Here is a 57,671-nt window from a genome sequence, read left to right on the forward strand (position 1 = left end):
CTCTCAAAGGAATTACCTCGACGAGGAGGTAATTCATATATTACTGGCTGTGTTATCGGCACGCTGTTGAGTTCTCAAAGAACACGCGCTCACCGGATCCAATCTCCGTTTCCGGAGAGTTTCACTCGGGGCTTGTGTTGCTGAAGCTTATTTGGTTCTCTGCTTGCCGGTGTCAAATCGGCCTCTAGGAGGCTCTGTCTCTCCGGCTTTTGCCAGGCTCGTTCCGGTTTTGATTTCCGGCCCGCTTCGCTCTGACATGGAGAACATTACACGGGCCTGTTTCGATCTCCAAATCGGGGGGTCCCGGTGACCGCGAAACGTGCGATCACCAGGACAAATGCGGTCGTCAGGGCGCGGAAGGCCCTACATCCGCGCGCGTGAGCGGACGGCGCACCGCGGCGACGTCGTACTCATCAGCCCCGACATCCGGCTTCGCCACCCGCGGCTGCGCGTCGAAGTCGGTCGTCACATAGGGGAAGGAGCCCGCGGACGCGTCCACGGCCGGACTCCCCGAGGACAAGCGCAGCAACCCGTAGGCATCACGCACCAGCTTGGGATCAACGGTGCGATAGCCGCCGGAAGGCATCCCGGCCGATCCGCCGAACACGATGTTGCCCTCGTACCGGACGGTCGACCCGGACTTCATGTCCACGAACTTCGAGGACGACCCGGTGATGATGTTGTTGGACAGGACGCAGTCCTTGGGCAGGAACGCCCCGCCGTCGCTGTCCACCACCGCACCGGTGCCGATCAGCGTGTTGAACGCGACCGTCACGCGGTCCGGCCGGTCGTGCAGCTTCGACGTCGGCCCGGAGTCCGCTTCCTTGCCCGACCCGAACACCATCGCCCGGTCGCGCGAGCCCTCGACGTAGTTGTTGATGATGCGGTGGTCGTTGCCGTGGAACCGGATACCCGTGCCGAGCAGGATGTTGCCGTCCACCAGGGTGCGGTTGCCGTGCCTGAGCACCAGGAAGCCGCGGCTGTCGCGCAGGGTGTTGTGGCGCACCACGTTGTCCGACGACTTGACCGAGATCGCCTCGGAGTCGCCGTTCGCCTTCTCGAAGAGGTTGTTCTCCAGCAGCGTCTGAGCCGACTCCTTCTGCCGGTCGCTGTTGCCGATGCGCACCGACTCACCGCCGTTGCCGCCGCTGAACCGGTGGTTGTAGAAGTAGTTGTGGTGGGCCCAGGTGCGCTTCGCGATACCCGGCTTCGGGCCTGCGACGTGCAGGTACACGCCCTCGTTGGTGCGGTTCTGGAACGTGTTGTGGTCGACCTCCACGTCGTCGCCGTTGACCTCGACGAAGCCACCGGCGTCATCGGGGATCACGGGCACGTTGAGCTCGAACACGTTGCGGGTGATCCGCACGTGGTGTGCGGAGACGGGGACCGACAAGCGGCCGTCGTGCCGCAGGTCGAAGCCCTCGAGGACGACCTGCGAGACGCCGGCGGCGAACACGAAGCCCGCCTTGCCGCGGATCTGCGCCTTGCCGACGTGCTCGGCCGCGACCGTGAAGCCCGATCGCCGGATCGTGATCGCGCCCGACGACGTGTACGCGCCGTCGGCCAGCTCGACCCGGTCGCCCGGCTGGGCCTTGTCCAGTGCCGCCTGCAACGCGGCCAGCGATGTCGCCCTGGTGACCGTGGCGGGCGCGGGACCGACCGCCCCCGCCACGATCAACAGGCCGGCTAAGACGACGTTCATGGCGCCGAGACGCCGACGTCGGCCTTCGTCAGCGGCTTGCGCGTCGCCGACGTGCTGTACTCGTCCGCACCGACGTCCGGCTTGCCGGAGCGTGCCTGCGGGTCGAAGTCACGCGTCACGTAGGAGTAGGTGCCCACCGACGCGTCGATGGCAGGGCTACCTGACGCGAGACGGAACAGCCCGTTGGCGTCCTTCGCGAGCTTCGGGTCGACGGACTTGTAACCGGACGACGGCATGCTTCCGCCCGTGCCGCCCCAGATGACGTTGCCCTCGTACTTCACGGTCGAACCGCTGTGCATGGAGACGACACCACCGGACGAGCCCTTGATGATGTTGTTCGCGAGCACGCAGTCCTTCGGCTTGAAGTTGCCGCCATCGCTGTCGACGACCGCACCCGTGCCGATGAGCGTGTTGAAGGCGACCGTCACGCGGTCGGGCCTGTCGTGTTCCTTGGAGGTCGGCCCACTGTCCGCCTCACTGCCGGAGCCGAACACCATCGCGCGGTCCTTGGTGTTCTCCACGTAGTTGTTGAAGATCTTGTGGTCGTTGCCGTGGAAGCGGATGCCGCTGTTGAACAGCAGGTTGCCCTCGACCGTGGAGCGGTTGCCGTGGCGCAGGACGATGTAGCCCTTGCTGTCGCGGATCGTGTTGAAGCGGATGGTGTTGTCCGAGGACTTGATGGAGATGGCCTCGGAGTCGCCGTCCGCCTTCTCGAAGAGGTTGTACTCGACGATCGCGTTCGCGGACTTCGACTGCTTGTGGCTGTAGCCGAGCCGGATCGACTCGCCGCCGTTCGCACCCTTGAACTGGTGGTTGTAGAAGTAGTTGTGGTGGATGTGCGAGCGCTTGGCGATCTCGCTGCCGGGGCCGGTGATCTGCAGGTACACGCCCTCGCTCGTGCGGTTCGAGAACGTGTTGTGGTCGATCTCGACGTCGTCGGCGCTCACGCTGAGCGAGGCACCGCTCTTGTTGCCGTTGTAGGTGTTGCGGGTGATGCGGGTGGCCTGCGCTTCGGCCGGCACGTCCAGGCTGCTCGTGCCGTCGAAGACGAAGCCCTCGATGGTCACGTGCTGGACGTTGCCGAGCTGGAAGCCGCCGCTGGTGAACACCGTGCCGCCGACGGTCTGCGCGGCGATGGTGATGCCGGACTTGGTGATCTTGATGGGCTGGTCGGCCACGTGCACGCCATCAGCGAGCACGAGGCGTTGGCCAGGCCGGGCGGAGTCGATCGCGGCCTGCAGGGAGGACACGTTCGAGACGCCGACGACAGCCGCGTGCGCAGGGACGTGGACGAAGGATGACAGCAGGGCGACCGCGCCGACTGCGGCCAGTGATCGGATCATTCGCCAACTCCATTGGTGGTCGTCGGCGGCGGTAGACGTAAGTTACCGCAAGATCCCTGCAGGTGGACTAGTTCGATACAAACCAAGGGCCGTATCGAGCGACGACAGGCGATCCAGTTGTCCGATGTCTGTGAGCGGGAACCACTGGGCGAGGTCGGTCGTGCCGCCCACCTCGTTGCGCAGCTCACCACCCACGATCCGCACCTCGTACATGATCCTCAACGCGTGGTAGTCGCGGTCCGGCTCCTCGCGGAACTCCGAGTCGATGCCGAGCAACCGGACCACCTCGACGTCGTAGCCGGTCTCCTCCTCGAACTCCCGGATCACCGCGTCGTACGGGTGTTCGCCGTGGTCGAGCCCGCCGCCGGGAAGGATCCACTGCCTGCCCTCCCGGGCGATGAAGCGCGCCAGCAAGATCTCGTCGTTCTCGTTGATGCACACCCCGTACGCGGCCACGCGCTGCTTCTTCGCCCTCATGCGGATCAGCCTAGCTGGCGATCATGGTCGAAAAGTGATATCACTTAGCTATTGCTTCGATAGGGGGTTTTGGATGAGCGCGATCGACACGAAGGTGCACATGCCGGTGCCTGCTGTGCGTGAGAAGCACGCACGGGAGCTGCCCGGTCTGCCGATGTTCTTCGCAGGACTGGTGGTGTACGCGGTGGGCGTGTGGGTGCTCGTGGACGGAGTCGTCGGTGCGACGGACAGGGGAGCTGACCCGTCGGCTGCGATCGTGGTGATCATGGTGCTGCTGTTCCTGGCCGGGTCACTGATCATGAAGGGCCTGTTCACGGTCGCACCCGGTGAGGCGCGCGTGCTGCAGTTCCTCGGCCGTTACGTGGGCACGACGCGCACGGACGGTCTGCGGTGGGCGAACCCGTTCACCACGCGGGAGAAGATCTCGACCCGGATCCGCAACCACGAGACCGCGGCGCTGAAGGTCAACGACGCCGACGGCAACCCGATCGAGATCGCCGCTGTCGTCGTGTGGCAGGTGGAGGACACTGCGCGCGCACGGTTCGAGGTCGACGACTTCGTGCGGTTCGTGAGCATCCAGACCGAGACCGCCGTACGACACATCGCGACGAGCTACCCGTACGACAACCACGACGTAGCCGGGTTGTCGTTGCGGGAGAACGCGGACGAGATCACCGAGACGCTCGCGATCGAGATCGCGGCGCGGGTGCAGTCCGCGGGCGTGAAGGTGATCGAGTCGCGGCTCACGCACCTCGCGTACGCCCCGGAGATCGCGCACGCCATGTTGCAGCGGCAGCAGGCTTCGGCGGTCGTGGCGGCGCGGACCCGGATCGTCGAGGGCGCCGTCGGCATGGTCGAGCTCGCGCTGCAGCGGCTCGCCGAGCAGGAGGTCGTCGAGCTCGACGAGGAACGCAAGGCGGCGATGGTCTCGAACCTGCTCGTCGTCCTGTGCGGTGACCGATCCACGCAGCCCGTGGTGAACGCCGGTTCTCTCTACACCTGATGGCTGAGCGCAAGAGCGTTCTGCTCAGGCTCGATCCGGCCGTGCACGACGCGTTGAGCAGGTGGGCGAACGACGAGCTGCGCAGCACCAACGCGCAGATCGAGTTCCTGCTGCGGCGTGCGCTGGCGGAGGCGGGCCGGCTGCCGGGTGAGGCGAAGAAGATGCCTCGCCGCGGCAGGCCACCGAAGAATCCCGATCCTGATTAGAGCTCTGGTAGTGCGTGCAGGTCACGGACGCGGAACAGCACAGCGTGGTCCACGCCCATGGCCTTCCCGCCCATCTCGGCGATCTTCGGGATGAAGTCCGCGGGAGCGGGGTGACCGGGGATAGCGGCCAGGTAGGCGGCGTGCGCTTCGAGAGAGGCCACGCCGCGCCGCAACGGCTCCCCCGACACGTCGACGCCGTGGGTCGGGTTCGAGAAGCCCGCGGTCAGGTACCAGCGCGGCGAGTGCGGTTCGAGGCCCTCGTCGACCTGCTCCGGGAAGATCCACCGGTTGCCCGCGTCGCGCAGCGCGTCGAGGGTCGCGAGCCCGGCCGCGCGGTGGTCGGCCTGTTCGAACCCGTGCGGCGTGTCGACCTCGAAGTTGCCGCCGAGCACGGCGTCGGGCTTGAACCGGCGGATCTCGCGGCAGATGTCCCGGCGCAGGTCGAGGCTGTACATGAGCACGCCGTCCGGGTGGTCGAGGACGGTCAGATGCTCGACGCCGACCGCGGCGCAGGCGGCCTGCTGCTCGGCGAGTCTCAGTCGTGCCGTCTCTTCCGGAGGATTCGGCATCCCGGCCTCGCCGCGGGTGAGCAGGAGGTAGCCGACCTCGATGCCGCTCGCGGTCCAGCGGGCGACGGCGGAGGACAGGCCGTACTCCATGTCGTCGGGGTGCGCGACGACGCAGAGCACTCGCTGGAACTCTTCTGGGAGTGCGGGCAATGTCATCCGGGCATCATCCCCTGTTTCAGAGCAGACGGCTGAACAGGCGTTTCACCAGCATGAAATCGCTCTCACGGAGTTCCTCCGTTCGGGGGTGTTCCCGTCCGGCTCGTCCACGCGATCGTGTGCGGCGGGCGCACGGGAACGTGGAGGAGTCTTGTCTTTGTTTTCCCGCAAGCGCGCCGGTCTGGGCGTGCTGAGCGTTGCTGTGCTGATCGCGTCGCTGACACCGGCCGGTGGTCTGGCGGCGGGCAAAGAGATCTATCTGGACGCTCGGGCGTCGTCGGAGCGGCGGGTCGAGGACCTGCTGCGGAGAATGACGCTCGAGGAGAAGATCGGGCAGATGGTGCAGATCCGCGTCGGGAAGCTGCGCGGTGACTGCAACAACGCCAACGGGCCGTTGGTCGACTCGTGTCTGAAGGCGGTGCTTTCCGACGCGCACACGGGTTCGATCCTGTCCGGTGGTGGTGATGCGCCGGTCGACAACACCCCGCGCGCGTGGGCCGAGATGAACAACGCGATCCAGCGCTATGCGTTGGAGAACAACAGGTTGAAGATCCCGATCATCTACGGCGCGGACGGCGTGCACGGGCACAACAACGTCATCGCCGCGACGATGTTCCCGCACCAGATCGGGCTCGGCGCGACGTGGGACCCGGCGGTGTCGGAGCAGATCGGTGTGTCCGCGTCGAAGGCGTTGCGGTCGACGGGTGTGTTCTGGAACTTCGCGCCGGTGTCGGACATCGCGCGCGACACGCGTTGGGGGCGCTACTACGAGACGTACAGCGAGGACTCGTTCCTCGCGGGTCAGATGGCCGCGGCGAACGTGCGCGGGCAGCAGTCGCATGTGGACGACACGGCTCAGCTGACCGCGACGGCCAAGCACTTCGCGGGCTACTCGGCGCCTTCGAACGGGCACGACCGCTCGCCCGCGCAGATTCCGATCCGTCAACTGCAGGACGTCGTGCTGCCGTCGTTCCAGGCGCAGTTCGACGCGGGTGTGCGCACGGTGATGATCAACTCCGGGTCGATCAACGGTGTGCCGGTGCACGCGTCGAAGTACATGCTGCAGAAGCAGTTGCGTGAGCGCATGGGCTTCAAGGGCGTCGCGGTCTCGGACTGGCAGGACATGAAGTACCTGGTGGACCGGCACAAGGTCGCGCCCGACTACAAGGCGGCGATCGCGATGAGCGTCAACGCTGGTGTGGACATGGCGATGGAGCCGTCGAACGCGGCCGAGTTCACGTCGCTGCTGCTGGCGAACGTGCGTGACGGGTCGGTGTCGCGCGGGCGGATCGACCAGGCGGTGCGCCGGGTGCTGAAGCTGAAGTTCGACCTGGGGCTGTTCGAGAAGCCGTACGTCGACCCGTCCAAGGCCGACGGCAACGTGGTGAACGCGGATCGTGCGCTCGCGCGTCAGGCCGCCGCCGAGGGCACCGTGCTGCTGAAGAACGACGGTGTGCTGCCGTTGTCCTCTGCCGCGAAGAAGATCGTCGTGACCGGTGAGACCGCGGACGACGTGCGCCGCCAGCTCGGTGGCTGGACCGTCGAGTGGCAGGGCGTGCCGGACGACTCGCCGCTGCCGCCGACCGCGACCGTGCTGACGGGTGTTCGTGAGGCTGTTCCGGGCGCTTCCGTCGTGCACGCTCCGACTCCGGCGGCTGCTGTTTCCGAGGCTGCCGGTGCGGACGCGGTCGTCGTCGTCCTGGGCGAGAAGCCCGGTGCGGAGGGTCCTGCCGACACGGAGAACCCCGCGTTGACGGCTGAGCAGCAGGCGTGGGTCGACGCGGTGCAGGCGACTGGCAAGCCGGTGGTCGTGGTGCTGCTGACCGCGCGTCCGCAGGTTCTCGGTGGCGCCGCGGACGCGAACGCGCTGGTCGCGGGCTGGTTGCCGGGCAGCGAGGGCGGCAGGGCGATCGCCGACGTGCTGTTCGGCGCGGTGAACCCGAGCGGCAAGCTGCCGGTGTCGTGGCCGAAGGCACTGGGCGACCCGACGCTCACCTACGACCAGCTGCCGGATGCGAACACGTCGGCTTCTGCCAAGTACGACCCCCTGTACCCGTTCGGGCACGGTCTCTCGTACACATCGTTCGCGACCTCGGGGACCTCGGTGTCCGTTGATCGTCGTGATGGCGTGGTGAAGTTCACGGTGGCGAACACCGGTGGGCGTGCGGGCACTGTCGTGGTGCCGGTCTACGTGCGTCAGCCGGCCTCGCCCGTGTTGACGCCGGACGCTCGTCTGGTGGGCTTCACACGCGTGGAACTCGCTGCGGGACAGTCGAAACAGGTCGAGGTGTCGTTCAAGCTCTCGCAGCTGGCGCTGACCGTGGGCGACGTGGACGGCGACGGGCGGCGTGAGGTGGTCCGCGGTGGTTACGAGGCCGTGGTGGGTGCGGAGAAGGCCGCGTTCACGGTGCGCTGAGCTGGCCTGATATCCTTCGTCGTCGTGAACGCGCGGCACTCCGCCGTGGAGGAGAGCCGGTCTCTGACCGGTGCCGACCAAGCGCGTCACGAACTCCGGTTTCGACAAGAAGGGTGATGTCGCATGGCGAACATCAAGTCCCAGCTCAAGCGGATCAAGACCAACGAGAAGGCTCGCCTTCGCAACAAGTCGGTCAAGTCGTCCCTGAAGACGGCCATCCGCAAGTTCCGCGAGGCTGCCGAGGCCGGTGACAAGGCGAAGGCCCTGGAGCTGCTGCAGGACGCGTCCCGCAAGCTCGACAAGGCCGCCACCAAGGGCGTCATCCACGCCAACCAGGCCGCCAACAAGAAGTCGGCGATGGCCCAGCGCGCGAACGCTCTCTGAGCCCTGGCTGAGCTTTGAGAAGGGCCCGCTCTCCGTTGAGCGGGCCCTTTTCGCTGTTCCGGTGGCTCTTCAGGTCGGGTGCGTGACAGCGTCCGACCATGAAGCTGCCCTTCCTCGGCGACACGATCGAGTACATGCGCAGCCCCGTGGACTGGGCGCGCGACCGCTACGACCGGTTCGGCCCGGTGTCTTCGGTGCCGATGTTCGGCGTGCGGATGACTCTCGCGCTCGGCCCGGACGCCACCGAGGAAGTGCTGCTCAACCGCGACAAGGCCTTCTCCAACGGCGGCGGCTGGGAGAGGTTCGTCGGGCCGTTCTTCCACCGCGGCCTGCTGCTGCTCGACTTCGACGAGCACCTGCACCACCGGCGGATCATGCAGCAGGCGTTCCTGCCCGCACGGCTGGCCGCCTATCGCTCACGAATGGTCCCGGCTGTCGGCCGCGAGCTGGCGTCGTGGCCGGTCAGCGCCCGTTTCGAGGTGTACCCGGCGATACGCGAGATGATCTTCAACCTGACGTCCGAGGTGCTCACCGGCTCAGGCCTCGGCGCTGAGGCCGACGAGGTGAACCGGCTGTTCGAAGCGTGTCTGCGCGCCTCGACGGGGATCGTGCGCTTCCCCGTGCCCGGACTGGCCTGGTCTCGCGGGCTGGCGGCCCGGCGGCGCCTGGAAACGATCTTCGGCGCGTGGGTGGCCGAGCGGCGCGCCACTGGTGGGCCGCCCGACAACGTGCTCAGCATGCTCTGCGCGGCCGCCACCGACGAGGGCGACCGGTTCACCGCCACCGACGTGGTCAACCACATGATCCTGTTGCTGCTGGCCGCGCGGGACACGTCGACCATCGCGCTGTCGACGATCGTCTACTACCTCGCCCAGAACCCTTCGTGGCAGGAACGGTGCCGTTCGGACAGTTCGGCGGTGGAACTGGTGCGCAAGGAGGCCCTGCGGCTCGCTCCACCGTTGCCGCACCTGGTCCGGCGTGTGGTGCGGCCGACCAGCGTGCTGGGACACCCGCTCGCCGTCGGCACGTACGTCCAGACCATCCCGCAGTTCAACCACCACATGCACGAGCTGTGGACGAACCCGCTGGCGTTCGACCCGTTGCGGTTCAGCGAGGAACGCGCCGAGGACAAGGTGCACCGGTACGCCTGGATTCCGTTCGGCGGTGGCGTGCACAAGTGCATCGGGATGCACTTCGCGGGCATGGTGGTCGACGCCGTGATGCAGCAGCTGCTGGAGCGCTTCGAGTGGTCCGTCGAGGCCGGCTACGAGGTGCCGTGGAACCGCCGCGGTCTGCCCTTTCCGGCGGATGGACTGCCGGTGCGGCTGACCAGTAGGCATAAGAGCCATGGAATCGCTTCCACGCATTGACTTCGTGGAGCTGCACGACCTCGACCGCACACCGGCCGTGTTGCGCACGCTCCACACCGAGTCCATCGCGCTCATCTACAAGCTGACGAACGCCGCACGGGAGTACTCGGTCCCGTTGGCGCTCGCCCTGCGTCTCGGCGCCGACCACCGGATCGTCGACCTCTGCGCCGGCTCGGGCGGACCGCTGCCGCTGATCCAGCGCAGGCTGCACGGCGAAGGCGTGCACACCCAGGTCACGCTGACCGATCTCGTGCCGAATGTCCGTGCGTTCCAACGGGTTCAGGCCGCGAACCGAAGCGCGCTGCCCGATTGTTGCTCGGTTGACTTCGAGCCGTCGTCCGTCGACGCCACGGACTGCCGGGTGGAGGGGACGCGGACGATCTACGGCGCCTTCCACCACTTCCCGCCGGCGCTTGCCCGGCGCATGCTGCAGAACGCCGTCGACACCCGGTCGCCGATGGTCGTGGTGGACACCAAACGGTCGTTCCTCTACGTGCTGCTGTTCCCGTTCTTGACGACGCTGGCCGTCCTGCTTTCCGCGCCGTTCCAACGCAATCCGCTGCCGCGCTACCTGCTGCGGCTGGTGCTGACCTACCTCGTGCCGGTGCTGCCGTTCATGATGTTCCTCGACAGCGTGGTGTCGTTCCTGCGCATGTACGGGCGCGCGGAACTGCGGCGGATGGTCGACGGCCTCGACAACACCGAGTCGTTCACCTGGAAGATCGGCGTCGTGCCCGGCTTCACGGGAGCCCAGTACCTGATCGGGATCCCGAGAGCCTGATCAGCGGCGGCCGTGCGCCGCGACGATCTTGAGCACCGCGCGCTCGAGCGCGTAGTCGGCATCAGCCGCCACGCCCTTCACGTCGGCGTTCAGCCCCGCGACGATCTGCATCGCGTCGGCGAGACCCGACTGGTCCCAGCCGCGGGCCTGCCCCTGCGCCTTCTTGATCTTCCACGGCGGCATGCCGAGCGGGCCGGCCAGGCTGAACGGGTCGGCCCGGCCCACCGCGGACACGCGCGCGACCGTGCGCACCGCGTCCGCCAGCGCGTCCGCGACCAGCACGTGCGGCACCCCGAGCTGCATGGCCCAGCGCAACGCCTCCATCGCGCCCGCCCGGTCACCGGTCACGGCCTTCTCGGCGACCGCGAACCCGGTCACCTCGGCCTTGCCCTGGTGGTAGCGGCGGATCTCGTCGACCGTCACCTTGCCATCGGTGTCCGACACCAGCTGCGACGACGCGGCGGCGAGCTCGCGCAGGTTCGTGCCCACGGCGTCGATGAGCGTGGCGACGGCCTCGGCGTCGATCTTGCCGCCCGCCCGCCGAATCTCGTTGCGCACGAACGCTTCTCGATCACCGGGCTTGGTGACCTTGGCGCACTCGGTGACCGCGGCACCGGCCTTCTTCAGCTGGCCGGGCAGGTCCTTGGCCGCCTTGCTGCGACCACCGCCCGTGTGCAGAACGACGAGCGTCACCCCGTCCGCGGGCGCCTTGACGTAGGAGAGCACCATGTCGGCGACCTCCTTGCCGATCTCCTGCGCGTTCTGCAGGACGATCACGCGCCCCTCGGCGAACAGCGACGGGCTCACCAGCTCAGCCAGCTCCGGAGGCGTGAGATCAGTCACCTGCACACGGGTCAGGTCGGCGGTCGGATCGACCTTTCGTGCGGCCTCGAGAGCCGCTCGAACAGCCCGTTCGACCAGCAGCTCCTCCTCGCCGACGACGAGGTGCAGTGACTCCGGTGCGCTCACGCTCCGCATCTTCCCACGTCCCGGATCGTGGACGTCTGTGGCTGAGCAACGGACTGGTGCCGTAGCTTGGTGACCACAACTGAACACCGCTCATCCAGAGGGGCAGAGGGAACGGCCCGACGAAGCCCCGGCAACCGGCGTCAGCGCGAGTGCACAACTGTGCACGATTGCGCGCAGACGATCACGGTGCCAATTCCGACCCGTTCGATTTCGCGGGAAAGATGAGGAGATACCTCGCGATGACTGCTGTCTCTGTGCCCACGAGCACCAAGTTCGACCTCGGCCCCGCCCGCGCACTGCTGTGCCGGGAATGTGGCAATGAAACCCCTCTCGCTCCTGAGTACGCCTGTCTGGAGTGTTTCGGGCCGCTGGAAGTGGCCTACGACTTCGGCAAGATCCGGCGCGAGGACATCGAGGCCGGCCCCAGGTCGATCTGGCGCTACCGCGGCCTTCTCCCCGTTCCGTCCACTGTGGAACAGCACCCGAACACCGACCCCGGCGGCACCCGCCTGGTCGAGGCCCACAACCTCGCCAAGGCACTGGGCGTCCGCAAGGTCTGGGTGAAGGACGACACCGGCAACCCCACCCACTCTTTCAAGGACCGCGTGGTCGGCGTAGCCCTGGCCGCCGCCCGCGAGCTGGGCTTCAAGGTGCTGGCCTGCCCGTCCACCGGCAACCTGGCGAACGCCGTGGCCGCGGCCGCCGCCCGTGCCGGCTGGCAGTCGGTCGTTCTAGTTCCCTCCAATCTCGAGCGCGCCAAGATCCTGATGAGCGCCGTCTACGAGGGCGCTCTGATCGCCGTCGACGGCAACTACGACGACGTGAACCGCCTGGCCCAGGAACTCGCCGCGGAGCACGAGGACTGGGCGTTCGTGAACGTCAACGTCCGCCCGTACTACGCGGAGGGCTCGAAGACCCTCGGCTACGAGGTCGCCGAACAGCTCGGCTGGCGCCTGCCCGACCAGATCGTCGTGCCCATCGCCTCCGGCTCGCAGCTCACCAAGGTCGACAAGGCCTTCCGCGAACTCGGCCAGCTCGACCTCGTCGAGGCCACCCCGTACCGCGTCTTCGGCGCCCAGGCCACCGGCTGCTCGCCCGTGTCCGCCGCGTACAAGGAAGGCCACGACGTCATCCGCCCGGTCCGCCCGGACACCATCGCCCGCTCGCTGGCGATCGGCGCCCCGGCCGACGGCCCGTACGTGCTCGACGCGGTCCGCCGCACCAACGGCGCCATCGAGGACGTGACCGACGAAGAGGTCGTCGAGGGCATCAAGCTCCTCGCCCGCACCGAGGGCATCTTCGCCGAGACCGCCGGCGGCGTGACCGTGGCGACGGCGAAGAAGCTCATCGAGTCGGGCCAGCTCGACCCGGACGCCGAGACCGTGCTGCTGATCACCGGCGACGGCCTGAAGACCCTCGACGCGCTCGGCGACACGATCGGCCCGCGCGCGACGGTGCCGCCGTCGGCCGAGGCTGTCATCAAGGCGCTGGCATAACCGGCACTGGGTTAAATCACCTCCTTCCGGTCCGGGGACGCTCCTGCGTCCCCGGACCGCTTGTTCGAAGCGGACGGAGGCCACGGCTCAGCAGGAAGCCAAGCTGCGATGAGGTGATCTACAGCGTCAAAGAAGCCTCCGTGGCCTCAGAGGGAAATCGCCTCCGTCCGCATCCAGCCCGTGCGCGGGAAGCGTCGCAAGCCCTCCATCACGTGCGGCCCGATCGGCTCCACGTTCGCCCGCCACGCCACGATCCGTTGCGGCCACGGGGCTTCCGCCTTCAGCACGTTGTAGTGGTAGTCGTGCCAGTCGTGCGGCGCGATCCGCAGACCGTCGTCGAACACGTGCTCCGAGACGAGCTCGTACGCCTCCTCCGGCTTGGCGGCCTTGGTGGGCGGCAGGACGTGCGTGGTCGTCGCCCGGTAGGTGAGGGCGCGGGTGCCGTCTTCGAGTGTTTCGCAGATGTAGTAACCGAAATCGGGTTTGAGCTCGTCGTGCGGCCATGGCATCGCCGAGTAGTTCGTCTGCCACATCGCCCACGCGAGTCCCGGTGCACCACCGGGAACCGGGTACCGCGCGTTGTACAGCCTGATCCAAGCCATCCTCTTCTCCTTCTCACTATTCGGTTTCCCGGCAACACGGCCAGGTCGCCGTCCTTGTCCGTGCGCAACACCAGCGCACCTCCCGCCCGCAACATGTCGAGCACATGCGGGCTGGGGTGGCCGTAGCGGTTGCCCGTGCCCACGCTCACCAGCGCGATCCGCGGCTGCGTGGCCTTGAGGAACGCGGGCAACGAGTACCGCGACCCGTGGTGCGGCACCTTGAGCACGTCGACCCTGAGGTCCCGCTCCCCCAGCAACGCCGATTGGCCTGCCAGTTCGACGTCCCCGGTGAGCAGCACGCGGCCTGCCCTGGTGTTCGCCTTGAGCACGAGCGAGTAGTCGTTGACCGTCGTGTTCGAGTCGTCCGCTGTCGGCGGCCGCCTCGGACCCAGCACCTCCAGTTCCAGTCCAGGCCAGGCGAACCGCTCGCCCACCTTGGGTTCCACGACCCGCACACCATGACCGCGGGCCTGCTTGCTGACCTCCTTCCACGCCCACTCGGGCTCCTTGAGCGGCCCCACCGCCACCGCGCCCACCGCACGCCCGGCGAGCACCGCAGGCAGGCCCTGCACGTGATCCGCGTGCAGATGGGTCAGCACGAGGAGCGGAATCCTCTTGACTCCCAACGACTTCAGGCAACGGTCGACAGCACCGGGGTCGGGCCCGGTGTCGACCACGACCGCCCTGTCGGCCTCGTCGGTCGCCAGAACCAGCGCGTCGCCCTGGCCCACGTCGCACGTGACGACCTTCCAGCCGTCCGGTGGCCAAGCCGGTGCCACGATCTTCATCGGCACCAGCACCACGAATCCGCCGACCAGCACCGCGACGACCAATGTCCGCGTCTTCTTCAGCCGCAGCAGCAACACCACCGCCACCGTGACCGCTGCGAGCGCGACCGCCCCGACCCAGCCCTTCGGCCAGCCGACCGATGCGCCGGGCACGGTTGCCGCCTGCCGTCCGACCTGGATCAGCCAGGTCACCGCCGGCCCCGCGACGTGCACGACCAGTTCGGCGCCCGGCCGGTACACCGGCCCGATGACGGCCGCCACCACGCCCAGGACCGTTGCCGGCGCGACCACCGGCCCGGTGACCAGGTTGGCGACGATGGACAAGAGGCTCACCTGGCCGGACAGTCCGGCGACGAGCGGAGCAGTCGCCAGGCTTGCCGCCGTGGGCACGACGATCGCCTCAGCCAGACCGTTCGGCACGCCCCGTTGCTTCAGCGACTTCGACCACTTCGGCGCGACCAGCACCAACGACGCCGTTGCCACCACGGAGAGCGCGAACCCCGGATCGCCGCCCAGTGCCGGATCAATGAGCACCAGGGCCAGCACCGCGGTCGCGAGGCTCGGAAGCGTGGACCGCCGCCGGCCCAGCACCAGCGCCAGCAGCGTGACGGCACCCATGGCCGCGGCCCTGAGCACGCTAGGCTCCGGACCGGCAAGGACCACGAACCCCACGAGCGCCGCCATCGCCGCCGCGGCAGCCGTGCGCGGGCCCGCTCTGAACCGCTTGGCCAGCAGGAAGACCGCGCCGCACACGATGGCGAGGTTCGCGCCGCTCACGGCCAGCAGATGGGCCAGCCCGGCGGAGCGGAACTCGTCGACGATGCGCGGCACCATCTGGTCGGTGTCGCCCACCACGAGTGCCGGCAGGAGGCCGGCTTCTTCGTCGTCGAGGACCGCGCTGGCGTCTCTCAGGCCGTCACGGAGGTCGTCGGCCCAGCGTTCCCAGAACGGTGGTGGCTGCGGGTCGATCGGCGGCCCGCGGACCCTCAGCAGCGCTGACGTCAGATCGCCACCTCGGGGTGGAGCCAGCGTGCCTTTGGCCGTGACCTTCTGGCCTGGCAACAGGTTTCGCCACTTGTCGGCCGGGGCCAGCAGAACCAGTCGGGCGCCGTTGGCGGTCGCGCTGATGACCACGTGGTCGACTCCGGCCTGGTGACCGCCGAAGCCCGCCGCTCTGATGCCTCTTGGTCTGGTGCTGAGTTCCACGGTCAGGGTGGTGGCGCGACCTTCGCCGGCGGCCAGGCGGAGCGGGTGGGTCTCGGCTTTGAAGACGGTGCTACCCACCCAGGCCGCGGCTACCGGGCCGGAGATCAGGAGCGCGATGGCGCAGGTTCTGGTCCACCAGGCCCAGCGCCAGGCCACCAAGCCCAGGACTCCCGCGGCCAGACCGGTGAGGACTGCCGCCTGCCAGCTCAGGAAGAGGCCGGCAATGGCGGTCGTCCACACCGCCGCTGCGGACGGGACGAGGCGGTAGTCGTGGGTTAGCGGGTGTCGGCGGACCACCGTTGCCTCCGTTGCGCGGTAGGAGGCCGGGGCTCAGGGCTCGGGCTGCCTTGCCGTGGTTGAGGGGTGTCGGTGCCCGCCACGACGTGAGGAGGCGCGATGGCCTGCGGCTCGACCAGGGGCGGCCTTCCGGAGTGGTGCCACGCGAAGTCGACGCGGCTCGCGGCTTGGTTGGTGATGCGGACAGATCGCACGACGAAGCTCCTGTCAGTGGGTCAGACGGTGGCTGCCGCGCAGAGACGGCAGGGCGGATTCAGCACAGGTGGCGGCGGGACCGGGCTGGGCGGCGGAACCGAACCGCGTGGCGGGGCCGGGATGGGCGGTGGAAGCGGGCTGGGCGGCGGAAGCGAGTAGGCGCGCAACAGGTGGCGGATCGCGGCGGTCAGCGGGCGGCGCGGGCGGCGGCGTCTTGGGGTGTGGGTGGTGTGGACGGGGAAGTCGAGGGTGATCGGCCGGTGTGGGTGGTAGTGGTCGGCGACCGAGGGCGGGACGGGGGTGGTGAGCTGGCGGAAGTGGACCCTGGTGCGGAAGTAGAGGGCCAAGGCCGAGGCAGCGAGGGTCATGCGTGGACCAGGTCGGCCAGCTTGGCGAGTTTGGAGTCGCCGATGCCCTCTACTTCACGGAGTTGGTCGACCGAGGCGAACGGGCCCTTGCGCGTGCGGTGGTCGACTATCCGTTGGGCCGTCACGGGACCCACGCCGGGGAGAGCGTCCAATTCGGACGCCGTGGCCGAGTTCAGGTCCAGCTTGGACGGGACGGCGGCAGGGCCCGCCGGAGGTGGGATGCCCACCGCTATCTGTTCGCCGTCGGTCAGTTTGCGGGCCAGGTTCAGGTTGTGGAGGGCGGCGCCCGGCTTGACGCCGCCTGCCAGGCGGATGGCGTCGGCCACTCGGGCGCCCGAGGTCACGGTCACCAGGCCTGGGGTGGCCACCTCGCCGACCACGTTCACCACCAGTTCCGGCGCCGGAGCCGTGGTGCTGACCAGAGCGACGGCTGGCGCCTCTTCCGCCGCCGGGCTCTGCCACCAGCTGCCCAGGCCGATCACGGTGCAGGCGACGGCGATGCCCAGGGCCAGCAGGCCTCGGCGCGGGAGGCGGGGCAGGCGGAAGCGGCGGCGGGGTGTGCCGTGTTCGTCGGAGTCTTCTGAGCGTGCGTAGACCAGGGTCGGGTTGGCGCGGACCTTCGCGGCCAGGGAGGCCAGGCGTTCGCTCGGGCTGTCGTCCTGGTGGGGGCGGGGGAGCATTGGGGTGACGCTACGGAGTGGGGTGGGTGGGGAGACCGGGTTGATCGCGGGGCTGTGGATTACTCGCGGGTTGTGGACAGGTCGCGATCACTCAGGGCTTGAGAGCGGGGAATTGTCGGGGGTGTGTGGGAGGATGTCGGGTCCTCCCGGCAGCACCACCACGCCCAGCACTCCAGGGCCCGTGTGAGCGCCGATCACCGCGCCGACTTCCGAGATGACGCACCCCGTTGAGCGCGGCAGGCGTTCATCGAGGCGGGTGGCCAGCTCGGCGGCGCGTTCGGGAGCGGCGAGATGGTGCACGGCCAGGCCGACCGGACCGTCGCCCGCCGCAGCCGCCGCCAGGTCGACCAGACGGCCCACGGCCCGGCTCATCGTGCGGACCTTCTCCAGCGGCACGATCCGGCCGTCGTCCATGTGCAGCAACGGTTTCACGGCCAGCGCGGTCCCCACCAGGGCCGCCGCGGTGCCGATCCGCCCACCACGACGCAGGTGGTCCAGGGTCTCCAGGCAGAAGAACATCCGGGTCTGAGCGGCAGCGGACGACGCCGCTTCCTCAACGGCCTCGTGCGAACGCCCGTCCGCAACAGCCGCACACGCGCTCAAGACCGCGAACCCGAGCCCCATGCCCGTCGAACGGGAGTCCACGACACGAATCCGCGAAGGGTCGATCTCCTCCGCGGCGAGCCGTGCCGCCTCCCACGTTCCGGACAGCTCACGAGAGAGATGTACGGACACGACCGCGTCCGACGACGACAAGACGTCCCGGTACACGTCCGCCATTTCGCCCGGCGTCGGGCGCGAGGTGGTCACGCGGCGGTGCTCGGCAAGCGCGGCGGCGAGCTCGAAAGGACCGAAGTCGACGCCGTCGAGGCGTCCCGCACCGTCCACCGCCACGTGCAGCGGCACCACGGTGATCGAATGGCGCTTCGCGAACCCCTCGGGCAGGTATGCCGTGGAGTCGGTGACGATGGAGATGCGCACGAGCGACGAGCCTACGGGGCTCACTCCTCCGAGGGACTCAACGCCACGGACGAGATGCTGCCCAAGGAAGAGATGAGCGAAGCCATGGCCTTGCCCACCAGCTCGTGCCCCTCCCAGCCCCAGTGCATCCCGTCCGGATTTCCGGCACCCGAACGCACGTGCTCCCCGATCACCGCGGGCAGGTTCAGCAACGGCACCCCCGCACGTGAGCCCCACCCGCGCACGGCCGCGACCGCAGCTGCGTGCCCGCCGTGCACGAACGCGTACGTAGGCGCCCTGTGCACCGACGGCACGATCCCCACCGCCGGCATCGTGTACTGGAGATTGCGCACGGACTGCAGCATGTCCCGCAGGTACCGAGCGGTCAGCGCAGGAGGCAACGCCACGCGCGCGTAGGGCGCCAACAGCGGTTGAGCCGCCGCATAACGCGCACGCACCCACCGCCGCAACCAGTCGGGCCGCACATAACGCAGCCCCTCACGCAGATACGTGGGCAACGGCGAGGGCAACGTGTCCATGCTGCCCACCGCGAACACCAGCACGTCCGTGGAAGGCAGCAACGACCAGATCCGCGGGTCACCGGTCAACGCCCACCAGGCGTCCCGAGCCGTCCACCCGAACCCGGCCGCCAGCTCCGCCGAACCACCCAGCTCAGCGGCACAGATGTTGTGCCACAACCGCGGATGGTCAGCGGGCAACGGCCCGGAAGGGCCGAAGAACGACAGCGAGTCCCCGAGGACGAGCAGTCTCAACGCGTGGTGCCCGCGTTGTACGACGACAGCCGCCACCGGTCGTTGCGCCGTGTGAACACGGTCCAGTGGCAGTTCGAGATGCCCCCGAGCTGCGACCAGTTCCCGACCGGCAGATCGAGCAGCCGCCCGGTCAACGCGCTGATCAGGCCACCATGCGCGCACAACATGACGGTCCCGGAGAACTCCGCGTCCACCTCGTGCACGACCTGGATGGCCCGCTCCGCCACCTCGACGCGCGACTCGCCGTCCGGCGGCGTGTAGGTCGGGTCGGTGCGCCACACGGTGACCGCACCCGGCCACTCCTGCTCGACCTCGCCCAGGTTCAGGCCCTGCCACTTGCCGAGATGCGTCTCGCGCAGCCGTTCGTCGATCCGCAGCGGGATGTCCGTCGACGACGTGAACACGCCGGCGGTGTTGCGCGCGCGTTGCAGATCGGAAGCGACCACGATCTCCGGTTCGAACCCGGCGAGCACCGGGACGGCGAACCGGGCCTGGTTCAAGCCGGTCTCGGTGAGCGCCGAGTCCAGATGACCCTGCAGACGACCTGTCGCGTTGTAGTCGGTCTCACCGTGCCGCCACAGCACGAGCCGGCTCAGGGCCATCAGCTACCTCATTCAGCCGTGGACTCGGCGGGGACGTCCGCTTCGAACTCGATGCGCGGGCAGTCCTTCCACAGCCGCTCCAGGCCGTAGAAGCTGCGCTCCTCGACGTGCTGCACGTGCACCACGACGTCGACGAAGTCCAGCAGCACCCACCGGCCCTCACGGGCTCCTTCGCGGCGCACCGGCTTCGTACCGGCCTCCCGCAGCTTCTCCTCGATGTTGTCGACGATCGCGCCGACCTGCCGCTCGTTGGGAGCGGACGCGATCACGAACACATCGGTGATCACGAGCTGGTCGGAGACGTCGAGCACCATCACGTCGTGCGCCTTCTTGTCGGCCGCTGCGTTCGCCGCGACCAGCGCCAGCCGTCGTGCCTCGTCGGTGGCTGCCACGTCACTCCTCTGACTACCGGCGAGCGTCGATACGCCCACACGAGTTACTGAGGGTACCGGCGACCGCCAACGGTTACGTCGCACGCACGCATGACGAAGGCCACCTCAGCGCCCTGAGGTGGCCTTCACCTGCGCCGATGCTTAGATCGGGCGGACCTGCTGGGCCTGCGGCCCCTTCTGGCCCTGTCCGACCTCGAACTCGACCTTCTGGTTCTCTTCGAGCGAGCGGAACCCCTTGGACTGGATCTCCGAGTAGTGCACGAAGACGTCAGCCGAGCCGTCGTCGGGGGCGATGAAGCCGAACCCCTTCTCGGCGTTGAACCACTTCACGGTGCCTGTAGCCAAAGTCTTGCCTTCCACGAACCAGCAACAACCCGCTGATTGTTGCTCTCCTGGCCCACGGATGCACGCAAAATCCACCCAAACGTGGTTACGACTCGGAGTACAAGCCCGTCTTGGCGATGTACTGGACGACCCCGTCCGGAACCAGGTACCAAACCGGCTGGCCGGAAGCGGTCCGCGCGCGGCAGCCCGTGGAGGAGATCGCCATGGCCGGGACCTCGATCAACGACACTGCTCCCGGCGGCAGGTGGTGGTCGTCCAGCGTGTAACCCGGACGAGTGACCCCGATGAAGTGGGCCAGGTCGAACGCGTCCGCGGCGCGCTTCCACGACAGGATCTGCTCGAGCGCGTCGGCACCGGTGATGAAGAACAGGTCCGCGTCCGGGTACTGCTTCTTCAGGTCCGTGAGCGTGTCCACCGTGTACGTGGGGCCGTCGCGGTCGATGTCCACGCGACTGACCGAGAACCGGGGGTTGGACGCCGTGGCGATGACCGTCATCAGATAGCGGTCCTCGGCGGGCGAGACCTCGCGCGACGCCTTCTGCCAGGGCTTACCGGTCGGCACGAAGATCACGCGGTCCAGGTCGAACTTGGCCTGCACCTCGCTGGCGGCCACGAGGTGGCCGTGGTGAATGGGATCGAACGTGCCACCCATGACGCCGATGCGCATCCGGAAAGCGTAGACGGGCGCCGGACCGCTCCCGTGATCCGGCGCCCGTCGTGCTGATCACACCGCACGGCCCTGGGGGAGGACGGGCCGTTCGGGTCGCGCGGCCCACCCCGAAGCAGAGCCGCGCAATGGGGGAACGCGCGTCGGCGGTTCCCCTTACGCAGTTCTGCGAAGATTTTTTCGCTACCAGGCCACCACGAGCTTCACCGGGCCCCTGACCAGCGAACCCTTGCGGAACTCGACGGGCTCCGCGAGCCGCAGATCGGGCATTCGGCGCAGCAACGTGCCCAGCGCGACCTGCAGCTCCATCCGGGCGAGCTGGGAGCCGAGGCAGAAGTGGATGCCGTGCCCGAACTGCAGGTGCTGGCCCACCTCGCGTTCCAGGTCCAGCTCGTCGCTCTTCGGGTACACCGACTCGTCGCGGTTCGCCGACGACACGACCACCAGTACGGCGTCGCCTTCCTTGACCAGCGCGTTGCCGACCTGGACGTCCTCGGTCGCGATGCGCGTGAAGCCGGCGCCACTACCCAATGGGATGAACCTCAGCAGCTCCTCGATGGCGTTCGGGAGCGTGTCCTCGTTGAGGCTCTTCATGGCGTCGGGGTGCTCCAGCAGCGTCACGACGCTGTTGGCGATCATGTTCGCCGTCGTCTCGTGGCCCGCGACGAGCAGCGTGATGCCGAACCGGACGAGCTCGTCCTCGCTGAGCCGGTCCTCGTTGTCACGGGCGGCGACGAGCGCGCTGATGAGGTCGTCGGCGGGCTCTGCGCGGCGTTGAGCGACGAGGTCGGTGAAGTAGGCGTGCAGCTTCATCACGCCGTTCAGCGCCTCTTCTGGCGAGTAGCTGCCAACGGTCGACAACGCCTGGTTCGACCAGAGGCGGAAGTCGCCGCGGTCCTCGAACGGCACGCCGAGCAGCTCGCAGATGACCGTGATCGGGAACGGCATCGAGAAGCCCTCGACGAGGTCGCCCGGGTTGTCCAGGCGGTCGAGCAGGTCGTCGACGATCCGCTGTGCGCGCGGACGCAGTTCCTCGATGCGACGCACCGTGAACGCCTTGGACACCAGGCGACGCATGCGCGAGTGGTCGGCGCCGTCGTGCGTGAGGATCGACCCGCCGGGAGCGATGAGGGGCTGCATCCTCGGCACGTCCTGCTCGACCGTTCGCGCTCGGCTGAACCTCGGGTCGCCCAGAACGAACTTCGTCTCTTCGTAGGACGTGACGAGCCAGCCCTCGCCGCCGTACGGGTACGTCACGCGCGTGACAGGCTCTTCACGCCGTAGACGTTCATAGGTCGGATCGAGGACCAGGCCGTCAGTTTCGGAGAACGGGTAGGTGGGAGCCATGCTTCCGAAGGTAGAGCTACGCCTTCGGTCGCGTGTGGCCTTCGCCCCAGACGACCCATTTCGAGGACGTCAGCTCGGAAAGGCCCATCGGACCACGAGCGTGCAGCTTCTGCGTGGAGATGCCGATCTCCGCGCCCATGCCGAACTCCGCGCCGTCCGTGAACGCCGTGGAGGCGTTGACGAACACCGCCGCCGCGTCCACCCGCGTCGTGAACTTCCGTGCTGCCGCAACGTCGTTCGTCACGATGGCCTCGCTGTGGCCGGACCCGTACGTCGCGATGTGCCGCACCGCCTCGTCCAGCGAGTCGACGACCTTCGCGGCGATGTCGAGGCTCAGGTACTCGGTGCCCCAGTCCTCGTCGGTCGCTTCCTGGACGTCGGGCTGCTGGGCGAACTGTTCGTCGCCGTGGATGATCACGCTCTCCTGCTGCAACGCCTTGGTGATGCGCGGGACGAACTCGCTCGCGACGTCCTTGTGCACCAGCAGGGACTCCGCCGCGTTGCACACGCTCGTGCGTCGCGTCTTGGCGTTGAGAACGATCGCCTCCGCCATGTCGAGATCCGCGTGCGCGTCCACGTAGACGTGGCAGTTGCCGACGCCGGTCTCGATCGTGGGAACCGTCGCCTGCTCGACGACCGCGTTGATCAAACCCGCGCCACCACGGGGAATCACCAGGTCGACGAGGCCGCGCGCGGTGATGAGGTGGGTGACGGACGCGCGGTCGTGGCACGGCAGGAGCTGCACGCAGTCGGCCGGCAGGTTCACGCTTTCGAGTGCATCCCGGAGGACCGCGACGAGCGTGGTGTTGGAGTGCTCGGCGGTCGAGGAACCCCGCAGCAGCGCGGCGTTGCCCGACTTCAGCGCGAGACCGGCGGCGTCGACCGTGACGTTCGGCCGGCCCTCGTAAACCATGCCGACGACGCCCATGGGGACGCGGACCTGCTTGAGCTCCAAGCCGTTCGGGAGGATGCCGCCGCGGAGCACCTCACCGATCGGATCGGCCTGTCCCGCAACGGTCTCCAGGCCCACGGCGACGCCCTCGATTCGGGCGTCGTTCAGCGTGAGCCGGTCCAGGATGTTGTCCGGAAGGCCCGCGGCTTTGCCCTGTTCGAGGTCCTTCTTGTTGGCCTCGATGATCTCTGGGGCGCGCTCGCGGAGAGCGGCGGCCATCGCGTGCAGCGCGGTGTCCTTGCGCTCACGCGTGGCGAGGACGAGTTCGTCGGCGGCGACGCGGGCGCGGCGGGCTGCGGCGTGCACCTGGTCGCGCAGGTCATCAGTCACGCCACACAGCTTACGACCTGCGACAATCACAATTGTCAGACCGGCCTGGCAAGCTTGCGCCTCATGGACGACATCGCGTTGCGGGAGCTGGCCGAAGAACGGCTGCGGGCACTGGCGGGCCCGGAGGCGGTGCTGCGCGAGGACCAGTGGACGGCGATCCACACCCTCGTGGCCGCGCGCCGCAGAGCTCTCGTCGTCCAGCGCACCGGCTGGGGCAAGTCGGCTGTGTACTTCATCGCGACGGCGTTGCTGCGGCAGCTCGGTGAGGGCCCGACTATCATCGTCTCGCCACTGCTCGCGTTGATGCGCAACCAGGTCGACGCGGCGGCACGAGCAGGCGTGCACGCGGTGACGATCAACTCGGCGAACACCGACGAGTGGGACGCCGTGCAGGAGCAGGTCGCGGCCGGCGACGTCGACGTGCTCCTGGTGAGTCCGGAACGGCTGAACAACCCTGATTTCCGGGACACGGTGCTCCCCTCGCTCACCGCGTCCGCGGGCATGCTCGTGGTCGACGAGGCGCACTGCATCTCGGACTGGGGTCACGACTTCCGGCCGGACTACCGCAGGCTGCGGACGTTGCTGACGGAGCTGCCACCGGGCGTGCCGGTGCTGGCGACGACGGCGACGGCCAACGACCGCGTGGTCCACGACGTCACCGAGCAGCTGGGACTCGGCGCCGACGAGGGCACGCTGGTCCTGCGCGGGCCGTTGGACCGCGACAGCCTGCGTCTCTCGGTCGCGCTGCTGCCGACCGCCGAGGCACGCCTCGGGTGGCTCGCGGAGCAGCTCGACCGGCTGCCGGGCTCGGGCATCATCTACACACTCACGGTCGCGGCGGCGGACGACATCGCGGCGTTCCTCTCCTCGCGTGGGTTCCCGGTCGCGGCGTACTCGGGCAAGACCGAGGCCGCCGAACGTCAGCGCGCCGAGGAGGACCTGCTCGGCAACCGGGTCAAAGCCCTTGTCGCCACCTCCGCGCTGGGCATGGGTTTCGACAAGCCGGACCTGGGCTTCGTGGTGCACGTGGGCGCGCCGTCCTCCCCGATCGCCTACTACCAGCAGATCGGCCGGGCGGGCCGCGGCGTCGAACGCGCCGAGGTGATCCTCCTGCCGGGCCACGAGGACCGCGACATCTGGGCGTACTTCGCCTCCCTGGCGTTCCCGGCGGAGGTCGTCGTGCGGCAAGTTCTGTCCGCGCTCGGCGGTGCGGGCAAACCTCTGTCGACGGCAGCGCTGGAGCCGATGGTCGAGCTGTCCCGCAGCAGGCTCGAGGTCGTGCTCAAGGTCCTGGACGTCGACGGCGCGGTCCGGCGGGTGCGCGGCGGCTGGGAGGCGACAGGCCGCCCGTGGGAGTACGACGGCGACCGGTACGCGCGCATCGCCGAGGCGCGCAAGGCCGAGCAGCAGGTGATGGTCGACTACCTGCGCACGCCGTCGTGCCGCATGAAGTTCCTGCAGGACCAGCTGGACGACCCGACCGCCCACGACTGCGGCCGCTGCGACAACTGCACCGGCGAACGTCTGTCGGTGGAGGTGTCGGAAACCGCGGCAGGCGCGGCCCGCGAACGCCTGCTGCGCCCCGGCTTGGACGTGGCACCGCGCAAGATGTGGCCAACGGGCATGGCCGCGATCGGCGTGTCCCTTTCCGGCAAGATCCCGCCGTCGGAAGTCGCCGCGACCGGCCGGGCTCTGGGCCGCCTCACCGACATCGGCTGGGGCACCAGGCTCCGCGACCTGCTGACCGACGGCTCCGATCGCGAGATCCCCGAGGACGTCTTCGCGGCCTGCGTCAAGGTGCTGTCGGCGTGGGGCTGGGACGACCGCCCGGTGGGTGTGGTGACCGTGGGCTCCCGCAGGCGCCCAACGCTGGTCGGCAGCTTCGGCCAGCGCATCGCGTCCATCGGCCGCCTGCCGCTCCTGGGCACCGTCTGGCTCGGCGAGTCGACGCACCGAGCTAACAGCGCCCAACGCCTCGCCGGCCTCGTCCGGTCCGGTGAGACACCGGACATGGCAAATGTCGACGGCCCGATCCTGTTGATCGATGATCACATCGACACGGGCTGGACGATGACCGTGTCCGCCAGGATGTTGCGTCAAGCCGGGGCGTCCGCGGTGCTCCCGTTCGCGCTGGCGGTCACGAACTGAGATCGATGCCGAGGCTGATTCCAGGTCCCCGGTACCGAAGAACGGCACCGGGGCCACGGAGCGTTGTTCGGCTGGATCAGCAGTTGTGGATGGCCGAGGTTGCGGACGACACCACGACGTCCACGCCGGGCAGGGTGATGTGCGCGCCGTTCACCTTCAGGCCGCCGGCCACCTGCACCTGCTCGTTGATCACGATCTTGCCGCCGGGCAGCGGGATCGTGGTGTTGGGCGCGGTGGTGACGGTGATCGGGAGGCCTGCGACGGTCAGCGCACCGATGGTGACGTTGCCGGTCGCGCCGCCGCACGTGCTGCGTGAGGTGGCTACGACGTCTCGCAGGGCGACGAGTCCGATGCCCAACTCTGCCACCGATGTGCGGGTGGTCGAGGTGCCTGGCGCCAGCGTTGTGACTACCGACGTGCACAACGCACGCGCGCCTACGGGCAGGTTCGCGACGCACGGCGGAGCGGTCGTTGTTGCGCGCGCGACGCGGACCTCGCCAGTGTCAGGTGTTGGTGCGACCGCGAGGCCGAGCACGGTGCCGGAGAGGCCGAAGCCGCGGCCGGTCATGTGTTGCAGGCCGACCGTTGTGGACGCTTGGCTCGGCTCGTAGAACTGGTCTCCGGTGAAGGTTGCCGTCACGGGGACGGTCGCGGTCGCGTTCAGTGGTTGGTCGACGGACGCGATGACGCACTCCGCTGTGCCGGTCGCGTCGGTGTTGTCCACACAGGACTGCGTGCCGAGGTTGAGCTGCACGCTGCGGTCTGCGACCGGAGTGCCGTCGTCCTCGGTGAGTTTCGCGGCGAGGCGGGCGGGTTCGGCGTTGGCCACGGTTGCGGCGCCGGTGTAGGTGAGCGCGGTTTCCTCTTTGGTGACCGCGAAATCGACGCTGGTGTTCGACGGCAGCAGCCCCTTGCTGCCTGCGAACGCCGCGGTCAGCGGATAGGTGCCAGCCGGTTCGTTCGGCGTGATCGAGCACGACGCAACGCCGTCGGCGTTGGTGTTGGCGTCACAGGTCTCGGCGTTGTTGAGCTTGAAGGAGACCGGCTGGTTGCCGACCGGAGCGCCGGTGCCGGTGAGGGTCAGGCGAGCGGAAACCGTTGCGGGGTCGTGGAAGTCGCCGATCAGGGCTCCGGTGTAGGTGAGCGTGGTCGGCTTGCGGGTGACCTCGAACTGGACCTCCTTGCCCGACGGCTGGTGCACGACGTCGCCGCCGTAGCCGATGGCCAGCGGGTACGTGCCCGCGACCTCGTTCGGGGTGATCACACAGGAGGCGATGCCGTTGGCGTTGGTGGTGCCGACGCAGGTTTCGTTGGCGTTGAGGCGGAACACCAGTGAAGCGTTGGCCACCGGGGCGCCCGAGGTCGTCGCAGTGAGGCGGGCGGAGAGCATCACGGGGTCGCCGGTGAAGCCGGAGGACGGGCCGGTGTAGCTGATCGTCGTGGACTCGACGAAGTAGCTGATGGTCACCGACGGCGCTTCGTCGGTCTCCTCCATGGCGAAGTTCGAGACGCCGGCTCCCGCGCGACCGGAGCCGTTGCCGCCGTCACCGCCGTCGACCGCGATGATCAACGGGGTCGGTGCCTGGAAGCCGGACGCACCACCGCCACCGCCGAACCAGCCACCGCCGCCTCCTCCCCCGCCGCCACCACCGGCGGTCACGGGGTTGCCGGGCGCGCCAACGCCGCCGCGCCCGAAAGCGCCTGGCAGGCCGGGGAATCCGCCCGGTCCAGGGATTCCAGGCGTGCCACCGCCGTTGTCGCCGCCGTTGCCTCCACTGCTTCCCGCGACGCAGCCGATGGCGAAGCACCGGCCGCCACCGCCACCTCCGCCGGGCGCGACGACCAACCGGCTGGCGAGGCTGTCGCACGGTGCCGCCGCCGAGCACAACCGCACGTCGCTCGCCCCGCCACCGGCACCGCCCGCGAACGGTGTGCCGAATCCGCCGGGCGCGCCACCGCCGAAGCCCGGTGTGCCGCCGTCCGCGCCGCTGCCGTCGCCGCCGTTCTGGCCGACCGCGACCACGAGCTGCGTGACGCCGGACGGAACGGCGAGGTCAGCGGTGGCCCGGTAGCCACGTCTGCCGTCCGGCGCGGAACCGTCGCCGCCATCGGCACCGTTGCCGCCGCGTCCGCCGATGGCGACCACGCGCAGCTTCGTGACGCCTGCTGGGATCGTGTAGGTCTGTTCGCCCCCGGTGGGGTGGAACGTCTTTGAGACGAAATGGTCGGCGAGCGCCGGTGGTGCGAACACGACGCTCGCGCCCATCAGTCCGATGGTGAGCGCTGTCGCGAGTCTGGCTCGGGGCATCGGGGGTGCCTTCCGTGCAAGAGGGGCCCCGACCCGGCGAAAGGATCCCGCATCCCAGTTCGAGGCGGCACGAACTTCACCCGAACGCCTCGTTCACAGATCCGAACGGCCGCACCACATGCTGACGCAGGGGTACCCCCGGCCGGGGATCCCCTCGCAACCCAACCTACTCAGCGGGTCCGACAAGATCGTCAGGCGAGGAAGCGCAGGACGGTGTCGCGGAACTCGGCGGGGCGCGTGCTGTGGATTCGATGGCCCGCGTCGATCGTGACCAGGTCGCACTGCGGGATCTCGGCGGCCACTTCTTCCAGGCGCTCCAGGGAAATGCTGCTGCGCGGGCCGCCGCTGATCACCAGGGTGGGGGCCTTGATCGCGGACAGGCCGTCCCACCACAACGGGTCGGGCGCGCGGAGCTGGGTCAGGATCTGCGGCACCATGCGGCGGTCGAAACCGCGCCGGAACAAGCCCTGCACCGCGAGGAACAGTGCGAGACCACGCCGCGGCGCGCGGGGTTCGCCGGACCGCGGCGGGGGTGGCGGGTCTTCGAGCACGAGCTTGCGGACTCGGTCTGGGCGGCGGCCTGCCAAGAGAGCGGCGATGTGGGCGCCCAGCGAGTGGCCGATGAGGTCGAACTCGGCGATGTCCAACGCGTCGAGCACGCCCACGACGTCGCGTTGCACGGAGTCGAGGCGGTAGTCGCCGGTCCAGGCGCTGTGGCCGTGCCCGCGCAGGTCCGGGGCGATCACGAGACGGCCGGCGTCGACCAGCGAGCGGGTGAGGCGGGTCCAGGTCGCCGCACTGCTGGCCAAGGCGTGTAGCAGGACGATCGGCGGGCCTTCCAGCGGTCCGTCCATGCGGTAGGCGATGGCCACGCCGCCCACGTTCAGCGTTGGCAGCGGAACCCGTGCTGGCATTGAGGACCGTCCCCCGGTGCGGTGTGGCACTGTCATCGCCATGATTCCGGACGTCGTGCGGTTCCGGCAGGCCGATCTGCTTTCCGTTTTGCACCGGAGGTTCGGGCCGGTGGTGCGGATGGGGCCGTACACCTACCTGCTCGGGCCCGAGGCGAACCGGTTCGTGTTCGCCAACTCCGAGCTGTTCGAGGTGGAGCGGGCGTTCCAGGTGCTGGTGCCGGTGGACGGGCCGACGTCGCTGATCGTGAGTGACGGCGAGGACCACAAGCGGCGGCGCAAGCACGTGCAGCCCGCGTTGGTGCACCGGCAGATCGCCAACTACGTGCCGGTCATGCGGGCCAACGCGGAGGCGGCGCTCGACGCGTGGCGACCAGGGCAGGTCGTCGACGCGTACCAGGAGTTCCGAAGGGCGATCCGGCGCAGCACGATCCACGCGTTGTTCGGCGAGAGGCTGGCGCAGGACGCGGAGTTCTTCGGGGCGCACCTGCAGCTGCTGATCAACCTGATCGACCGCAACCCGGCCGTCGTCACGTTGCTGAGGAAGACGAAAGCGCCGGCGTGGCGCAACGCGATGAGGGCGCGCAGGGCCGTTGACGCGCGGGTCTACAAGGCGATCGAGGAAACCCGTCGAGGCGACACGGCCGGAGATGTGCTCACTTCTCTTGTGCAGAGCGACGGGCTGAGCGACCTGGAGGTGCGCGATCAGGTCGTGACGCTCATTGCCGCCGGATACGAGACGACCAGCGGTGCGATGGCGTGGGCGATCTTCAACCTGTTGCGGCACAACGGAGTTTGGGAACGTGCTCGCGAAGACGACGACTACCTCGCAAACGTCGTCAACGAGACGTTGAGGCTGTACCCGCCGGCCGTGGTGTCGGCGCGCGTGGCGGCGCAGCCGTTCGAGTTCGCCGGGAAGAAGATCAAGGAAGGCACTTTCCTGCTGTACAGCCCCTACGTCACGCATCGGCTGGCCGAGGTATGGCCGGATCCGCTCCGGTTCGACCCGGACCGGTGGGAGCACAAGCCGGGGCCGGACGAGTTCCTGCCGTTCGGGGGCGGACCGCACCGGTGCATCGGAGCCGGGCTCGCCACGACGGAGCTGACCGTGATGCTGAAAGCGTTGCTGCAGCAGCCAAAGCCCGAGCTCGTGAAACAGCGCATCACCCCGACGAGCGTCGCCGCGATGCGCCCGAAGCACGGCCTCAGAATCCGAGTAGCAGGATGATCATCGAGGCGAGGCAGGCGACGCAGCGCACGTGGTTCCAGATCGTCCACTTGCGCAGGTACTCGGGCCAGTAGGCGTCGTCGGTCCGTTCGAGACGATTGTTCATCGGCACGTTGACGACCATGGTCAGCAGGAACGAGCCGACGATGTAGAGCAAGCCGCCGACGATCCTGCCCTGGAAGACCTCGATGCCGCACAGGATCACGTTGCCGACGAACACCAGCAGGAACACCGGGTTCTGGATGCGGACGTTGATGCGGCGCATGGCACCGCGGGCGTGCTCGGCGGGCAGGTCGGCGAGGCCGGGCATGACGGCGGCGGAGAAGGCGAAGAACAGTCCGGCCATCAGGCCGGACGCGGCGGCTGCGATCAACGTGAGAATCCCCATGGCGCTAACTGTGGCCTGGTCCCGCCGGACCCTCAATGCCAATTCATCGCTTTGACTTGCTCGTTCGTCCAGAATGGGCCTCATGACAGACGCGTTGGGCGAGGCGCTGCACCTGTTGAGGATGTCCGGCACGTTCTACTGCCGGACCGAGCTCACCGAGCCGTGGGGCCTGACGATGCCGGACCTGGCCGATTGCCTGTGGTTCCACGTCCTCACCAGCGGCCGTTGCGAGATCGAGGTCGACGGCAAGATCACGACGCTCGAGCCTGGCGACGTGCTGCTGGTCCCCGGAGGCCAGGGACACCGCCTCTTCTACGGCGACGCCGAAACACCGCTGGTCACAACGCTGCCGCACACGTTCGAGACCGACAACTACGCCATCCTCCGCCACGGCGACGGCGGCGCCGTGACGCACCTCGTGTGTGGTGCGGTGCAATTCGACCACCCGGCCGCGAAGCATCTCATCAAGGTGTTGCCGCACGTGCTGTACGTGCGACAGGCCGACGACATGCGCGCCACCATCGACCTGATGGCCGCCGAAGCGCGAACCCTGCGCCCCGGCGGCGAAGCGGTGATCACGAGACTCGCGGACGTGCTGGTGATCCAAACAATCCGCTCCTGGCTGGCCAACGACCCGGCCGCGCGCACCGGCTGGCTGGGAGCCTTGCAGGACCAGCAGATCGGGCAGGCGCTGGCATTGATCCACCGCGACCCCGCGCAACCGTGGACCGTCGAACGCCTGGCGCACCAAACCGCGATGTCCCGCTCGGCCTTCGCGGCGCGCTTCACCGAGCTCGTCGGCGAACCGGCCATGCGATACGTCACGCGGTGGCGCATGCACGTGGCGATGAACCGGCTGCGGGACCGCGACAGCACGGTCAGCGAGATCGCACGCGGCCTCGGCTACGAGTCAGAGGCGGCGTTCAGCCGGGCGTTCAAGCGGGTCGTGGGGGTGTCGCCGGGGCAGGCGCGGGCGGGCTGAGACAGGCGCAGGGCGGGTCGGGAGCCGGCCGCGCGCGAGTCGAGGCTCGCCGGGTCGAGAGCGCCGGCCGAGGGCGCGTCGGGGCACCGGGTCGAGGCGGGCCGGGTCGGAGCGGGTTGGGGCGACGGGCCGGGGCGCGGGGTTAGGGCGGGTCGGGTTGCGGGCGCCGGATTGGGGCGGGTCGCGGCACCAGGTTGGGCAGGTCGAGCCGCCGGGTTAGGACAGGTCGCGGCGCGGGTTGGGACAGGTCGCGGCGCCGGGTTAGGACAGGTCGCGGCGCCGGGTTGGGCCTGGGTCAGGAGGCTGGGTCGACCGCGATCAGGCGCAAGCGGGCTGCGGGCAGCACAAACGGGCGACGGCCGGGCCAGGTTGGCCGCGGTCAGACGACGATCGGGCGCGAGCGAGCTGGCTACGCGCGTGCAGGCCGTGGTCACTGCGGGTGGCGGCCGGCTCGGGCGGGCGAGAGCGGGCCGGCCGCGGCTAGACGACCAGACGCACGAGCTGTGCAAGCGCGCGAGCTGCGGGCAGGCCCGGGCAGGCTCAATCGGCCGCGGGCAAGGCGGGCCGAGGCAGGCAGGCAGGGCGGGCGCGGGCGGGCTGCGGCGGGCAGGTGGGGTGGGGTGGGTTAGGCGGTGGCCGGTTGGAGCAGGTCCCAGCGGTTGCCGTACAGGTCCTCGAACACGGCCACCCGGCCGTAGACCTCGTCGCGTGGCGTCTCCAGGAAGCGGACGCCGAACGCGGTCATCCGGGCGTGGTCGCGGTCGAAGTCGTCGGTGGTGAGGAAGAAGCCGACTCGGCCGCCGGTCTGGTCGCCTACTCGGACGGACTGCTGGTCGGTGTCGGCTTGGGCCAGCAGCAGAGCCGCTCCCTCGCCCGCGGAGACCACTACCCAGCGCTTGGTGCCTTGCGGGGTGTCCTCTACCAGCGTGAAGCCCAGGCCGTCCACGTAGAAGCGGATTGCCTCGTCGTAGTCGCGGACCACCAACGTCACCAAGCTCATTGAACGCACGCCGGTCAGTATTGCTTGCCGGGAGTTGCTGCTCACCCGCGCTCCTTCCTTCTGTCGCGAGGTGGATGATCATGGGTTCGTGACATCTATCAGAGGGCGCCGGGCACAAAACGGGACGAGGTTCACCTGTCTGGGTGTCGATGAGTCTTGGCGTTGAGGGAGGTCTACTCGTACATGACCGACTACGTGAGCGACACTCTTGTGCTCTTGCATCCTGGCGGGGCTGATCCCTCCGCGTTCGGGCCGCAGTTCGACGCCCTGTCCGGCTTTGCGCTTCATGCTCCGCATCGGGTCGACCAAGCCACTCAGGACCACGCCGAGATGGCCCGGGAGACGATCGAGCTCTTGGAGAAGATCGGGCCCGCTCACCTGCTCGGCTGCAGTGATGGGGCGACGGTCGCGCTCCTTGTCGCGGTTCTCCGGCCGGACCTCGTGCGAAGGCTGGTTGTCGTGTGTGGGGTGTTTCATCACGACGGCTGGGATCCGGCTACGGAGTTGACGCCGATGCACCGGCGGTCGCCCAAGCTCGCTGAGCGGGATCTGAAGAAGGTGGCCAACCGGGTGCTGGTCATGATCGGTGACGATGACGAGGTGACGTTGGAGCACGCGGCGGCGATGTACCGGGCGCTGCCGAATGCCCAGCTTGCGGTGGTTCCTGGGACTTCGCACGGGTTGTTGCACGAGAAACCGGCGCTGTGCAACGCGATGATCGTCGAGTTCCTGACCACCGAACCAGTTGAGACGTACGCTCCTATTCGTCGCCGTCTGTGACAGGGTGACCCGATGGCGGTTACTTCGGAAACCCATCGACTGCCCGTGCGCAAGCTGGTCGCGGCCTCTGCCGGGAACGCGGTCGAGTGGTACGACTGGGGTATCTACACGGCGTTCAGCATCTACTTCGCGACGCAGATCTTTCCCAAGGGCAACGAGGCCGCGGCGCTGTTGAGCACGTTCGCCACGTTTGCGCTCGCGTTCTTCTTCCGGCCGCTCGGCGGTTATCTGCTCGGCCGGTTCGCGGACGTCAAGGGGCGCCGCACCGCGATGTTGCTGACGATCGCGTTGATGTCCGGCGGGTCGGTGGTGATCGGGGTGCTGCCGACGTTCGACCAGGTCGGCTGGCTGTCGCCGGCGCTGCTCGTCCTCGCGCGCATCGCGCAGGGCATGGCGCTGGGCGGTGAGGTGTCGAACGCGTCGGCTTACCTCGGCGAGATCGCGAAGCCGAGCCATCGTGGCAGGTACTCGTCGTTCTTCTACATCTCGACCGGTGCGGCGGTGCTGATCGCGTCGCTGCTCGGGTTCTTCCTGTCGCGCAACCTCGACAAGGCCGCCATGGCCTCGTACGGCTGGCGGGTGCCGTTCCTGGTGGGCGGTGTGCTCGGGCTGATCGGGTTGTGGTTGCGGCGCGCACTGCCTGAGACGGAACAGTTCGAGGAGAACAAGGCGAAGGCCGAGAAGCTGCGCAACCCGTTGATGCTGACCCTCAAAGAACATCCGAAGGCGGTCGGGCAGCTCATCGGCGTCACGTTGCTGTCGACGCTGTGCTTCTACACGTTCTTCAGCGCGTTGACGCCGTTCGCGGTGAAGACCAAGAGCGCCAACGACATCGACGTGTTCCTGGCGCTGTCGATCGGCACGGTGGTGTTCATCGCGCTGCAGTACCCGATGGGGTGGATGGCTGATCGCTACGGTCGCAAACCGCAGATCCTGGTGTGGTCGGCGGCGATGGCGGTGCTGGTCGTGCCACTGTCCACATTGGTCAGGCCGGGGCTGGCGAACCTGGTGGTCGTGTTCGTGGTCGGGCTCGGCCTCTACACGGCGCTCACGTCGATCGCGCCCGCGTTGATGAGCGAGCTGTTCCCCACCGAACTGCGCGGCCTGGGCATCGGCGCCTGGTACAACCTGACGGTCGCGCTGTTCGGCGGGACCGCGCCGCTGGTCATTCAGGCGGTCGGCGGCACGGTGTTCTTCTGGTACGTGGCGGTGGGCGCGGTGATCTCGTTCCTGGTGATCCTGACGCTGCCCGAGACGAAGGGCGTCGAGCTCACCTAGCGAGCGGCACCAGGTCGTCGGCGTGCACGACCTCGCGGCGCTGTTCCGCGGGCAGGTCGTGGGACTTGCGGCCGATCAACGACGGCAGCTCCGCCGAGTCGTAGCCGACCACGCCGCGCGCCACGACTTCGCCGGCCAGGCTCACGAGCTCGACGACGTCGCCGGCTTCGAAGTCGCCGTCCACGCCCGTGATTCCGGCCGCCAGCAACGAACGACGCCGGCCCACGACCGCGGCGACAGCGCCGTCGTCGAGGTGCAGACGGCCGTTCGCGTCGGTGGCGTAGCCGAGCCAGAAGCGGCGGGCGGTCAGACGCGAACCCGTTGCGGCGAAAGCAGTGCCGACGTCGGCGACCGACAACGCCCGAGAAGCGTCCGAAGCACCGGCCAGCAGCACCGGGATGCCAGCGGAGGAGGCCAACCGGGCGGCGGCCAGCTTCGAGGCCATGCCGCCGGTGCCCAGACCGGACGCGCCAACGGTTCCCGCCTTCACACCGTCTACATCGGACGCCGAAGCGACCTCGGAGATCCGCACGGCGCCGGGCTTGCGCGGGTCTCCCGAGTAGAGAGCGTCCACATCGGACAGCAGGAACAGCGCGTCGGCACCGACCAGGTGGGCCACCAGAGCAGCGAGCCGGTCGTTGTCGCCGAACCGGATCTCCTCGGTGGCAACGGTGTCGTTCTCGTTCACCACAGGCACCGCACCCAGTGCCAGCAAACGGGAAAACGTGCGCTGGGCGTTGCGGTAGTGGGCGCGACGCACCACGTCGTCGGCGGTCAGCAGGACCTGGCCGACGGTCAGGGAGTAGCGGCCGAACGAGTTCGCGTAAGCGTGCGCCAACGTCAGCTGGCCCACGCTCGCGGCGGCCTGCTGAGTGGCGAGATCGCGCGGGCGGCGGGAGATCCCCAACGGCGCCAAGCCCGCGGCGATCGCACCGGACGACACCAGCACGACCTGGCTGCCCGCACGAGACCGAGCAGCCAGGGCGTCGACCAGCGAGTCGAGGCGGGCTGGATCGAGCCCGCCTTCGGCTGTGGTCAAAGAAGAAGAACCGACCTTCACCACGATGCGCGCAGCCGAAGCCACCGCAAGCCTTGCCTGTGAGACCACGGGGGCCGTCACGGATTTACTCCTCGTCGAAGTCGTCGCCGTACTCGCCGGGCGCGCGGCGGGCCTTCTTCAGGGCCTTGCGCTCGTGGGCGCCGATGCGGTCGTTGCGCTCGAGACGGACGTCCGTGCCACGTCCGGTCATCGTCATCGCGATTCCGGCCGGCGTGGTCGGCTCCCAGTCGAACACCAGGTCGCCGATGGTGACCTGGCAGCCGGGGATGGCGCCCATCTTCACGAGCTTGTCCTCGACACCCAGCCTGCTCAGGCGGTCCGCGAGGTAACCGACGGCTTCGTCGTTGGAGAAGTCGGTCTGGCGGATCCAGCGTTCGGGGCGGTCGCCCTTCACGATGAAGCCACCCTCGACCGAGGGGTCCTCGGTCACGGTGAACCCTTCGTCGTCCACGGCGGTCGGCCGCAGCACGATGCGGGTCGACTCCTTCTTCGGCTGGGCGGCGCGGTACTCGCGCACCACCTCGGCGAGCTTGAAGGAGAGTTCGCGCAGTCCCTCGCGGGACACCGTCGACACCTCGAACACCGGCAGGCCGCGGGCCTCGATCTCCGGGCGGACGATGTCGGCCAGGTCCTTGGCGTCCGGGATGTCGATCTTGTTGAGGATCACCACGCGCGGGCGGTCCTCGAAGTTGCCGCCGAGCGACGGGGTGTACTCCGCCAGCTCGTTCTCCAGCGCGTCGATGTCCGCGATCGGGTCGCGGCCGGGCTCGTACGTCGCGCAGTCGACGACGTGGGCGAGCACGGCGGTGCGCTCGATGTGGCGCAGGAAGTCGAGGCCGAGGCCCTTGCCCTGCGACGCGCCGGGGATCAGGCCGGGGACGTCGGCCATCGTGAAGATGGTCTCGCCCGCGGTGATCACGCCGAGGTTCGGCACCAGCGTGGTGAACGGGTAGTCGGCGATCTTCGGCTTCGCGGCGGACAGCACCGAGATCAGCGACGACTTGCCGGCCGACGGGAACCCGAGCAGGCCGACGTCCGCGACGGACTTGAGCTCCAGCACCAGGTCCCGCGTCTCGCCCGGCTCGCCGAGCAACGCGAAACCGGGGGCCTTGCGGGCCTTGGACGCGAGCGAGGCGTTGCCCAGACCGCCACGGCCACCGGCGGCGGCGATGAGCTGGGTGCCCTCGCCGACCAGGTCGGCGACGACCTCGCCGGCCTCGGTCAGCACGACGGTGCCGTCCGGCACGCGCAGGATCAGGTCCTCGCCGTTCGCGCCGTCGCGGTTCGCGCCGGCACCCGCCTTGCCGCTGGTGGCGGAGGCGTGCGGGCGGAAGTGGAAGTCCAGCAGGGTGTGCACCTGCGAGTCGACGACGAGCACGACGTTGCCGCCGCTTCCGCCGTTGCCGCCGTCCGGGCCGCCGAGCGGCTTGAACTTCTCGCGGTGCACGGAAGCGCAGCCGTTGCCCCCGTTGCCGGCGGCAGCGTGGATCACCACCCGGTCAACAAAACGAGCCACGGAACTACTTCCTCTCAAAAAACCTGCGAACAAACAACGAGGGGCGGAGCCGGCTGACCGGTCGCTACGCCCCGTAGTCCAACTCAATAAAACAAACGAGCGACGCGGCCCGCGCATTCCACGGGCACACGTCGCTCGGTCGATCGTGCTAACTACGTCGCGGAGACGGTCCTCAGACCGCAACCGGGACGATGTTGACGGTCTTGCGACCGCGCTTCATACCGAACTCCACCGCACCCGGCAGCAGGGCGAACAACGTGTCGTCCTTGCCGATGCCGACGCCGACGCCGGGGTGGAACTTGGTGCCGCGCTGGCGGATCAGGATCTCGCCGGCCTTGACGACCTGACCGCCGAACCGCTTCACACCCAGGTACTGGGGGTTGGAGTCACGGCCGTTGCGGGAACTGGACGCACCCTTTTTGTGTGCCATGAGAAGTCAGGTCCTCACTTACCGGTGATGCCGGTGACCTCGACGCGGGTCAGCTTCTGCCTGTGACCCTGTCGCTTGTGGTAGCCGGTCTTGTTCTTGAACTTGTGGATGCGAATCTTCGGGCCCTTGGTGTGCTCGACCAGCTTGCCGGTAACCGAGAACTTCTCCAGGGCCGCCGCGTCAGCGGTGACGTTGGTGCCGTCGACCACGAGCAGCGCCTGGAGGGAGATTTCGGTGCCCGGCTCGCCCTCGAGCTTCTCGACCTCGACGATGTCGCCGACAGCGACCTTGTACTGCTTGCCGCCGGTCTTGACGATCGCGTACATCAGGACGGAAGTCTCCTGCTACTCGATGGTGACGGGCCATGCGCCAACCCACCTGGGAAGTTCACCAGCGGGGGCACACGACAGGACCCGTCGGATGGCGGGCCGTCAACAAGGTTACGGGAGTGGGTACAGCGCAAGCAAACTGGGGTGCCCTGATCACGTTTGCGCAGGCTGTGCGGTCCCTCACACAGCAAAACCGGGGCCGCTCGAAAGCGACCCCGGTTTCACGTCTTGCGCAGGTCAGTCCTCCTGGACCGGCGGGCCCGCGGGCCGCGACACGGCGCGGCGCCTGCGGGTGGTGGTGACCACCGGAGCGGGCATCTGGACCTCGGGCTGCTTCGGCACTTCGACGACCACCGGAGCGGGCACCTCGACCGCGACCGGCGCACCGGCGGCGCGCTTGGCCGCACGACGGCGCGGGCGGGGCCCGGAAGTAACCGCAGGAGCCTCCGCAGGCTCCTCGGCTGCCTCCACGGCGGCAACGGCCTCAGCCGCGACCTCAGCCGCGACCTCGGCCACTTCAGCGGCCTCTTCCGCGACCTCGGCGGACTCCTCGGCGACCACCTCGGCCAGGGTCACCGGCTCGACCAGCTCCTCGGCGGCCTCTTCGATCACCTCGGCGGCAGGCTCCTCCGCCGGGGTCTCGACAGGCTCCTCGGCAACCGGCTCCGGCTCCTCGGCGACGTCGTGCGGCACGTGACCGTTGAGCGCCTGCTCCTCGACCACGACCGCGTCGACGACGGCCTCGACGGACGCCTGCGGCTCCTTGTCGCGACCACGACGGCGCCGGCGACGACGGGCGGCGTGCCCCTCGTGCTCCTGGTCCGCGGCGACCACGTCCTCGGAGACGTCCTCGGGCTCGCCCGGCTCGACGACGGCGACGGGCTCGACGACCTCGGGCTCGACCTCGGTGACGGTCGCTTCGACCACCTCGGCGGCCTGCTCGCCACCGCCCTTGTTGCGGCGCGACTTGCGGCCACCGCTCTGCTGCTGGGGCTGTTGCTGCTGCTGGCCGCCACCGTTGCCACCACCGTGCGAGTGCACGGGCTCGGTGGACACGACGACGCCACGGCCGCGGCAGTGCTCGCACGTCTGGCTGAACGCCTCGAGGAGCCCCGTGCCGACCCGCTTGCGCGTCATCTGCACCAGGCCGAGCGAGGTGACCTCGGCGACCTGGTGACGCGTGCGGTCACGGCCCAGGCACTCGGTCAGGCGGCGCAGCACCAGGTCGCGGTTCGACTCCAGGACCATGTCGATGAAGTCGATGACGATGATGCCGCCGATGTCGCGCAGCCGGAGCTGGCGGACGATCTCCTCGGCGGACTCCAGGTTGTTCCTGGTGACCGTCTCCTCGAGGTTTCCACCCGATCCGGTGAACTTGCCGGTGTTGACGTCGATGACCGTCATCGCCTCGGTGCGGTCGATGATCAGGTAACCACCCGATGGCAGCCACACCTTGCGGTCCAGCGCCTTTATCAGCTGCTCGTCGATGCGGTACTCGACGAACGCGTCGTTGTTGCCGACGTGCTTCTTCAGGCGGTCCTGCAGGTCCGGCGCCACGTGGCGGACGTAGGAGTCGATGACCTCCCACGCCTCGTCGCCCTGGACGACGAGTTGGGCGAAGTCCTCGGTGAAGAGGTCGCGGACGACCTTCACCAGCAGGTCCGGCTCCTCGTAGAGCAGCGTCGGCGCCTTGGTGGAGGTGCTCGCGGACTTCTCCTTGATGACCTTCCACTGGGCCTGCAGGCGCGTGACGTCGCGGCCCAGCTCCTCCTCGGCGATGCCCTCGGAGGCGGTGCGGATGATCACGCCGGCGTCCTCGGGGACGACCCGCTTGAGGATGTCCTTGAGGCGCTTGCGCTCGTTGTCCGGCAGCTTGCGGCTGATGCCCGTGGCACCGCCGCCCGGCACGTAGACCAGGAAGCGACCGGGCAGGCTGATCTGGGTCGTGAGACGCGCGCCCTTGTGGCCGACCGGGTCCTTGGTGACCTGGACGAGCACGGAGTCACCGCTGCTCAAAGCCTGTTCGATCTTGCGGGACTTGCCCTCGAGACCGGCGGCGTCCCAGTCGACCTCACCGGCGTACAGCACGGCGTTGCGGCCGCGGCCGATGTCGATGAACGCGGCCTCCATGCTCGGCAGCACGTTCTGCACGCGGCCGAGGTAGACGTTGCCCACGATCGAGCCGCTGCCCGACGACGTGACGAAGTGCTCGACCAGCACGCCGTCCTCGAGCACGCCGATCTGGGTGCGGTCGCCGCGCTCGCGGACGACCATCGTGCGGGCCACGGCCTCGCGGCGGGCCAGGAACTCGGCCTCGGTCAGCACCGGGGCACGGCGGCGGCCGGCCTCGCGACCGTCACGGCGGCGCTGGCGCTTGGCCTCCAGCCGCGTCGAACCGCGGATGCTGCGGACCTCGCTCTGCGCGGCCTCGGAGTCGGCCTTGTCGTCCCGCGCGTCGCGGGACTCGCGGACGTGCACGACCGTGTTCGGCGGGTCGTCCTCGGTCACGGCGGGTTCGTCGTCCGCGCCGGTCTTGCGGCGACGGCGGCGGCGGCGACGGCGGGTCGAGCCCTCGTCACCTTCGTCGTCGGTCTCGTCGGCCTCGGCCGCGGCACCCTCCGCGGGCGCCTCGGCGTCCTCGGCCTGCGCCTCGTCGGTCTCGTCGCCGTCGGCCTCCGAGCCCTTGCCGCGGCCACGGCCACGGCGGCCACGGCGACGGCGGCGGCGGCCTTCGGCCTCGTCGTCACCATCGGCGTCGGTCTCGGCTTCGGCCTCCGCGGCGTCGAGCTCGTCCGCGGCGATCTCGCCGACGGACTTCTCGTCCTTGGCCGGCTCCTCCTCGACGACGAACGGCGAGGGCGGTGCCTTCGGCCGTTCGATCGGCTGAGGCGGCAGGAACACCGCGCTCGGGGCCGCGAAGATCGGCGCGAGCGCCGGTGCCTGCGATGCCGGGACCGCCGGGGCCTCGTAGTCCTCGGTGATCTCACCGGTGACCACGTCGTCCCAGTCCAGCAGCGTCTCGGCGACCTTCAGCGCGACGTCGCGGCTCACGCTCGACTGCGCGCTTCGGGCGACCTCACCGAGGTCGGCCAGCGCCGTCATGACGTCCTTGCTGGAGACGTCCAGCAGCTTCGCCAGTGCGTGCACTCGCAGCTTGTCCGGCAGATCAGCCAGTTCAGGGCGTGCGGATACCACGCCCTGCCCGCCGGTTGCGCCGGCAGGCTTGTCCTTGTTCGACATGCAGCTCCTCCACCCCCGGGCGCGTCCCGTGAGGACGCGGCCGCGCAGGGGCCTCTCTTGTCTCTCTCCACCGCTGCTCGCGGCGGGAATCCTTGCCTCGCGCGCAGCGGCGTGGCGCCTCACTGGGCGCACGCTTGCGCAGGTCCCACGACGACGCTGCTGTCAGCGCCGCTCCTCCTGATGCGTCACAGCTTGACCCAAATGATCAAACACTGACAGCGCTCCTCTGCGTCAGGACTCTCTGTCCTGTTGGAGCGGGTCCACCAGCTTGCCTTCGCCGTCGAGCCGTCCCTGCGCCATCCGGGTTGCTCTCGCAGGTACCGGCGGCACGAGGTCGGCGACGACTCGAAGCGCATTCAGCACGTCGTCGGGCCGCACGGTAGGCGTTACCTGCCGCACGACCGTCATGAGTATCCCACACGGTTGTGACAATCCGGCCTCATCGTGTCCGGCGTCGCTCGAACGTGGTTCGACCAGTGCTGACACGACGGCGGGCCGCACGTCGATGATCCTCTTGCCGTCTTTGGTCAGACGCTCGACTTCCACCCGCTCCTGCGCGAGGAAAGCACTGACCGCGTCGGCCAGCGTCCCGGGCTCGATTCCGTCGAGCTCGATCCGCCACTCGCTCGCGTCGATGCGCTCGGTGAGGTTGCCACCGGTCGCCTGGACGATGTCGACGACGTCGATGCCGGGCGGCAACGCCTCGTCGAGCGCGATCTTCAACGCCGCCGGGTCGACCCGTTCGACCACGGACACCTCGACGTACTCCGCCTCGCTGGCGACGCCGGTCGGCGCGGCGCCGACCCACGACACTTTCGGGTGAGGGCTGAAGCCCTGCGAGTACGCCATGGGCACACCGGCCCTGCGCAGCGCACGTTCGAACGTACGAGCGATGTCGCGGTGCGAGGTGAAACGCAACCTCCCCCGCTTGGTGTAGCGGAGGCGTAGTTTCTGCACGGCCGCGGCCGACGGATTGTTGGGCTGATTGCGGCTCAGTGGTGCTCCCATGAGGTGTTCCGACGGGTGAGCGGTCCCATCGGCGCAGGCTGTTCGTCCAGGAGGACGGTACCGTGAACCTGATTCAGAACGTTCAGCTTGTCTAGATCGTTGCGCGTGGCTACGGTCCGGCTTGTCTGGACGCCCTGCCAACCTGGAGGTCCCTGGTGCCTCTGCTCCACCGCGCACGGGCTGCGGCGACGACCGCCCTGCTCGCGGCCGGGTGCTTGGTGGCGTCCCTGCCCGCAGGTGCCGAACCGATCGTCGACTCGTGCATCCAGCCGGGGCCGGTCCTGCGCTACCTCGTGGTGTTCTCGCAGCTCACGCCCGCCGCGGCGGCGGACGCGGAGATCACCGAGGCCTGTGGCACCACGACCGTCTACTACCCGGAGATCGGGGTCGCGGTCGCCACGTCGCCGGACCCGAGCTTCCTCAAGCTGATCGGCCCGCAGCGCGCGTACAGCGCCCAGGCCGAGAGCATCGCCAAGCGTTCGGCGAAGCGCAAGAAGGACGACACGGAACTGTTCCGGCCGTCGGGACTGCGCTCGGGCGAGCAGTGGGACATGGATCTCATCAAGGCACCGGCCGCGCACGAGATCTCGACGGGCTCCAAGTCCGTCGTCGTGGGCGTGCTGGACTCCGGGATCGACCCGCGCCACCCGGATCTGGCGCAGGCGCTGGCTCCGGAGCTGTCCGCGGGGTGTTTGACCGGTAAGCCCGATACGTCGCCTTCCGCGTGGGCGCCGACGACCTCGGCCCACGGCACGCACGTAGCCGGGACGATCGCCGCCGCTGACGACGGCCGTGGCACCACGGGTGTCGCGCCGGGCGTGCGCATCGCGTCCGTGAAGGTCGTCGACGACGACGGGTTCATCTACCCCGAGTACGCCGTGTGCGGGTTCATGTGGGCCGCCTCGCAGAGCATGACCATCACCAACAACAGCTACTTCATCGACCCGTACCTGTTCACGTGCCAGAGCGAGCCCGGTCAGCGCGTGATCTACGAGGCCGTGCGTCGCGCCGTCGACTACGCCACCTCTCGCAACGTGCTGACGGTCGCCGCGGCGGGCAACAACGCGGCGGACCTGTCGCGGCCGGGGCGTGACTCGGTATCGCCGACGAACGGCGACGCGCAGACACGGCCCGTCGACCCCTCGTGTGTGGTGTTGCCGGCGCAACTCAAGAACGTGGTCGGGGTGTCGGCGGTGGAGTCGACAAAGACCAAGGCCGGGTACAGCTCCTACGGGCTCGGTGCGATCGACGTGACCGCGCCCGGTGGCGACACGCGGACGCCGTCTGGCTGTGTGTTGTCCACGGTGCCGTCTGGTTATGACTACTCGTGTGGAACGTCGATGGCGACCCCACACGCGGCCGGAGTGGCGGCGTTGATCGCGTCGACGCATCCGGACACGGACGCGCTGTCGTTGGGGCGGATGCTGAACGCGCAGGCGGCGACGCTGGCGTGCCCGGCGGACTACGACCTGAACGGGACCGGGGTGCAGGACGCGTTCTGCACGGGCTACTCGGAGTACAACTCCTTCTACGGCCACGGGCTCGTGGACGCGCTGGCCGCTGTCACGAAGTAGGCCGCTTCAGCTCGAAACGCACGCGGGGCCCCCTTTCGGAGGCCCCGCGTTTCGGTTGAGCGTTACGGGGTGAGCGCCGGGTTCTTCACCGGGGAGCCGACACCGACCGGGGAGATCGGCAGCAGCTTGCGACCCGTCGGGCCGACCTCGATGTCCGTGCCCATCGCCGGGCACACGCCGCAGTCGAAGCACGGCGTCCAGCGGCAGTCGTCCTGCTCGCGCTCGTCCAGCGCGTCCTGCCAGTCGGCCCAGAGCCATTCCTTGTCGAGGCCCGAGTCGAGGTGGTCCCAGGGCAGGACCTCCAGCTCCTCGCGCTCGCGGGTGGTGAACCAGGCGAGGTCGACGCCGAGCGGTTCCAGGGCTTCGGCGGCCTTGGTGGTCCAGCGGTCGTAGCTGAAGTGCTCGGTCCAGCCGTCGAACCGGCCGCCGTCGCGCCACACGGCCTCGATGACCTTGCCGATGCGGCGGTCACCGCGGCTGAGCAGGCCTTCGATGAGGCTGGGCTTGCCGTCGTGGTAACGCATGCCGATGTTGCGGCCGAGGCTGCGGTCCGAGTTCACGGCGTCGCGGAGCTTGCGGAGGCGGTCGTCGACCGTGTCCGGGTCGCACTGCGCGGCCCACTGGAACGGCGTGTGCGGCTTGGGCACGAACCCGCCGATCGAGATGGTGCAGCGGACGTCGTTGCGGCCGCTCGCCTGGCGTCCGGCGCGGATGACGTTCTTGGCCATCTCGGCGATCTGCAGGACGTCCTCGTCCTCCTCGGTGGGCAGGCCGCACATGAAGTACAGCTTCACCTGCCGCCAGCCGTTGGAGAACGCGGCCGACACCGTCCGGATGAGGTCCTCTTCGGACACCATCTTGTTGATGACGCGCCGCATCCGCTCGCTGCCGCCCTCGGGCGCGAAGGTGAGGCCCGAGCGCCTTCCGTTGCGGGACAGCTCGTTCGCGAGGTCGATGTTGAACGCGTCGACGCGCGTGCTCGGCAGGCTCAGGCCCGTGTTGGTGCCCTCGTAGCGGTCCGCGAGGCCCTTGGTGATCTCGGCGATCTCGCTGTGGTCGGCGCTGGAGAGGCTCAGCAGGCCGACCTCTTCGAAGCCGGTCGCCTCCAGTCCCTTCTGGACCATGGCGCCGATGCCCTCGATGGACCGCTCGCGCACCGGGCGGGTGATCATGCCCGCCTGGCAGAAGCGGCAGCCGCGCGTGCAGCCGCGGAAGATCTCGACGCTCATGCGCTCGTGGACGCTCTCGGCGAGCGGCACCAGCGGCTGCTTCGGGTACGGCCACGCGTCGAGGTCCATCGTGGTCCGCTTGAAGACGCGGTACGGCACGCGGTCGCGGTTCGGCACGACGCGCTGGATGCGGCCGTCCGGCAGGTACTCCACGTCGTAGAAGCGCGGGATGTACACGCCGCCGGTCTCGGCGAGCCGGGTCAGCACCTCGTCGCGGCCGCCGGGGCGGCCCTCGGCCTTCCAGTTCTTGACGATCTCGGTGATCTCGAGGACGGCCTCTTCCCCGTCGCCGAGCACCGCCGCGTCCACGAAGTCCGCGATCGGCTCGGGGTTGAACGCCGCGTGCCCACCGGCGACCACGATCGGGTCGTCCTCGGTGCGGTCCTTCGCGTGGATCGGGATGCCCGCGAGGTCGAGCGCCGTGAGCATGTTCGTGTAGCCCAGCTCCGTCGCGAAGCTGATGCCGAACAGGTCGAACGCCTTGACGGGCCGATGCCCGTCCACCGTGAACTGCGGGACCTCGTGCTCACGCATGAGCGCCTCGAGGTCCGGCCACACCGCGTAGGTGCGCTCGGCGAGCACGTCCGGCAGCTCGTTGAGGATCTCGTAGAGGATCATGACGCCCTGGTTGGGCAGGCCGACCTCGTACGCGTCGGGGTACATCAAAGCCCAGCGCACGGACGCCGCGTCCCAGTCCTTGACGGTCGCGTTGAGCTCCCCGCCGACGTACTGCACCGGCTTGGAGATCCGCGGCAGAAGTGGCTCCAACCTGGGGAAAACAGACTCGACACTCACACGACCAGAGTAACGGCCCTCACGTGGTGGGGCCGAATCGCGGTGTTGAGCGGTCTGGGAGGCGGGTGGCGGGGAGGTTTTCGGGGGTGGGGCGCGATCTTGGGTGATCACCGCGGTGCTTGGTGCGGGCGGATCTGAGATGCGGGGTGCGCTGGTGGGGCGACATGTGGGGGCCGGCGTGGGTGGGAGCTGGTGCAGGTAGGGGCGCGGCGGAGACGGGGCAGCGAGGCGGAGCCGCAGCAGCGAGGCGGGATAGGAGTGGGGGCCGGTGGCAGCCAGGCGATGCGGCGCCAGCCAGGCGGCAGCGGCGGGAGGCACGGCAGCCGAGGCGGAACTGCGGCAGCGAGGCGAGGTAGGCCGGGCGAGGGGCCGGGCGAGGGGGCCGGGCCAGGCGGAGCGAGACAGGCGGGGCGGGCCAAGCGAGGCGACGGCGGCCAGGCGGCGGAGGCAGAGGGCGGGAGGCGCGGCAGTCCGAGGCGGAGGCAGCCGAGGGGCGCGGGTGGGCTCGGCTTGTGCGGGACCTTGCGCGTGGGCCGGGTCGGGCCGGGTCGAGGCGCGGCAGCGGCGGCGGAGCGGGCCGGACGGGGACGGAGCGGCCGAGGCGGGTTGGGGCAGGCCGGACGGGACGGAGCGGCCCAGCCGAGGCGAGGTGGGGCGCCTGGGGTTGGGCGAGGCGCGGTCGAGCGGCGGCAGTCGGGCGCAGCGGCGGCAGTCGGGCGCAGCGGAGGCAGTCGGGCGCAGCGGAGGCAGTCGGGCGCAGCGGAGGAGGCGGGGGACGTTGCAGTTCGAGGCGGAGGCAGCCGAGGGGGTGCCGGTGGGCTCGACTTGTGCGGGATCTGGCGGTGGGGCGGGGCGGGGCGGGGTCAGTCCAGTAGGAGCTTGCCCAGGCGTCTGGCCGCCACCACCGTTCCTGCGGCTGCCATCACCGCGAAGTAGGCGACGTGGCCGAGCATGCCCCAGCCGACTACGCCCAGCGTTAGGCCGCGCATGAGTTCGATTGCGTGGTAGAGCGGCGTCCAGGACACCACGGTCTGGAGCCAGGCCGGGTAGACCGACAGCGGGTAGAAGGTCGTTGAGAACAGGAACAGGGGCAGCACTGCCAGCTGCACTAGGTCGAAGTCCTGCCACGAGCGCATGAACGTCGTGGCTGCCATACCCACTGCGGCGAACGCGAAGGCCACCAGCAGGGCCACCGGCAGGGCTAGCAGCGCCCACGGTGACACGATCAGGCCCATCGCTAGCATCACGGCCAGGAAGCCCGCCGAGTACAGGCCGCCGCGCAGCAACGCCCAGGCGATCTCGCCCATCGCTATGTCCAGCGGGCCCATCGGTGTCGTGAGCATCGCGTCGTACAGCTTGATGTACTTGAACTTGAAGAACACGTTGAAGGTCGCGTCGTACACGGCACCGTTCATCGCCGACGCTGCCAGCAGGGCGGGCGCCACGAACGTCGCGTAGCTGATCGGCTGGCCGTCCGGGCCGGCCACCGAGCTCACCATCTGGCCGAAGCCGAGGCCCAGCGACCACAGGAACAACAGGGGCTCGAACGCCCCGCCTACCAGCACGAACCACGCGCGCCGGTTCACGAGTGCCGCGCGTTCGACGAGCATGCTCGCCTTTCCGCCGTAGAGGCCGGGCGGGATGACTCGCCACAACAGACCGACGCTCGCGGGCGCGGACTTCTCTCGGTCGAGGGTCTGCGTCATACCGCCAGCCTCCGGTGGAAGAACTTCACGCCGAACGCGATGCCGCCGGCTGTGAGCGCGACGAGATACGCGATGTGCCCCAACGCCGGTAAGAGGGCGATGGTGCCGAACGCCGTGCCCCTGGCGAGCTCGATCCCGTGCCACGACGGCGTCAGCCACACCAGCGGCACCAGCCAGCCGGGCAGCTGGCTGACGGGGAAGAACGCCCCGGTGAACAGCGTCATCGGCATCAGCACGAACCGGAAGATCGTGGTGAAGCCGTCCGGCTTCTCCAACGTGGCGCTGTAGGCCACCAGCGGCGCACTGAACGCCAGCGCCGCCAACGTCGCGAACACGATGGACAGCAGAATCCCGGGCCCGGCGGCGGCGCCGAGGAATGCGGCGATGATCACGAACACCGCCGACCGCGCGGCCAGCTGCGACCCGAGCCACATCATCTGCCCGTAGAGGACCTGCGCCGGGGTGATCGGCGTGGCCACCATGGCCACGAAGGACTTCTGCCACATGAACTGCGACAGGACCGGGTAGGTCGACTCGAACGTGGCCCCCTGGATGGCCGAGACCACGACCAGCGCGGGCGCGAGGTACTCGAGGTACGGAACGCCACCGATCAGCGCCGTCGACTGCACCTGGGACCCGAAGCCGAAGCCGAGCGCGACCAGGAACAACACCGGCGTCAGGAAACTCGACACCGCGGTGGACCGCCAGTTGCGCCGGTACCAGGTCCAGAACTTCTCGAAGGTGAACCAGGAGCCCTTGAGCGTGTGCATCAGTCCACCAACGTCCGGCCCGTGAGCCTGAGGAACACGTCCTCGAGCGAACTGCGACGGACGAGGCTCTGCACCGGCCGCACCCCGTGTTCGTGCACTTTGGCCAGTGTCTGCTCACCGTCCTGCGTGTACAACAACAACCGGTCCGGCAACACCTCGACCCGTTCCGCGAACCGTTCCAGATCAGGCTTCTCGGCCCCCGGCACGAACCGCAGCTCCAGCACTTCCCTGGTGGAGTACCGGTTGATCAGCTCGCTGGGCGACCCCTCGGCCGCGATCCGCCCGCCGTCCATCACCACCAGCCGGTCGCAGAGCTGCTCGGCCTCGTCCATGTAGTGCGTGGTGATGATGAGCGTGACGCCGTCCTGCTTCAGCCGGAACAACCTGTCCCACAACAGATGCCGAGCCTGCGGGTCCAAGCCGGTGGTCGGCTCGTCGAGCAGCAGCAGCTCCGGGTCGTTCACCAACGACCGCGCGATCGTCAGCCGCCGCTTCATCCCGCCGGACAACGGCTCGACCTCGTGGTTCGCCCGGTCCGTCAGCTGCGCGAACTCCAGCAGCTCATCTGCCTTCTCGCGACACTTCTGCCGCGACATCCCGAAGTACCTCCCGTAAATCTGGAGGTTCTGCCGGACCGTCAGCTCCGTGTCCAGGTTGTCCAGCTGCGGCACCACCCCGAGCCGCGCCCGGATCTTGGGCCCGTCGCGCTCCGGATCCATCCCCAGGACCTTCAGGTCCCCACCGGTCCGCCCGGACACGCACGAGATCATCCGCATGGTCGACGACTTCCCGGCCCCGTTGGGCCCGAGAAACCCGAAGGCCTCCCCGCGGCGCACTTCGACGTCGACGCCGCGAACGGCCTCGAACGTCCCAAAATGCTTGGTCAGCGCCTTGGCCTCGACGAGGTTGTCCACCTGGCCGACGGTAACGAACAGGTCTGACAATTTTCGACGCATTTACGATCGGGCCCATGCCAGAGATCGAACTGCGGTGGCTGACCGAAGCCGACGACCACCTGCGCGCCGAGATCCACACCGTCGTGCACGACGTCGTGGCAGCGGGCGGCGCCGTCGGCTACCACGAGCCCCCGACCCGGGAACGCATCAACGTCTGGCTGGACGGCGTCCTCAAACAGGCCCGCGACAACGACGCCGCCTTCGGCACGGCCCAAGTGGACGGTGTCGTCCAAGCCGTAGGACTGTGGCGCCGCGGCGGAACCGCCGTCTTCCAGCACCGCGCCGAGATCCAACAGGTCATGTCCCACCCGGACGCCCGCGGCCTGGGACTGGGCCGACTGATCGTGCAGGGTCTCGTAGACCACGCCCGCGAGGCAGGCATCGAAATCGTCATGCTGGGCACGCGCGGCAACAACCACGGCGCCATCGAGCTCTACGAGAGCATCGGTTTCCGCGAATACGGCCGCATGCCCAACGCCATCGCCGTGGGCAACGACCGCTGGGACGCGGTCGACATGTACCTGCCGCTGGGACACCCGGAGGGAACAAACCTCAACGGGTCCAAGCCAGGCGGCCTGGGCTCGAGCCCACGACGGTCCTGACGCGAGCCGTCCTCAACCGGTGAGGCCGTCCCGTCACGACTCGTGACGGGACGACACCGGTGCGCTCAGAGGTTCGGGAACCAGATCTTGATCTCACGCTCGGCCGACTCGGCCGAGTCCGACCCGTGCACCAGGTTGTACTGGACCTCGAGACCGAAGTCGCCGCGGATCGTGCCGGGGGTCGCCTTCTCGACGGGGTCCGTGCCACCCGCGAGCTGACGGAACGCCGGGATCGCGCGCGTGCCCTCGACGACCAGCGCGACGAGCGGGCCGCCGGTGATGAAGTCGACCAGGTCGTTGTAGAACGACTTGCCGTCGTGCTCCGCGTAGTGCTGCTCAGCGGTAGCGCGGTCAGCGGTGCGCAGCTCCAGCGCAGCGAGCTTCAGCCCCTTGCGCTCGATCCGGGCGATCACCTCGCCCACGAGACCACGCTCGACGCCATCGGGCTTAACCAGGACCAGGGTGCGCTCGGACACGACGGGAAACTCCTCAAAACAGGTACGGGAAGTGGCCACAGGGTATCGAACGCCACACCTGCCATAGTTCGCAGAGTGAGTGCAAAGCACACGGGGTCGGCCGTGACCGGCGCCGCAGTCCTCTTCGTTCTGCTCCGGCTCCTCGCCGTGAGCCACTACGACATGCACACGGCGTTCGCCTTGCTGCACACGCTCGACCTGGACGACGCACCCAGCCTGGTCCTGGGCACGTTCATGGCCGACGACCGGATCAGCACGGTCGCGCTGATGATCGTCACACCGGGCACGTTCGTCTACCTGTTCCAGATCCGCGACGATCCCGAAAGACCAAGGTCAGCGGTGCTGCTCGGGCTCATCGTGCTCGTGGCGCTGACGGTGTCGCACACGCTCACCTACCACCGCTGGTGGGTGCCGGTCGGTGAGCTCGTGGCGGGTGCGGTCATGTTCGTCTCGATCAGGAACGCTCGCTGGTTGCTGCACTGGTTCGCGCTGATGAGCACCGCGACCGCCCTCGCGGTGGCCGCGATCGTCAGCACCCCGTGGGTCCCGAGGGAACGCATCAACGACGCCGAGGACGTCTACGTGTTCGAGACCAGCCCGGGCTTCCTGAAAGTCCTCAAAGCGCAGGACCGCAAGTTCGCGATCCTGCGCACCGAGGACGTCCGCAAACGCGAGGAGTTAGCCGCGCACTAGTGCACCAGCACGGGCTGTCCGTCGCGGTCCACCGAAACCTGGCGCAACACGAACACCGCCAGGCCCAGCGCGACCGCCACGAGCACCGCGGAGATCCAGAACGCCAGGTGGAAGCCCGACGTCAGCGCCTCCAGCCGGCCAACGCCCGAGGCGACCAGCGACGAGGTGTAAGAGGTCGAGGTGGTGGCCAGCACCGCGAGGCCGAGGGCTCCACCCACCTGCGCGGTCGTGTTGACCAGCCCGGACGCCAGGCCCGCCTCGTCGTGCGACGCGCCGGACATCGCCAGCGTCATCAACGCCGGGAACGACAGGCCGAGACCGATGCCGAGCGGCGCCACCGCGGGCAGGATGTCCGTCAGGTACGAGCCGTCGACCGGCACCTGTGTGAACACCACCATGCCGACCAGCATGAACACCAGGCCCACGATCAGCATGTTCCGCTCGCCGAACCGCGAGTTCAGGCGCGCCGACAGGGACACCGAGAACACCGCGATCGCACCGGCGACCGGCATGAACGCCAGACCGATCTCCAGCGGCGAGTACGCGAGCACCAGCTGCATGTAGAGCGTGCCGAGGAAGAACAGGCCGAACATGCCGGCGACCATGGAGATCTGCACCAGGTTCGCGCCGGTCACGTTGCGGGACTTGAACACCCGCAACGGCAGCAGCGGCTTCGCGGCGGTCCGCTGCCTCCAGACGAAGCCGGCCAGCAGCGCCAGTGCGACCGCGCCGAGTCCCAGCGTCTGCACCGAGCCGAAGCCGTAGTGCTCCGCCTTGACGATCGTGTACACGCCGAGCATCACCGCGGCCACGATCAGCAGCGCGCCCAGCACGTCCGCGCCCTCGCGCAGGCCCAGGCCGACCGAGTCGGGCACCAGGCGCACGGCGGCGATGGCGGCCACGATGCCGATCGGGAGGTTCACGAAGAAGATCCAGTGCCACGACATGGCGTCCGTCAACACGCCACCGAGCAACAGGCCGATGGACGCACCCGCCGCCGCGACGAAGCTGAACACGCCGATGGCGCGCCTCTGCTCGTCAGGCTTCGGGAACATCGTCACGACCATGCCCAGCGTCACGGACGTGGCCAGTGCACCGCCCGCACCCTGCACAAAGCGAGAAATGATCAGCATCTCGGAGCTGAACGACACGCCGCACAGCAGCGACGCGACCGTGAAGACGCCGAGGCCGATCAGGAACACCTTCTTGTGCCCGATCAGGTCACCCAAACGCCCGGCGAGCAGCAGCAGACCGCCGTAGGCGATCAAGTACGCGTTGACGACCCACGCCAGACCGGCCTGGCCGAACTTGAGGTCTTCTTCGATCGCGGGCAGCGCCACGTTCACGATCGTCTGATCGAGAACGATCATCAGCATGCCCGCGCACAGGACGATCAGCGCCAGCCAGCGCGAGTCCGTCTTCGGTCCCCCTGAAGTCATAAGAGGAACCGTAGCAGATAGTTTTGTACGGGACTATCTCTTATCCGACTGCATGACGCAGAGCACGCTTGCGCGGCGGCTTCTCGCACGGCATCGGCGTGCTCAGCCGGCCCTCCGTCAACCGGGTCAGCCCCCGCACCATGCCTTCGCGCTCATCGGCGGGCAACGAGCTCAGCACGCTCTCGTACACGTCCGCCACGACCTGGTCGGCCTTCTCGACGATTGCCCGGCCCGACTCGGTCACGGCGACGACGCGGGCACGGCGGTCGGTCGCGGACGGCCTGCGCTCGGCGTAGCCGGCGGACTCGAGGGCGTCCAGCGTCACGACCATGGTCGTCTTGTCGATGCTGATCATCTCGGCGATCTCGGACTGCGTGTGCTCCGCGTCCAGCGCTCCGGACAACACGCAGCGGGCTCGCGGAGTCAATCCGATCTCCGCGAGCCGCGCCGTCAGCTCGGTCTCCAGTGCGTGCGACGTCCGATGCAGCAGCATCATCAAGTCAGTACACATCGTCGTGCCCATGAGACCTACGGTACCAAATTATCTAAACCTCAACTATCTGCTAGCGGAACTATCGCTCCAGCACCACAACCGATCGCGCCGCTCCAGCACGCTTTTCGCTGGTCAGCGGCCTCCACTCCCCCGCAGGCAGCGCAACGGCCTTGTCCGTCGGGTACGGGTTGATCACCACGACCATGCCCCGGCGACCGCCGTCCACGTCCGGCCCGACCGTGTCGTCGATGTGCATGACGATCACCCCCGACTCGGCCGCGGGGAAGGACACCTTCTGCTGGACCAGGTCCGCCGACCCGAGCGAGAACAGCGGCGACGACTTCCGGATCCGCAACAGCTCCAGCGTCGCGTCGAGCGAGGCCTTCATGTCCGAGGACGACGGCTTCGCCATACCCAGCAACGGCTTCGCGTACGGCCACTTCGACTCGTTGTCCGCCTTGGGCGGCAACCCACGACCGAACCCGTTGTCGCGCAACGACGGGTCGTAGGGGTTGAACCAGTCACCTGAGTCGAAGCTGTTGCGGTCCAACGACTTCGAGCGCAGGAACTCGGTACCCGCGTGCACGAACGGCCGCCCCTGCCCGAGCAGCACCGGTGCCAGCGCCACCGTCTGCATCTTCACGCGATCATCCATGGACGTCTCGGGCTTCAGCTTGTAGGTCAACGCGTCGAACAACGTCTCGTTGTCGTGCGCGTCGACATACGTGATGGCCTCCAACGGCTGGCCGGTGTACCCGGCAGCAGACCCGTTGTACTTGACGTCCCGGCCCGAGACCACAGGCCCGGCCGTCGACCGGAAGCGATAAGCAGCCATGTTGCCCGCCATGCCCAGCTTCACCAGGTCGCTGTAATTCTCCAGCCGCGCCGCCACATCTCCATTCGCGGGCGAGGAGTTCACGTCCCCGGCAAGACCGGAGCCGAGGCCCTGCACGCGCGGGTCGTCGTCGAACGGCCCACCGCCACGCACGGCGTCGCGCAGCCGGTCGCTGAACGTGCCGACGCCCGTACCGGCCATGTTCGCCTGCGTGGCCTGCTCGAACCGGGCGTTGCCGCCGACCTCGCCGAAGTCCCAGCCCTCGCCGTAGACGCCGATCTTGCGCCCGTCCACGCCGTCGCGTTCCACGGTCAGCGCGTCCAGAGCGGCCCGCACCGCGAGGATGTTCGCCTTCGGGTGGTGGCCCATCAGGTCGAACCGGAAGCCGTCGACCTTGTAGTTGCGCGCCCAGCGCACCACGGAGTCCACGACGAGCTTGCCCATCATGGCGTTCTCGGTCGCGGTGTTCGCGCAGCACGTCGAGTTCGCGACCGAGCCGTCGAGGTTGAGCCGCTGGTAGTAGCCGGGGACGACCTTGTCGAGCACCGACGTCGGTGCGTCACCGGACGCCGCCGTGTGGTTGTAGACCACGTCCACCACCACGCGGTTGCCGTTGTCGTGCAACGACTTCACCATCTCGCGGTACTGCTTCGACCGCGCCCAGCCGTTCTGCGCGTCCGCCGTCGCGTACGAACCCTCCGGCACGTCGTAGTGGAACGGGTCGTAACCCCAGTTGAAGCCATCACGAGCAGCCACCGCACCCACGCAGGCCTGCTGCTGGTCGGAGTCCGCGGGCAGCGAAGGCAGATCACACGCGGGCGTGGCCTGGTCCGCACGCTTCTCGGGGATCGTCGCGATGTCGAACGTCGGCAGCAGGTGCACGGTGTCCATGCCCGCCGCAGCCAACGCGTTGAGGTGCTTCATGCCCACCGAGTCGCGGTGCGTGAACGCCTTGTACGTGCCGCGTTCCGCCGCCGGGACGGACTGGTCGTTGATCGAGAAGTCCCGCACGTGCAGTTCCGTGATCGCGCCACCGATACCGCGAGCGATGTCCCGCGACCAACCCTGTGGCATCGAGCGGGAGTCCTTCAGATCCGCGAACTGCGAGTGCGTCGAGTTCACCGACAAAGCAACGGAGTACGGGTCGGTGACCACGACCGTGCGCTGCCAGTTGGTGACCTCGAACTGGTAGTACTTGTTCTTCCAGTCGCCAGAACCGGTCCACGAGCCCGACGCGTCGTCGCGCTTGAGCTGCACGACCTTCCGAGGCGTGCCGGAAGGCTCGTCGAACAGCCGCAGCTTCACGTTCTGAGCCGTCGGCGCCCACAACCGGATCGACGCGCGGTCGTGGTCGAACGTCGGCCCGAACGTCAGTTTCGTTGCCACAGTGGCATAACGGTCGTCGAGCACCCCGGCGATCTGCACGCCCGTCCGGTGCCGGATCGCACCGCCCGCGTCGACGTGCACAGCGGAGAGCTTGTCCCGCAACGCCTCGTCGACGAACCCGCGCACCGCGAACACCGGCTTGCCCTTGAGGTGCGGGAACTGCACCGGAACCTCGTCAGTCGTCGGCGACAGCCGCAGCACACGTGAGCCGTACTCGAGCCGGTAACCATCCGACTGCACGGACGGCACGTCCCAGACGACCTTGTCCTTCGCGATCCAGATCGCCTTGGCCTTGGTCAGGTCGTCGTCGGCGGCGGGACCGGCGTTGGGCGGCAGCAGATAGGTCTCGTTGCCCTGCAACTGCCACACCTCGTTCCCCTTCTGACCCAGGTCGAGGAACTGGTCGGGCCCGGGATCCTTGGCGTCGCCGCGGTGGATGATGTAGCTCAGCCCGGCCGCACCGGCAGCGAGCGGCACCGACCAGTACACGCCATATGCATCTCGCCCGTCCGGGACGCGCGACTGGTTCCAGCCCGGCGAAGGCTCGGCGGAACCCGTCCAGTGGTACATCGCCCAGTCGGTGTAGTCGCCGTCCGCGCGGTTGTAGTGGATCACCGCCCGGTTCTCGGCGGCGGCCTTCGTAGCGTGGACCTTCCCGCCCGCGACCCACGAGTGGCCACTCGTGAACTTGCCGGACGCCTCGACGGTCGTGCCGCGCACGACGGAGAAGTCCGTGGTGGGCGGTAGCTCGGCAATACCGTTGGAGAACGGAACATCCGGCCGTCCGGCAACGCGCACGACAACGCCGGCCGAGTCACCCAGGTAGTGCACAACCGCCTTGCCGGTAGCCGCCTGCTCAGAGGCGTACACCGGCGTCTGCCCCTGCTTCAGCCACACCTCGGGCGTCACGCTGGGGTCGACGAACCGGTCGACCGAGGTGTCCTTCTCATCGCCCTTGTGCGCGATGATCCCGACGGACTTGGCACCGGGCTTCAGCTTGATCCACGCGAAGCGCCCGTAGGCGTCCTCGCCCGCGAACGGCAGCGGCGCGTTCCAGTCGACCGGCGTCTCGACGTCACCCCAGGCGTGCAGGCCCCAGCCGTCGTACGAATCCCGCTGGTAGTGCACGACCAGCCAGTCCGGGTTCTTGGTGCCGGGGTCGGGAACCGGCGGCGCGGCCACGAGCGACACGAACGCGCCGTCCGCGCCGATCTCGCCCGACTTCGCCACCACCCGCAGCTCGACGCGCTTGCCCACGGCAGCACCCGGAAGTGCCGCCAGGTCAGCGAAAACGCGGTAGGGAGCAGCGTCGTCGGTGCCGAGCACGGTCCAGTCGGAGGTCCCTTCGAGCCGTGCCGCGAACGTGGCCGCCGCGTTGGGCGTGCTGATGCCGTCCGCGCGCAGCTCGACGCGCTTGTCCAGCACGGTTCCGGCGGCCGGGGCGACCAGGACCGGCGACGGCTTCGACGCCACGACGTCACTGGTTCCCTTGAGCACCAACGACGACAGCGCGGGCACGGTCACCGTTACCCGGCCGTTCACCACCTGCGCGTTCTCGAAAGAAGCAGAAGAAACAGGCACGGTCACGGTCGCGGGCGAGGTGCCGGCGTTGGCCACGACGAGGTGCTCACGGCCGAGAATCCGGCTGAACGCGAACACGTCACCGTCGGCGTACCTCAGAACCTGGTTGCCGTCCCGCCACACCGGGTCCTGGTCGACCTGCGCCGCCAGGGCCTTGAGCTGCTGATACAGCGGATGCGAGGTGTTGTAGTTGTCGACGGCGCCGGTGCGGTCGGAGCCGACCAGCTTCTCCGCCATGTACTCGGGCGTCTTCGAGGCGAACATGTCCTGACGTGCCAGCTTGTCGCCGCCCGTGCCCGCGAAGCCCTGCTCGTCGCCGTAGTAGACGACGGGGTTGCCGCGCCACAGGTACATCAGGGTGTTGCCGAGCTTGAGCCGCTCCAGCAGTTCCGCGTCCGAGATGCCCGGCCGGTCGTTGCGGATCATCCACGCGATCCGGCCCATGTCGTGGTTGCCCAGGAACGTCGGCAGCGACGAGGCGTTGGAGTCGGCGTCGGTGTAGCGGTCGTCGTCGAGCAGCACCTCGCCGAGCCGCTGGGAACCCTTGCCGGACAGGAAGCTCAGCGCGCTGCTCTGGAACGGGAAGTCCAGCGTGGCCTGCATGCGGCCGGTCGTCGTGTACTTCGAGGTGTTCTCCGGCGAGGAGTCGAAGACCTCGCCGAACACGAAGAAGTCCTTCTTGCCCTTGCGGTTCGCGTACTGCTTCACGTGCGGCGCGAGCGCCTGCCAGAACTCGATGTTGACGTGCTTGACGGTGTCGACGCGGTAGCCGTCGATGTCGAGCGTGTCGATCCAGCTGGTGAAGATGTCCTTCATGCCGTTGACCACGCGCGGGTGCTCGGTCATGAGGTCGTCGAGGCCGGAGAAGTCGCCCTGCTCGCTGGACTCGCCGGAGAACGTCGAGTCGCCGCGGTTGTGGTAGAGCGTGGAGTCGTTGAGCCACAACGGATACTTCGTCGGTCCACGGCGGACCGGCGTGTACGGGAAGGACTTCTGCGCGTCGAGCTTCGGAAAGTCCTTCTTGCCCGCGTAGTCCGCGAGGGTGAAAGGTTTGCCGTCGGCGTCGAGGTACGGCTGCGCGCCCGTGCTGACGTACGCGGTCTTGTTCTCGGCGTACTTGATGACGTCGGCGGTGTGGTTCGCGACGATGTCGA

50 protein-coding genes and 1 riboswitch (1 of these 51 running past the window's edge) are annotated in these 57,671 nt (G+C 68.6%); of the genes, 15 read left to right on the forward strand and 35 right to left on the reverse strand.

All coding sequences use genetic code 11. The annotated features are described in order from the left end of the window. Positions 1–346: 346 nt before the first annotated feature. The 3 genes from ABZ345_RS36645 to ABZ345_RS36655 are packed head-to-tail and all read right to left on the reverse strand — an operon-like array spanning position 347 to position 3,522. Complete coding sequence (locus ABZ345_RS36645; RefSeq protein WP_359859154.1) at positions 347–1,702, reverse strand: polysaccharide lyase 6 family protein; 1,356 nt, start codon at positions 1,700–1,702, stop codon at positions 347–349. After that, a complete protein-coding gene (locus tag ABZ345_RS36650) occupies positions 1,699–3,045 on the reverse strand; it encodes a polysaccharide lyase 6 family protein (RefSeq protein WP_359859156.1) in 1,347 nt (448 codons plus the stop codon). Before ABZ345_RS36650 ends, ABZ345_RS36645 begins: the two co-directional genes overlap by 4 nt. Before the next feature lie 42 nt (positions 3,046–3,087). Next, positions 3,088–3,522, reverse strand: coding sequence for an NUDIX hydrolase (locus ABZ345_RS36655; RefSeq protein WP_359859158.1), 435 nt, complete (start codon positions 3,520–3,522; stop codon positions 3,088–3,090). Positions 3,523–3,595: 73 nt separating this feature from the next. Between ABZ345_RS36655 and ABZ345_RS36660 the strand changes: the two genes are divergently transcribed. Together ABZ345_RS36660 and ABZ345_RS36665 are read left to right on the forward strand one after the other, a co-directional pair. Further along, on the forward strand, positions 3,596–4,525 hold the full coding sequence (locus ABZ345_RS36660) for an SPFH domain-containing protein (protein ID WP_359859160.1): 930 nt from the start codon (positions 3,596–3,598) through the stop codon (positions 4,523–4,525). After that, positions 4,525–4,731 carry a hypothetical protein gene (locus ABZ345_RS36665; protein WP_045316511.1) on the forward strand — a complete coding sequence of 69 codons (207 nt, stop codon included), beginning with the start codon at positions 4,525–4,527 and terminating at the stop codon, positions 4,729–4,731. Before ABZ345_RS36660 ends, ABZ345_RS36665 begins: the two co-directional genes overlap by 1 nt. Here ABZ345_RS36665 and ABZ345_RS36670 read toward each other — a convergent pair. Then, complete coding sequence (locus ABZ345_RS36670; protein WP_359859162.1) at positions 4,728–5,456, reverse strand: PIG-L deacetylase family protein; 729 nt, start codon at positions 5,454–5,456, stop codon at positions 4,728–4,730. The two genes, ABZ345_RS36665 and ABZ345_RS36670, sit on opposite strands and share 4 nt — an antisense overlap. A gap of 151 nt (positions 5,457–5,607) precedes the next feature. Between ABZ345_RS36670 and ABZ345_RS36675 the strand changes: the two genes are divergently transcribed. From ABZ345_RS36675 to ABZ345_RS36690, 4 genes are all read left to right on the forward strand, one after another. Then, complete coding sequence (locus ABZ345_RS36675) at positions 5,608–7,872, forward strand: glycoside hydrolase family 3 N-terminal domain-containing protein (RefSeq protein ID WP_359859164.1); 2,265 nt, start codon at positions 5,608–5,610, stop codon at positions 7,870–7,872. Between the two features lie 123 nt (positions 7,873–7,995). Beyond that, positions 7,996–8,256, forward strand: coding sequence for a 30S ribosomal protein S20 (gene rpsT, locus ABZ345_RS36680; RefSeq protein WP_359859166.1), 261 nt, complete (start codon positions 7,996–7,998; stop codon positions 8,254–8,256). Between the two features lie 98 nt (positions 8,257–8,354). After that, positions 8,355–9,626, forward strand: coding sequence for a cytochrome P450 (locus ABZ345_RS36685; protein WP_359859167.1), 1,272 nt, complete (start codon positions 8,355–8,357; stop codon positions 9,624–9,626). Further along, positions 9,604–10,407, forward strand: a complete 804-nt coding sequence (locus tag ABZ345_RS36690; protein WP_359859169.1) for a class I SAM-dependent methyltransferase — start codon at positions 9,604–9,606, stop codon at positions 10,405–10,407. The genes ABZ345_RS36685 and ABZ345_RS36690 overlap by 23 nt, the downstream gene beginning before the upstream one ends. On the opposite strand, the gene holA is transcribed toward ABZ345_RS36690, so the two are convergent. After that, complete coding sequence (holA, locus tag ABZ345_RS36695; RefSeq protein ID WP_359859171.1) at positions 10,408–11,376, reverse strand: DNA polymerase III subunit delta; 969 nt, start codon at positions 11,374–11,376, stop codon at positions 10,408–10,410. An 87-nt stretch (positions 11,377–11,463) separates the two neighbouring features. Continuing rightward, positions 11,464–11,604, forward strand: a riboswitch (SAM riboswitch). Between the two features lie 11 nt (positions 11,605–11,615). On the opposite strand from holA, the gene thrC reads away from it, so the two are divergent. Continuing rightward, positions 11,616–12,872, forward strand: a complete 1,257-nt coding sequence (gene thrC / locus ABZ345_RS36700; protein WP_359859173.1) for a threonine synthase — start codon at positions 11,616–11,618, stop codon at positions 12,870–12,872. A gap of 146 nt (positions 12,873–13,018) precedes the next feature. Here thrC and ABZ345_RS36705 read toward each other — a convergent pair whose 3' ends face one another. From ABZ345_RS36705 to ABZ345_RS36760, 12 genes are all read right to left on the reverse strand, one after another. Then, complete coding sequence (locus ABZ345_RS36705; protein ID WP_359859175.1) at positions 13,019–13,216, reverse strand: hypothetical protein; 198 nt, start codon at positions 13,214–13,216, stop codon at positions 13,019–13,021. After that, a complete protein-coding gene (locus ABZ345_RS36710; protein ID WP_359859177.1) occupies positions 13,153–15,765 on the reverse strand; it encodes a ComEC/Rec2 family competence protein in 2,613 nt (870 codons plus the stop codon). Before ABZ345_RS36710 ends, ABZ345_RS36705 begins: the two co-directional genes overlap by 64 nt. Before the next feature lie 215 nt (positions 15,766–15,980). Further along, positions 15,981–16,328, reverse strand: a complete 348-nt coding sequence (locus tag ABZ345_RS36715) for a hypothetical protein (RefSeq protein WP_359859179.1) — start codon at positions 16,326–16,328, stop codon at positions 15,981–15,983. After that, positions 16,325–17,008, reverse strand: coding sequence for a ComEA family DNA-binding protein (locus ABZ345_RS36720; RefSeq protein WP_359859181.1), 684 nt, complete (start codon positions 17,006–17,008; stop codon positions 16,325–16,327). Before ABZ345_RS36720 ends, ABZ345_RS36715 begins: the two co-directional genes overlap by 4 nt. 87 nt (positions 17,009–17,095) lie before the next feature. Continuing rightward, a complete protein-coding gene (locus ABZ345_RS36725; RefSeq protein ID WP_359859183.1) occupies positions 17,096–17,989 on the reverse strand; it encodes a DegV family protein in 894 nt (297 codons plus the stop codon). A 20-nt stretch (positions 17,990–18,009) separates the two neighbouring features. Further along, the gene (gene octT / locus ABZ345_RS36730) at positions 18,010–18,741 is read right to left on the reverse strand and encodes a diglucosylglycerate octanoyltransferase (protein WP_359859185.1); all 732 of its coding nucleotides are present in this window, start codon (positions 18,739–18,741) and stop codon (positions 18,010–18,012) included. Continuing rightward, the gene (locus tag ABZ345_RS36735) at positions 18,738–19,343 is read right to left on the reverse strand and encodes a histidine phosphatase family protein (protein WP_359859187.1); all 606 of its coding nucleotides are present in this window, start codon (positions 19,341–19,343) and stop codon (positions 18,738–18,740) included. Before ABZ345_RS36735 ends, octT begins: the two co-directional genes overlap by 4 nt. An 8-nt stretch (positions 19,344–19,351) precedes the next feature. Then, a complete protein-coding gene (gene rsfS / locus ABZ345_RS36740) occupies positions 19,352–19,735 on the reverse strand; it encodes a ribosome silencing factor (protein WP_359859189.1) in 384 nt (127 codons plus the stop codon). 141 nt (positions 19,736–19,876) lie between these two features. Next, positions 19,877–20,080: a cold-shock protein gene (locus tag ABZ345_RS36745; protein WP_053735596.1), complete on the reverse strand. Its 204-nt coding sequence runs from the start codon at positions 20,078–20,080 to the stop codon at positions 19,877–19,879. A gap of 85 nt (positions 20,081–20,165) precedes the next feature. After that, on the reverse strand, positions 20,166–20,747 hold the full coding sequence (gene nadD / locus ABZ345_RS36750) for a nicotinate-nucleotide adenylyltransferase (protein ID WP_359859191.1): 582 nt from the start codon (positions 20,745–20,747) through the stop codon (positions 20,166–20,168). Between the two features lie 183 nt (positions 20,748–20,930). Next, on the reverse strand, positions 20,931–22,094 hold the full coding sequence (locus tag ABZ345_RS36755) for a cytochrome P450 (RefSeq protein ID WP_359859193.1): 1,164 nt from the start codon (positions 22,092–22,094) through the stop codon (positions 20,931–20,933). 16 nt (positions 22,095–22,110) lie between these two features. Then, the gene (locus ABZ345_RS36760; protein ID WP_359859195.1) at positions 22,111–23,376 is read right to left on the reverse strand and encodes a glutamate-5-semialdehyde dehydrogenase; all 1,266 of its coding nucleotides are present in this window, start codon (positions 23,374–23,376) and stop codon (positions 22,111–22,113) included. Positions 23,377–23,439: 63 nt separating this feature from the next. Between ABZ345_RS36760 and ABZ345_RS36765 the strand changes: the two genes are divergently transcribed. Further along, complete coding sequence (locus ABZ345_RS36765) at positions 23,440–25,524, forward strand: RecQ family ATP-dependent DNA helicase (protein ID WP_359859197.1); 2,085 nt, start codon at positions 23,440–23,442, stop codon at positions 25,522–25,524. Between the two features lie 76 nt (positions 25,525–25,600). On the opposite strand, the gene ABZ345_RS36770 is transcribed toward ABZ345_RS36765, so the two are convergent. Together ABZ345_RS36770 and ABZ345_RS36775 are read right to left on the reverse strand one after the other, a co-directional pair. Further along, positions 25,601–27,790, reverse strand: a complete 2,190-nt coding sequence (locus tag ABZ345_RS36770) for a choice-of-anchor P family protein (protein WP_359859199.1) — start codon at positions 27,788–27,790, stop codon at positions 25,601–25,603. A gap of 233 nt (positions 27,791–28,023) precedes the next feature. Continuing rightward, complete coding sequence (locus tag ABZ345_RS36775; protein ID WP_359859201.1) at positions 28,024–28,746, reverse strand: alpha/beta hydrolase; 723 nt, start codon at positions 28,744–28,746, stop codon at positions 28,024–28,026. Positions 28,747–28,786: 40 nt separating this feature from the next. On the opposite strand from ABZ345_RS36775, the gene ABZ345_RS36780 reads away from it, so the two are divergent. Continuing rightward, positions 28,787–29,971 carry a cytochrome P450 gene (locus ABZ345_RS36780; protein WP_359859203.1) on the forward strand — a complete coding sequence of 395 codons (1,185 nt, stop codon included), beginning with the start codon at positions 28,787–28,789 and terminating at the stop codon, positions 29,969–29,971. On the opposite strand, the gene ABZ345_RS36785 is transcribed toward ABZ345_RS36780, so the two are convergent. Then, a complete protein-coding gene (locus ABZ345_RS36785; RefSeq protein WP_359859205.1) occupies positions 29,949–30,359 on the reverse strand; it encodes an anthrone oxygenase family protein in 411 nt (136 codons plus the stop codon). The two genes, ABZ345_RS36780 and ABZ345_RS36785, sit on opposite strands and share 23 nt — an antisense overlap. A gap of 82 nt (positions 30,360–30,441) precedes the next feature. Between ABZ345_RS36785 and ABZ345_RS36790 the strand changes: the two genes are divergently transcribed. Beyond that, the gene (locus ABZ345_RS36790) at positions 30,442–31,341 is read left to right on the forward strand and encodes an AraC family transcriptional regulator (RefSeq protein WP_359859207.1); all 900 of its coding nucleotides are present in this window, start codon (positions 30,442–30,444) and stop codon (positions 31,339–31,341) included. 625 nt (positions 31,342–31,966) lie between these two features. On the opposite strand, the gene ABZ345_RS36795 is transcribed toward ABZ345_RS36790, so the two are convergent. Then, complete coding sequence (locus ABZ345_RS36795; protein ID WP_359859304.1) at positions 31,967–32,341, reverse strand: VOC family protein; 375 nt, start codon at positions 32,339–32,341, stop codon at positions 31,967–31,969. Positions 32,342–32,524: 183 nt separating this feature from the next. Here ABZ345_RS36795 and ABZ345_RS36800 point away from each other — a divergent pair, with 183 nt between their 5' ends. Together ABZ345_RS36800 and ABZ345_RS36805 are read left to right on the forward strand one after the other, a co-directional pair. Further along, positions 32,525–33,121: an alpha/beta hydrolase gene (locus ABZ345_RS36800; protein WP_359859209.1), complete on the forward strand. Its 597-nt coding sequence runs from the start codon at positions 32,525–32,527 to the stop codon at positions 33,119–33,121. 12 nt (positions 33,122–33,133) lie between these two features. Beyond that, positions 33,134–34,399 carry an MFS transporter gene (locus ABZ345_RS36805; RefSeq protein ID WP_359859211.1) on the forward strand — a complete coding sequence of 422 codons (1,266 nt, stop codon included), beginning with the start codon at positions 33,134–33,136 and terminating at the stop codon, positions 34,397–34,399. Here ABZ345_RS36805 and proB read toward each other — a convergent pair. The 6 genes from proB to ABZ345_RS36835 all read right to left on the reverse strand — a co-directional run bounded on the left by proB (position 34,392) and on the right by ABZ345_RS36835 (position 41,931). After that, positions 34,392–35,519, reverse strand: coding sequence for a glutamate 5-kinase (gene proB / locus ABZ345_RS36810; protein WP_359859213.1), 1,128 nt, complete (start codon positions 35,517–35,519; stop codon positions 34,392–34,394). The genes ABZ345_RS36805 and proB overlap by 8 nt on opposite strands. 4 nt (positions 35,520–35,523) lie before the next feature. Further along, a complete protein-coding gene (gene obgE / locus ABZ345_RS36815; protein WP_359859215.1) occupies positions 35,524–36,975 on the reverse strand; it encodes a GTPase ObgE in 1,452 nt (483 codons plus the stop codon). Positions 36,976–37,147: 172 nt separating this feature from the next. Beyond that, complete coding sequence (gene rpmA, locus ABZ345_RS36820; RefSeq protein WP_030468120.1) at positions 37,148–37,405, reverse strand: 50S ribosomal protein L27; 258 nt, start codon at positions 37,403–37,405, stop codon at positions 37,148–37,150. 14 nt (positions 37,406–37,419) lie between these two features. Further along, positions 37,420–37,731, reverse strand: coding sequence for a 50S ribosomal protein L21 (rplU, locus tag ABZ345_RS36825; RefSeq protein WP_045316485.1), 312 nt, complete (start codon positions 37,729–37,731; stop codon positions 37,420–37,422). Between the two features lie 240 nt (positions 37,732–37,971). After that, positions 37,972–40,974, reverse strand: a complete 3,003-nt coding sequence (locus ABZ345_RS36830) for a translation initiation factor IF-2 N-terminal domain-containing protein (RefSeq protein WP_359859217.1) — start codon at positions 40,972–40,974, stop codon at positions 37,972–37,974. Positions 40,975–41,205: 231 nt separating this feature from the next. Next, positions 41,206–41,931: a TIGR03936 family radical SAM-associated protein gene (locus ABZ345_RS36835; RefSeq protein WP_359859306.1), complete on the reverse strand. Its 726-nt coding sequence runs from the start codon at positions 41,929–41,931 to the stop codon at positions 41,206–41,208. Between the two features lie 206 nt (positions 41,932–42,137). Between ABZ345_RS36835 and ABZ345_RS36840 the strand changes: the two genes are divergently transcribed. Beyond that, on the forward strand, positions 42,138–43,556 hold the full coding sequence (locus ABZ345_RS36840) for a S8 family serine peptidase (RefSeq protein ID WP_359859219.1): 1,419 nt from the start codon (positions 42,138–42,140) through the stop codon (positions 43,554–43,556). A 62-nt stretch (positions 43,557–43,618) separates the two neighbouring features. On the opposite strand, the gene ABZ345_RS36845 is transcribed toward ABZ345_RS36840, so the two are convergent. From ABZ345_RS36845 to ABZ345_RS36860, 4 genes are all read right to left on the reverse strand, one after another. Further along, entirely contained in the window at positions 43,619–45,580 is a 1,962-nt protein-coding gene (locus ABZ345_RS36845) for a TIGR03960 family B12-binding radical SAM protein (RefSeq protein ID WP_359859221.1), read from the reverse strand. An 863-nt stretch (positions 45,581–46,443) separates the two neighbouring features. Next, complete coding sequence (locus ABZ345_RS36850; RefSeq protein ID WP_359859223.1) at positions 46,444–47,286, reverse strand: ABC transporter permease; 843 nt, start codon at positions 47,284–47,286, stop codon at positions 46,444–46,446. After that, positions 47,283–48,056 (reverse strand): ABC transporter permease, encoded by a 774-nt coding sequence (locus tag ABZ345_RS36855; protein ID WP_359859225.1) that lies wholly within the window; start codon positions 48,054–48,056, stop codon positions 47,283–47,285. Before ABZ345_RS36855 ends, ABZ345_RS36850 begins: the two co-directional genes overlap by 4 nt. Beyond that, the gene (locus ABZ345_RS36860; RefSeq protein WP_359859227.1) at positions 48,056–49,012 is read right to left on the reverse strand and encodes an ABC transporter ATP-binding protein; all 957 of its coding nucleotides are present in this window, start codon (positions 49,010–49,012) and stop codon (positions 48,056–48,058) included. Before ABZ345_RS36860 ends, ABZ345_RS36855 begins: the two co-directional genes overlap by 1 nt. Before the next feature lie 14 nt (positions 49,013–49,026). On the opposite strand from ABZ345_RS36860, the gene ABZ345_RS36865 reads away from it, so the two are divergent. After that, the gene (locus tag ABZ345_RS36865) at positions 49,027–49,614 is read left to right on the forward strand and encodes an N-acetyltransferase (protein WP_359859229.1); all 588 of its coding nucleotides are present in this window, start codon (positions 49,027–49,029) and stop codon (positions 49,612–49,614) included. A gap of 65 nt (positions 49,615–49,679) precedes the next feature. Here ABZ345_RS36865 and ndk read toward each other — a convergent pair whose 3' ends face one another. After that, complete coding sequence (gene ndk / locus ABZ345_RS36870; protein WP_045316836.1) at positions 49,680–50,090, reverse strand: nucleoside-diphosphate kinase; 411 nt, start codon at positions 50,088–50,090, stop codon at positions 49,680–49,682. A 75-nt stretch (positions 50,091–50,165) separates the two neighbouring features. Between ndk and ABZ345_RS36875 the strand changes: the two genes are divergently transcribed. After that, a complete protein-coding gene (locus ABZ345_RS36875) occupies positions 50,166–50,783 on the forward strand; it encodes a hypothetical protein (protein ID WP_359859231.1) in 618 nt (205 codons plus the stop codon). Here the strand turns inward: ABZ345_RS36875 and ABZ345_RS36880 are convergent. From ABZ345_RS36880 to pulA, 3 genes are all read right to left on the reverse strand, one after another. Then, on the reverse strand, positions 50,780–52,222 hold the full coding sequence (locus ABZ345_RS36880; protein WP_359859233.1) for a DHA2 family efflux MFS transporter permease subunit: 1,443 nt from the start codon (positions 52,220–52,222) through the stop codon (positions 50,780–50,782). The genes ABZ345_RS36875 and ABZ345_RS36880 overlap by 4 nt on opposite strands. Before the next feature lie 40 nt (positions 52,223–52,262). Next, positions 52,263–52,718: a MarR family transcriptional regulator gene (locus tag ABZ345_RS36885; protein WP_359859235.1), complete on the reverse strand. Its 456-nt coding sequence runs from the start codon at positions 52,716–52,718 to the stop codon at positions 52,263–52,265. A 76-nt stretch (positions 52,719–52,794) separates the two neighbouring features. Beyond that, positions 52,795–57,671, reverse strand: the 3' portion of a protein-coding gene (pulA, locus tag ABZ345_RS36890) for a pullulanase-type alpha-1,6-glucosidase (protein ID WP_359859237.1). 523 nt of this gene lie beyond the right edge of the window; the window shows 4,877 of its 5,400 coding nt (coding positions 524–5,400); its start codon lies beyond the right edge, outside the window; the stop codon is at positions 52,795–52,797.

Source organism: Lentzea sp. NPDC005914 (assembly GCF_040629405.1).
Taxonomy (GTDB): domain Bacteria; phylum Actinomycetota; class Actinomycetes; order Mycobacteriales; family Pseudonocardiaceae; genus Lentzea.

Coding starts and splice junctions, on each gene's coding strand:
- ABZ345_RS36645 (WP_359859154.1), bottom strand. CDS start 1,702: ATGAACGTCGTCTTAGCCGGCCTGTTGATCGTGGCGGGGGCGGTCGGT.
- ABZ345_RS36650 (WP_359859156.1), bottom strand. CDS start 3,045: ATGATCCGATCACTGGCCGCAGTCGGCGCGGTCGCCCTGCTGTCATCC.
- ABZ345_RS36655 (WP_359859158.1), bottom strand. CDS start 3,522: ATGAGGGCGAAGAAGCAGCGCGTGGCCGCGTACGGGGTGTGCATCAAC.
- ABZ345_RS36660 (WP_359859160.1), top strand. CDS start 3,596: ATGAGCGCGATCGACACGAAGGTGCACATGCCGGTGCCTGCTGTGCGT.
- ABZ345_RS36665 (WP_045316511.1), top strand. CDS start 4,525: ATGGCTGAGCGCAAGAGCGTTCTGCTCAGGCTCGATCCGGCCGTGCAC.
- ABZ345_RS36670 (WP_359859162.1), bottom strand. CDS start 5,456: ATGACATTGCCCGCACTCCCAGAAGAGTTCCAGCGAGTGCTCTGCGTC.
- rpsT (WP_359859166.1), top strand. CDS start 7,996: ATGGCGAACATCAAGTCCCAGCTCAAGCGGATCAAGACCAACGAGAAG.
- ABZ345_RS36685 (WP_359859167.1), top strand. CDS start 8,355: ATGAAGCTGCCCTTCCTCGGCGACACGATCGAGTACATGCGCAGCCCC.
- ABZ345_RS36690 (WP_359859169.1), top strand. CDS start 9,604: ATGGAATCGCTTCCACGCATTGACTTCGTGGAGCTGCACGACCTCGAC.
- thrC (WP_359859173.1), top strand. CDS start 11,616: ATGACTGCTGTCTCTGTGCCCACGAGCACCAAGTTCGACCTCGGCCCC.
- ABZ345_RS36715 (WP_359859179.1), bottom strand. CDS start 16,328: ATGACCCTCGCTGCCTCGGCCTTGGCCCTCTACTTCCGCACCAGGGTC.
- ABZ345_RS36720 (WP_359859181.1), bottom strand. CDS start 17,008: ATGCTCCCCCGCCCCCACCAGGACGACAGCCCGAGCGAACGCCTGGCC.
- ABZ345_RS36735 (WP_359859187.1), bottom strand. CDS start 19,343: ATGGCCCTGAGCCGGCTCGTGCTGTGGCGGCACGGTGAGACCGACTAC.
- nadD (WP_359859191.1), bottom strand. CDS start 20,747: ATGCGCATCGGCGTCATGGGTGGCACGTTCGATCCCATTCACCACGGC.
- ABZ345_RS36755 (WP_359859193.1), bottom strand. CDS start 22,094: ATGGCTCCCACCTACCCGTTCTCCGAAACTGACGGCCTGGTCCTCGAT.
- ABZ345_RS36765 (WP_359859197.1), top strand. CDS start 23,440: ATGGACGACATCGCGTTGCGGGAGCTGGCCGAAGAACGGCTGCGGGCA.
- ABZ345_RS36770 (WP_359859199.1), bottom strand. CDS start 27,790: ATGGGCGCGAGCGTCGTGTTCGCACCACCGGCGCTCGCCGACCATTTC.
- ABZ345_RS36775 (WP_359859201.1), bottom strand. CDS start 28,746: ATGCCAGCACGGGTTCCGCTGCCAACGCTGAACGTGGGCGGCGTGGCC.
- ABZ345_RS36780 (WP_359859203.1), top strand. CDS start 28,787: ATGATTCCGGACGTCGTGCGGTTCCGGCAGGCCGATCTGCTTTCCGTT.
- ABZ345_RS36785 (WP_359859205.1), bottom strand. CDS start 30,359: ATGGGGATTCTCACGTTGATCGCAGCCGCCGCGTCCGGCCTGATGGCC.
- ABZ345_RS36790 (WP_359859207.1), top strand. CDS start 30,442: ATGACAGACGCGTTGGGCGAGGCGCTGCACCTGTTGAGGATGTCCGGC.
- ABZ345_RS36795 (WP_359859304.1), bottom strand. CDS start 32,341: ATGAGCTTGGTGACGTTGGTGGTCCGCGACTACGACGAGGCAATCCGC.
- ABZ345_RS36800 (WP_359859209.1), top strand. CDS start 32,525: ATGACCGACTACGTGAGCGACACTCTTGTGCTCTTGCATCCTGGCGGG.
- ABZ345_RS36805 (WP_359859211.1), top strand. CDS start 33,134: ATGGCGGTTACTTCGGAAACCCATCGACTGCCCGTGCGCAAGCTGGTC.
- rpmA (WP_030468120.1), bottom strand. CDS start 37,405: ATGGCACACAAAAAGGGTGCGTCCAGTTCCCGCAACGGCCGTGACTCC.
- rplU (WP_045316485.1), bottom strand. CDS start 37,731: ATGTACGCGATCGTCAAGACCGGCGGCAAGCAGTACAAGGTCGCTGTC.
- ABZ345_RS36830 (WP_359859217.1), bottom strand. CDS start 40,974: ATGTCGAACAAGGACAAGCCTGCCGGCGCAACCGGCGGGCAGGGCGTG.
- ABZ345_RS36850 (WP_359859223.1), bottom strand. CDS start 47,286: ATGACGCAGACCCTCGACCGAGAGAAGTCCGCGCCCGCGAGCGTCGGT.
- ABZ345_RS36855 (WP_359859225.1), bottom strand. CDS start 48,056: ATGCACACGCTCAAGGGCTCCTGGTTCACCTTCGAGAAGTTCTGGACC.
- ABZ345_RS36860 (WP_359859227.1), bottom strand. CDS start 49,012: ATGCGTCGAAAATTGTCAGACCTGTTCGTTACCGTCGGCCAGGTGGAC.
- ABZ345_RS36865 (WP_359859229.1), top strand. CDS start 49,027: ATGCCAGAGATCGAACTGCGGTGGCTGACCGAAGCCGACGACCACCTG.
- ABZ345_RS36880 (WP_359859233.1), bottom strand. CDS start 52,222: ATGACTTCAGGGGGACCGAAGACGGACTCGCGCTGGCTGGCGCTGATC.
- ABZ345_RS36885 (WP_359859235.1), bottom strand. CDS start 52,718: ATGATGCTGCTGCATCGGACGTCGCACGCACTGGAGACCGAGCTGACG.